Here is a 57479-nt window from a genome sequence, read left to right as displayed (position 1 = left end):
CGTCGGGCCCATTTCGCGTCCTCGCATGACAGACCGTCCCGCGTCAGCATCCGGAGACGGCGAACGCCCCGGCAATTTGCCGGTTCATGTTCGCGGTGGATGATGATGAGCCGTGCCCGTTAAGAAAATGCTCCAACCGATTCCGGCGTCGATGACGTGCAGGCACCCGGAATGCGGCACTTATATGTTGGAGATATTCACGCGCGCCGCCAATTTCCAGAGGCGAACGAAGATTTTTCCGACCTGTTGCAGCATGAAGATTTGATAGCCGGCTCAACGGCCTGCCAGCGGCCCTGGTGCCGGGCCTCGCTTGACTTGGGGCTTGTTTCTCTCCAACAAACCACGACATGTTCGCGCGCCGCGCCTGTCTGTCCACGAGATCCGGAACCGAAACTTGACCTCACCTCATTTCGAAAGCCTGCTGTCGTCCATCTCCGCCCGGAGCGCCAAGGCCGGCGTCATCGGGCTCGGCTATGTCGGCCTGCCATTGGCGATTGCGGCAGCGCGCGCGGGCTATTCCGTCATCGGTTTCGACATCGATCCCGGCAAGATCGTCGCGCTCGATGCGGGCAAGTCCTACATCGGGGCGGTCTCGGACGCTGTCCTTGCCCGGGAGAGCGGTGCTGGCCGTTTCCGTTCCACGACGGATTTCCTCGAACTGTCCGGCTGCGACGTCATCATCATCTGCGTGCCGACGCCCCTGACCAAATATCGCGACCCGGACCTTTCCTTTGTCGAAAAGACGTCGCGCGCGATCGCCGCAACCCTGCGTCCCGCGCAGCTCATCGTCCTGGAATCGACCACCTACCCCGGTACGACCGATGGCATCGTGCGCAGCATCCTCGAGGAAACCGGGTTCAAGTCCGGCGCCGAATTTTTCGTCGGCTTTTCACCCGAGCGCGAAGACCCGGGCAACCCGGTCTATGAGACCGTGAGCATTCCGAAGGTCGTCGCCGGCGACGGCCCCGAGGCGGCAAAGCTGATGGAGGCGTTCTACGCTTCCGTGGTCAAGACGGTCGTTCCGGTCTCGTCCAACGCCACGGCGGAAGCCGTGAAACTCACCGAAAACATCTTCCGCTCGGTCAACATCGCGCTCGTCAACGAATTGAAGATTGTCTACGAGGCGATGGGCATCGACGTCTGGGAAGTGATCGAGGCCGCCAAAACCAAGCCGTTCGGCTATATGCCGTTCTATCCCGGCCCCGGCCTCGGCGGCCACTGTATTCCGATCGACCCTTTTTACCTCACCTGGAAGTCGCGCGAATACGAACTGCCGACGCGTTTCATCGAGCTTGCCGGCGAGATCAACTCGGCCATGCCGCGCCACGTCGTCAGCCGACTGGCCGAGGCGCTGGACCGGCACGCCGGCAAGGCGCTCAGCCGCTCCACCGTTCTCGTCATCGGCCTCGCCTACAAGAAGAACGTTCCCGATATTCGCGAGAGCCCATCGTTGCGCCTGATCGAACTGATCGAGGAGCGCGGCGGCCACACCGCCTATCACGACCCCTACGTTACCGAGATCCCGCCGACGCGCGAATATGCCGCTCTGAAGGGCCGGCGTTCAGTGACGCTCGACGAGCCCACGGTGGCGGCGTTCGACGCCGTGCTGATCGCCACCGACCACGACCAGGTGGACTACGCAGCCCTCGCCAAGTGGGCGCCGCTCGTCGTCGATACCCGCAACGTCTTCCATCGAAACGGCCTGACGGGCAGCCACATTATCAAGGCATAGCGCAACGGTCGTGCGCATCCCTGTGGCCACAACAGCTAGCCGGCGCCACCCGCAAAGGGTTGAGTAGCCTTGTTGCGCGCCAGCGCGGCCTTGAGATTGCTCGCCGCCACCGCATAGCCTCCAGAGGCGCCGTCGACGAAGTGTATGTGGTCGCGGGTCATCGGCGTCGGCACGATGCAGGTCATCAGCGCCGAATCCTGCCGGTGCAGGCCATAGTGTCCGACGCCCTCTGCCTCTGCCCGCTGCAGCCGCACCTCGATCCGTTCGAGGCACGGGGCACTGATATCGATCGTCATTTTCAGGCCGTCGTCGAATTTACGGAAGTCGGTGTTGTCGGCAAGGTCGCGGCGATACCGGTTCGTATCGAAAGGACCGAAGTTCCAGCCCATGCGAAGGCAGACGAAAAGTGCCAGCGTCTGCACGGTGATAATGCAACGTTTCAGGAAACGTCGCCCTCGCGGAGCGGCCGCACGCGTCTCGATGTCGATCCCCTGGAACGAGAGCCGCGCGGTCGGCCCAAGCTCGGGAACGGGGTGCCCGCCGCGATCTTCCTCGTCGGCAAGCGCGACGATGTCGGCGATCAGCGCCTGGAACTCCGGTCCGTTGCCCTTCGCCCCCGGCACCGCGATGATCGAGGCGATCGTGCCGTGGCAGGACTCGATCGAGTTCCAGCGACATGAAAGGCCGGTCAGGTCCGGCCGGCTGCCGGCAGGCGCTGCCGCGACGTGATAGCGCCCGGCCTTCATTGCCGCCTCGGCCCAGCTTGCCCCGCCGCCCGCAAACATCGCGTAGGAAACCTCGTCGCTGGCCTTGAAGCGGGCGACACGCATGTCGAGCCCGTGCTGGCGGATGTCGCTGACCGGAACGAGCGCGGTCCGCAACTCAAGGTCAAGTTCCTCCGCCACCCAGGTCTTCACCGCGGCCAGCGCGTCGCGGGCCCTGTCGGCCATTGATGCCGGCAGCGCCGCCAAGGCGCCATCCCCCCCGAATACGAAGGGCATCGTCTTTTCTTCGAGCACGTTCATCAGGGCGGATATGACGCTGGCGCCGGCCATGTTGACCGTCTTGTAGCGGCCGTCGGCAATCGCACCGGTCGAGTTGACGATATCGGCCACGGCCAGCAGCCAGCCGTCCGGCAACGGCCGGTAATTCGCTTCGTCCGCGACGCCTTCGAAGGCGTCGAACAACGGCACGCTATCGTAAAATCGGCCTTCCATTGCCTCAGCCATCAGCGCCTCGATCTTCGCTCGCCCTTAACGTTCGTCAGATAATTCACGCGGGAGCGCAACAAAAAGTTTCATTGGCTGTTACCAAGGAGACACCTCAGTCCGTTTCTGCAGCCTAGAAGATAGGCGAGGAGCGGATTTGGCCGGAGGGGGACTTGGCGACGCGATGGTTAGTTTCCAAATAATAACCCATGGCATTGCAGGGGTGTGGCCATCTGTGCTTGTTTAACAGTCACACAAGGATCAAAATGGTCCAAGCGTGCGTAGTGAAGCCGAAACTGAATGCGTGACGACAACTTTCGAGTGCGGTTCTGGGGCGTAAGAGGAAGTTTGCCGGTCTCCGGCCAACAATACGTCGCCTATGGGGGAAATACATCCTGCATCGAAATTCGATGCGGCAAGGACGTATTGCTGTTCGATGCCGGCTCTGGCCTGCGCGAGGCTGGCTATGCGCTGATCGCCGAAGGCGTCGAAGAGTTCGATCTGTTCTTCACTCACAGCCACTACGACCACATTATCGGTCTTCCCTATTTCAAACCCATCTACAAATGTCGCAATTCGGTGCGCTTCTGGTCTGGCCATCTGCACGGCACTATGACCACGCGGGAGATGATCCGCGATTTCATGCGCCCACCATGGTTCCCGGTCGATCCCGACATCTGTCAAGCGAGCCTCGACGGCATGGACTTCAAACCCGGTGACGTGCTGACCCCGCGTGCCGGCGTCACCATCCGCACGACGAGCCTCAACCATCCCGGTGGCTGCGTCGGCTATCGGATCGAATGGAACGGCCGCGCCGTCGCTCTCGTCTACGATACCGAGCACGAGCCGGGCGTCCTCGATCCCGGCGTGCTCGAACTGATCGCCGGGGCCGACCTGTTCGTCTACGACTGCACCTATCTCGAAAGCGAGATGGAGCATTTTCAGGGTTACGGACACTCGACCGGCATGCATGGCGCACGACTGGCGATGGCCGCCGGCGTCAAGCAGCTCGCCATGTTCCACCACGATCCGTCGCGCACCGATGAGGCGTTGGCCGCCATGGAACGCGATGTCCAGGCGACATTCCCCGGCGCCTTTGCCGCCCGCGACGGACAGATCGTCGAGCTCGATTGAGCATCTGAAATCGCGTCGGGATGTCCTTTACCCGAAATTCGGGCCGGAACTATTTCACGCCTCGTGGATTCCTTCTTTCCAAAGAAGGAGCACCGCATGACCAAGGACAAGAAGGCCCAGCAGGCGATCGAGGAAACCGGCAAGGATCCGTCGGGTGGGCAGCATCTTCCAACCGCAGGTCCTCATGCAAAGGATCGACTGACCGACAAGACCAAGACCCCCGGTTCAGGGTTGCTGCCGGACAACGATGACGACACTGTCGTACCCGGTAGCGGCTGAGGTGGTGTTCCAGCAAAACATGGGCCGTCGCATCCGACGGCCGCGCCTCCCTGACATGGCGGCAAGCGTCCCTACTGTTTGTCGCGGCAGCTGGCCAAACTACGCTTCCGCCAGCGAAAGGATCATTAAGCTATGAGGTCGGCTCCGGTCCGCCAGCGACAGGCCGGATGCGCGGCCGTAAGCGTGAAGAGCTCCTCCATGAAGGACCAAACGCCGGCGTCGTGAACCAGATGATGGGTGAGCACTCCGATGGTTCGCCCGGCCTGATCCCGCCTCTTTTCATCGTCACCGCAGATCTGCCTTAGCCTGGCGATGATGTCTGCTACAATCGCCGCGTGCTCGCGGCAGCCGCGTGTTCCCTGCCAATCCATCACATCGGCATGGGTGTTGACGAGCTTGAAGAGCGAGGGTTTTTCCGGACCGAAGACCGACAGCGCCGCAAAACCGACCCCGGGCAGGTCATCCAGAAGCGCGCCGTCGATCCGGTTCCACGGCGGCACCAGCATCGGCACAAAGCTGCGCGGAAACAGCGCCTGGAGACGCGCGTAACCCTCCGTGAGTTCATCGAGAACCGTTGAGCGTGGCCGGTGCGCGCCGAGTTCCTGTTTCTTTTCCTCGGGCGGAGCATGGTTGCGGTGCGCCCAGCCGTGCACCGCGACGCTGACGCCGGCATGTCCATCGAGGCGGCGCGCAAGCGCCTCGCCCGTCAGCGCGGGCGGCACGGCGATGACCACCGGAACCAGGTGCTTGTCAACCAGCGACAACAGGCGGTCGAGACCTGCCGTCGGCTCGGCGGCGTCGTCGTCCCGCAGCCAGAAATCAACCTGTCGACCGGACGCGGCCACGCGGTCGAGCGCGACGGCAAGCTGCTGCCAATGGGGTCGTCTCATGCCGTCGCCTCCAGATGCTCGTCAAATATCGTGCGCAGCCGCCGCGCCGCGGCAGGGAAGGAACGTTCGTCGTGGACGAACCGTCCGGCAGCCGTACCCAATCTCCGCCGAAGGACCGGATCCTCTATCAGCGCGCGCATCGCCGCCGCAAAGGCGGTGGCATCGCCGTCGGGCGTAAGGATCCCTGTCTCGCCGTCCCTGACCACTTCCGGCACGCCGGCGGTATTCTGCGCAACGACTGGCAGGCCCGCCGCCTGAGCTTCGAGATAGGCAAGCCCATAGGCCTCGCCGCAGCCCGGCCAAACGTAGAGGTCGCTGCCGGCAAGGATAGCCGGCAGATCGGCAGCGCTCCTTTCGCCGCGCCAGTCCAGCCGGTCGGACGGCAAGGCCGAGAAGGCCTGTTGCACCTCGTCGCGGCACGGACCGTCGCCGACGATCGTCAGGGTCCAGCGGCTATCGGCGATGTGTGTCAGCGATTGCGCCAGCATGCGGTAGCTGTCCAGCTTGTCGCCGCTGCGCATCATGGCGACTACGACCATGCGGCAGAGGTCATCCGTGCTTCCGCCGCCCGGCACGAAAGGGGCCGCATCGATGAAGGGTGCAAGCATCGCGTGGCGGCAGTCGGGCGCGGCCTCCAGCAGGCCATCCCGGTCCCGGCGCGTCATGCAGATGTTGACTGCCGCCTGCTCGATGGCCTGGAGCACGTGGCGTTGGGCGATCGCGCGCACGCCCTCGTTTCGCCGCGCCGAGTAGGAGGCTTCTGCCGTTACGTAGGGGATGGTGAATTCGGCGGAAAGCGAAGGGCCGAGCAGGTCCGGCGCCTTGTAGTAGGGATGGTAGCAGAACCATAGATCGGGGGCGCCGTCGCGCATCCAGCCCTGCCGGAGGCGGGTGATCTCACCTGCCGCCGCTTGCTCCAGTTCACGAAAATCTACGTCCGACGCGGCCGCCATGAAGCTGCGCAGGTCCGAGACGACCGCGACCTCGTGCCCTCCCGCACGGAGTGCTGCAACCAGCATGCGCGCCATCAAGCGATCACCCGAAGGCACGGGATGGTCAGGGGATTTCAGCGGTGCGTAAAAGGCGATCTTCATCCGCAGCGAGCTATCGTTTCTCCGCGGCGGCCTGTCAACCGACCGCGCCGGGAGCTTGCCGCTTTCCGGTGGGAGCGCGGGAGAGGAAAGCATGCGTCCGCGCCGCCATCTGCAGCCAAGGGGATACCAGGCCCGACCGCCAGCGGTTCATCGGTCGATCGGCAAATCGTAGTAGTCCCGGCGGATCAGTTTCAGCGAACGGTCCGGCTCGATGACATAGGTTTCCTGAACGAAGCTGTTGCCGCTCGTGAAGCGGTGCGGGACGATGCTGCCGACGGGCGCCTTCGTCAGCTTCGTGCGCGGCTGCCCGCCATAGGTGATGCTGCCGGGGATCGGCTCCAGGTCCGGCGTCGTGCAGCCCGCAAGCGTCACCGCGGACAGAGCAAGCAGGCCAAACAGCCCGCCAAGGCTGCGGATGTTTTTCACCATGATCACCTGGCAGCCCCATCGCCGTCCGTGGACCGCTCCGTGCCTGCCACTCCTTGTTTCGTTTCTCTTCTTCCAGCGCGGCCAGATCGCGCCGCCGCGTTCGCTAAGGCGTTGCAGCCACCCCTGTGCTGCCGGCCTTCTCGACCGTGGTTTCCGTATCATGCTCCGAGAGCAGGCTATAGGCGACATAGTATTTGTAGATATTGCTGACGTATTGCACCGTCTCGCGCCCAACGATCGCCGCCGCCGCATTCTCGACATTGCCGAACCAGAGGTTCGGGCCGAGCCCCATATCCTTGGCCTTGGCCCTGAACTTGCGCAGGTTCCCCGGTCCGGCATTGTAGGCCGCGAAGGCAAACAGCATCTGGTTTTTCGGCGTGACGGCCGGGTCGTCGATGTAGGTATCGACAAGGTAGCGCAGATATTTCGAGCCCGCTTCGACGTTGAGGTTCTCGTCCTTATCGATGCCGCGAATGTTGACGGCCTTGTCCGCAGCGGTCGATGGCAGCAACTGCATGATGCCGACCGCGCCCCTGTGGCTGCGGCGGGACTGATCGAGCTGCGATTCCTGGTAGCCCTGCGCCATCAGCATCAGGTGGTCGAAGGAATAGGTCTTCCCGTGCGTGCGGAAGATTTCCACGAGTTGCTTGAAACGTTCGACATCGGCTGGCGCATAGGCGCGCTTCAGCATCTTGTCGCCCTTGTAATAGGTGCTCCTCAGGATGTTGCCGAAGGTCGTCCCGACCTTGTGGGTCTTGACGAAGTCGTCGAGCACACCTTTAAGCTTGGGGCTGTCCTTGCGGATCGCCCAGGCGATCTCCCCGTGGTCGGAAACGACGATGTCGTCGCGCACCTTGAGGTCGGTGAACACCTTCACCCAGATGTCCGCCTTGTATTTGTCGACGACCGTCCAGGGCAGCAGGCCGGCATTGATCATCTCCAGGACGTCTTCGTCCTCGAGGTTCTCATCCATGTCCTTCAGCGTGATCGGCGCGCGACCGGCCTTTTCGAAGCCGGCGCTGAGCGCCGCCAGGTGCTCGTAATAGCTGCTCGATCGGCGCACATGCAGTTCCTGCCCGCTCAAATCGTCGACGCTTGTGATCGCCGGCGCCGAAGGGCCGGTGACCAGCACCTCCTTGGCTTCGTCGAACAGCGGCGCGGTGAAATCGACCTTTGCAAGCCGCGTCTCGGTTATCGTCAGATTGGCCATGACGATATCGCCAAGCCCTTCTTCGAGCGCCGAGAGCAGACGCGCCCGCGGCATCGGCAGGAACCCGACGCGGATCTTGTCGATCTGCTTCTTCCTCCCCTTGTTGAGTTCGTGTTCGAGCGCCGTTCCGAAGTCGACGGCCGTGCCCAATTGCTGGCCGCGATCGAGGAAATAGATGGTCTTGCTGAAAGGCACGATGATGCGGATCACGCGCCGCTTTTCCATGCCGTCGAAGTCGTCCTTGTGGGGGACGAACATCGAGCGAAGGAATTGCTCATTCGACTGTGCCAAGGCGCCGCTTCCCGTGAAGAACACGAGAAGCAGCAGCCCCAAGAGAACGCGTTTCATGTCAGCCCCCAGCCCGAGAACCCTGTTGCCGAAATGCTATTCCTGCGGCGGACCGCCTTCGCCAAGCGCGGCGGCCGCATTCTTCTTGGCGATGGCGTCGCGGGTCGCGGCGGCCGCGGCGACGGATTGCTGCTGCTCGTCGCCCGCCACCTGCACGGTCGGCGAGGCGAAGTTGATGCCGTTTTCCTTGAAGGATTCCTTGATCATCACCTGCGCCCGGCGCCGGACCTGGGTCTGTGCCCCCGGCTTCGTCTTCATGGCGAAACTCAAGGTCATGCCGTAGTCGCCAAAGTTCTCGACACCCTTCATCTTGACCGTTTCCAGGATCAGCGGCCCGATATCCGGATCTTCGAGCAGCTTGGCGCCGATGCCCTTCACCAGTTTCTTCACCTTGGCGACGTCGGCATCGAAGGAAACGTTGATCAGGAACTTGTCGATCACCCAGTCGCGGCTCATGTTCTGCACCGCGCCGAGCGAGCCGAAAGGCACCGTGAACACGGGACCGCGATGATGCCGGAGCTTGACCGAGCGAATGCTGAAGGATTCGACCGTGCCCTTGTAGCTGCCGCTCTGGATGTATTCGCCGATGCGGAAGGCATCGTCCATCATGTAGAAGATGCCGCTGATGACGTCCTTGACCAGCGTCTGCGAGCCGAAGCCAATCGCCACGCCGAAGACACCGGCGCCGGCAATCAGCGGGCCGATTTCCACCCCAAGGCCGGAGAGCACCATCAGCACGGCCACGATCGCGATGAAGGCTGCCAGAAAGTTACGCAGGATCGGCAGCAACGTCATCAGGCGGGTGTTGCGGGCGCGCTCGGCCGGGTCTTCGGTCGCGTGATTGGCCTGCTTGACGCGCAGGTTGATGAAACCCTTGACGAGCTGCCAGACCAGATCTGCAGCCAGCAGGATGACGATACCCGCCAGGACGCCGCGGAACACCCGATTGAAGGCGTCGTCCTGCATCATCGACGTGGCGCTGACCTTGAAGACGAGCGCCAGCCAGCCGGCGGCAAGCGCGATGACCAGCAGCCGTGCCCCGCGCTCGATGAAGATGTTGCGCACCACGCGCGGATCGTCCTCTGCCGAGCTATCCAGCATCGTCTTGGTAAAGGCGCTCGTGAAACGCAGCAGCGGCGGCAAGCCGATCACGTAAAGGCCGATCCAGAACAGCACGTCCATGCCGGCGACCCAAAGCAGCCAAAGCACGATCAGGAAGGCAACCAGGAACACGTTGCCGACGATACGGCGCGAACCGACGACGGCCCCCACCGGACGCCGCACGACTGTGAGGATCCCGAGCGCGAGGACCACGAGCCCAAGAAGCGCGGTGATGAGATTGCGCACGTCCGCGGAAATCGACAACGCGCTCATCGCGTCGCCGACACCCCAGACGAGCGCCCCGCTACCGATCAGCCATAGGGCATGCCGGTGCCAGAAGCTGGCCTCATCGGGCGTGAGCGAGAGGTAACCGCCTCGCCCGTCCGCATTCCCCTCGTTGACCGGTCCCCCCGTCAGGACCGCCGAGGCGATGATCATCAAAAGGCGTGCTCCGATCCAGGCGCCGAGCAGCGGCGCGATCGTCGTTTCCAGCCGCGTCGGCCAGTCGGCGATCGCCAGCACCGACATGCTGGCAGCCGCAAAAACGATAAGCGGCAGAAGCCGTGTGAGCATGGTGCGGGCCGGCCCCGTCAGCACCGCCCCCTTCAGGCTGCGTCCGAGCAGCCAGCGCAGGAGATATTCGGCGCCGTAGCCGATCGCCAGGATCAGGAAAAACCCTTTGAGGATGGGAGCGGCGCCATGGCTCTCCATGTCGCCGGAAAGGCGCTGGCGCGCCGCCTGCATTTCCGGAAGGACACGCGGCACGGCGTTGCCGATGCCGGTCAGATGACGCCTGATTTCGGCGGTCCAACGCGCCACGACACCGGTTGCGGGCGTTCCGGCCGGAGCTTCGGCCGCAGTGGCGGGCGGGGCCTGTTTCGTCGACAGCCACTGTTTCACTTCCGGATCATCGAGAAGCTGGATCAGCTGCTGGACCTTTGCGGGCGGAGCCGCCGGCGCGGCTTCCTGCGCCAGCCCTGGCGAAACCAGCCCGAAAACAGCGGAAAGAAAAGCAAGGAGACCAAAGAGCGGCCCCATAAGCAAGCGACCCGACGACCCGACACAGCCCATTCTCATCACCCCCGACGAACATGCCCGTCCCCCGACCGGCACGACTCCCAATCTTTACAAAGGCTAACATACCACCGGGCTGTTGCGTCAACGCCAAATGCGACGCGGTCAGCGGCGACGGAAGCCACCGCCACCGTGGAACCCACCGCCTCCGTGGAAACCGCCTCCACCATGGAAGCCACCCCCACCGCCAAATCCACCACCACCCTGGAAACCGCCGCCGTCAAAGCCGCCGCCCCCGAAGCCGCCCGGGCGGTCAAAGCCGCCACCGCCACCGGTCGGGAAATTCAGCGGCCGCTGATCGAACGACTGCCGCTCGAAGCTGCGCTGGTTGCCGAGCTGCCGGCCGATATTGTCGATCGCCAGATGGTCGGGGGCACGCTCGCGGGCAGCCTGCGCCACACCTTGGCCGGCCTGCTGCCGCGTCTCGATCCTCTGGTTGATGTTCTCCGCTGCATCCGGATGATTGGCGGAGAATTGCTCGCCCGCCTTGGTCCTATCCTGGATCAAAGGCTTCTGGACTGGCTGCCAACCGTCGGGCGTATGCTTTTGCCATCGTCCGTCGTCACGACGATACACGTTTCCGTCACGGCCGGCATAGACGTCGCCGCCCTTGCCGCCGGCGACAAAGCCATGGTTCCCGTCCGACGTGCGCCAATTGACGCCGGCGCCATTGGCGGTCGAGCCGCCGCTGATGCGGGCAAAATCGGATCCGTGCTTGACGGACGCGGTGCCCCAGCTTCCGTAGACGTTATGTCCGCCGCGAGCGATCGCCGCGTTGCCTGTGCGTGGATTGTAGGCGGCGACGAAGCCGCGGTCTCCGTTCGGTCCGTAGCCGGCCACGCCGCGAACATAGGTGCCCGTGCGCGGATTGTAGGCCGCACCGGCAGCAATGCCGCGATAGGGCCCGTAGGCATATCCATAGCGGCCGAACGTACCGATGGCCGGATTATAGAAGGCGCCGACGCCATAGGTTACCGGGCGTGGATAATAGGGCCAGTAACCGCCACCGGCCCAGCCGTAATCCCAATAGTCGTCATAGTACCAGCCGGTGCCGTAGACGAAGGTGTCCCAGGCGAGATAGGCACCCAGGTAACCCATCGTATAGCCGAACCAGACCGCGTCGGGCTCGGTATCGTAGATGCGCACATAGGTGGCATTGTAGATCGGCGACGACGGCGGGATGGTATAGATCTCGTCCGGCACCGCCTTTGCCACAGCGAACGGCCCGGTCGGTGCATCGCCGACGAACCAGACCCCGTCCTTCAGCACGAAATACTTGTCGCCGACCTTGATGACGGTCTCGTTGGTGTTGACCGCGTAGGTCAGGGACGTCCCGTCGATCGTTTCGAACTTCGGGTCGCCGCTATAGGCGACGTCCACCGTGACGGAGCCATCGAGCGAGACACGCGCCTTTTCGGGGATGCTCGCCTTCAGCCGCGCCTCTGCGTTTTCGGAGGTACCGGGAACGGACGCGCGCACCATGTAATAGGCGGCATCCTGCGGAATGTTCTGGAAGTCCTGCGGCAGCTTGGGCGTCGCGAAGGTCCAGGGGCCGTCGAGCGCGGTGCTCGCGAACCAGCGACCGGATACGAGGATGTACCAGCTTGAGTCAGCGTCACGGTAAAAGGCGTCGCTCTCGGTGTTGGTCGCAACCTTGAGACCGGTGCCCGGCACCTGTTCGAGTTTCGGCTCACCGTCGAAGGCGAGCAGTTCCGACGGCTTGTCCGAATAGATCACGTCGGGCACGATCACCTTGTCCGCCTGCGGCGGGATCGCCGCCTTGGCATCCTTCCAGTTGTCGTCGTCCGGCAGTTTGCTGAGTATGTCGGGAAGCGACGAGGCGGACTGCCATCCCGAGGCGAGATCCTTCGATTGCAGCCATGACTTGTCGTTGCGCAGGTAATAAGTGGCGTCAGCCTCGACCTTGAACAGATCCCAATTGGTGTTGACCGTGAAGGAGAGCCCCTCGACGCCCTTGACCGGGGCAAACACGGCCTTGCCGTCGGTCTGCACCAGGATCGCCGGCTTCTTGCTGATAAAGATCGGCGGCGCGTCGGCCTTCAACCCCTCGACATTGCCGAGCCGCTGGTAGTCGGCGAGGCTCGCCGTCAGCTTGTCCTCCGAAATGGTGATCGTCCCGACCGGCATCAGCTTGCCGACCTCGAGCGTCAGATCCGCCAGTTCCTTCCGGTCGAGGACGGAGAAGTTGATCTCGGTCATCTTGATATCAGAAACGACGACCTGGCCGGAGGCGCTGTCGGCATCGGTCTTGCCGGTAACGCCAACCACGCCGAAGATCGGCTTGGCGTCGTCGGACTGCTTGTATTCGGCGGCGATCAGCGCATCGAGTTCGGTGAAATCCTTCCAGGCGTTGATCTGCGGCTGATAGAGCGTGATGGTCGCGCCACTATCGGTCTTGTAGGCGCGCGGCCAACCGAGCCCCTTGGGATCGGCATCGTTCAGGTACTTGCCGCTCACGAAGCCGTTCTGGCCATTGAAGCTTACCGCGCACCAGGTGCCCGCATCGTCGCATTCCTTGACATCGACCTCGGTTCCCTCGGCGATCGTCCCCAGACTGTTGAAGCCGGTTCCCGGTCCTTCCCGGAAATTGACTGAGGCGCTCGTCGTTGCCGGCCCGGCCTGCGCCGGAACCGCGGCAATCGCGAGGAGGGTGAAGGCGAGTGTCAGTCTGCGCATTACGGTTCTCCGAGATCCCGGGCGGCCGACCCGCGCCCGCAACGACTGAAGCCGAAGCTGGCACCGGAACTGATTGAGCCATAGACATCTTTGCCCATCGCCACAGCGCAAGTACGTAACAGTAACGGCGACCGTAACGGGTCACCGAGAAGTTAGACACAACGGAGCGGAACGTGCCGCAGCAAATGCCGGATACCGGAACGATTCGGAGCGCCGCAGGGGCGCATGCCGTTTCACCGCCCCTCCCCGGTCCTTCAGGTTGCCCGCTTCTGTCCCGATCGCGACGGTCGCTATCCCGTCTCCCCGGGCAAATTCATTAAAGCGTCGCAAATCTTTGTGTTTTAGCCCGTAGTGATTGCATAGAGTCATTTATTCAAGCAAACTCATATGTATGATTTGACCACTCCTACGTGCGGAGGAAATACAAGTGAACACGAAAGCCCCCAGCCAGATCGATGTCTTTGTCGGTTCCCGCGTCAGGATGCGTCGGTTGATGGCCGGACTGAGCCAGGAGAAGCTGGCCGACGGTCTCGGGATCACATTCCAGCAGGTACAGAAGTACGAAAAAGGCACCAACCGCATCGGCGCGAGCCGTCTGCAGGCGATCGCCGATATCCTCGGCGTGCACCCGAGCTTCTTCTTCCAGGAGGGTGAAGACCCTGCCGGCGCACGCAACGGCGACACAACACGCGAGCCGAGCGAAATCTCGTCCTTCGTTTCGTCGAAGGAAGGGATCGCGCTCAACCGCGCTTTCCTGAAGATCACGGACCCGGTGCTGCGCAAGAAGATCATCTCGCTGGTCGCCGCCGTTGCCCAGACGCCGGAGACCGAGACCGTCCGCTCAAGCACGAGCCACGCTCAGGACCTGCACGGCTAAGCACCCGCGCCCGACAGGAATGACCGGATGACATTCAGACTGCAGACCCTCGGGCGCTTGCGGCTCGTCGATAACGGCGGGCGTGAGGTAGCGTTTCCCGAAAAGGGTCTGCTGATCCTGTGTCATCTGATCGTCGGCGGCCATAGCGAGAAGTCCAGAAACGATGTCGCCAAGCTCCTTTGGGACGAGATCGTCCCGAGCCAGGCCTTCGTCAATCTGCGCAAGACGGTCTCCCGCATCAGCGCGCGCCAGGAAGAACTCGGCTGTCACTTCCTGAGTTTCTCGCCGTCGGCCGTGCGCTTCGACGCCAGCCGGCTCAAGAGCGACCTCGATACCATCGGGCGTGAGGCGGGCGATCCACTTTCCCGTCTCCAGTGGGCCGTCGAAACCTTCCAGGAAGACTTCCTCAAGGACTTGAAGTCCCAGGGGCAGGCGCTGCATGGCTGGATCGAGCGGCAGCGTGGCGAGCATATGGCGCTGCTGCGCGAAAGCCTGCTTCTCGCGGCAGCGGAGGCGACGAACAATCATCGCAAGCTGGTCAAGGCGGCAGCGACCCGGCTGCTCGAGCGCAACCCGCTCGACGAGGACGTGCGCAAGATCCTGACCCAGGCGTTTCAGCTTGAGGGCTACCATCTGGAAGCGCGGGCTGTCTCGAATGGCGGCGGCGCGATCGCGATCAGCAGGCCGGAATTGCGGTCGATCTCGACGATAATCGCGCCGACGTCGGAGTCGGCTGCCGACTCGCGCCCGCCGCGCGTCGTCCTTCTGCCGCCGAACAACGGCGCGATCGACAGTCCGGCAACACAATTTGCAAGCGCCCTGATCGAGGACGTGACGATCGGGCTTTGCGCGCTTCGCTCGGTTTCGGTGATCGCGCCCTACACGGCCGCACAGATCAGCCTGCAGGCAGACAAGGCCAGCACCTACCAGAAGCACGCCATCAGCTACATTCTCGACACGCGCCTGACCGACGAAGGCAGCCGGCTGACGCTCTTCACGCAACTGATCTTCTTTGGCAATGACGAAGTGATCTGGGCCGACCGTTTCAATCTCGATGGCGACGGGCTGATGGCCTCACGGCGGGAAATTGCCCGCCAGATCGCACTGGCGATCGCCAACCAGGTGGAGCGTAACGAGACCCATCGCCAGACCTACGAGACCAATGTCGGCTCCTACCGCAGCTTCCTGCTCGGACAGCGCTATCTCAAGCAGCTCAACCTTCCGGAGCTGCGGCGCGCGCGCAAGAGTTTCCGCCAGTCGCTCTATGAGAACTCCGGCTTTGCGCCGGCGATGAGCGGGCTCGCCCGCAGCTATTTTTTCGAGTGGCTGCTGACAGCCCGCGGCGACGCAGAGCTGCTGGCGCTTGCGGAACGGCATGCGCGCGATGCGGTGGTGGCCGACGACACGCTGGCAACGGGCTATCGCGAGCTTGGCGTCGTCAAGCTCTACTTGAGACAGTTCGACGAGAGCATGGAATACCATGACAAGGCGGAGGCGCTGAGCCCTCAGCACGCCAACGTGATCGCGAGCTACGCCGACACGCTGGTGCAAGCTTCGCGCCCCGAGGGTGGCCTGCGCAAGATCCAGGCAGCAATCGATCTCAACCCGATTGCGCCGGACGAATATTTCTGGACCGCGGCCGGCGCCAGTTACTCGCTTGGCCAGTATGAGCAGGCGATCGCCTATATCGAGCGCATGCGCGATCCGACCCCTGCCGACCGGCTGTCGGCGGCAAGTTGGGGCATGCTCGGCAACCGGAAAAAAGCGCGCCAGTTCGTCCGTAAGACTTTCGACGTGCATCCGGACTTTGATCTCGACAAGTGGATGACCATCGTTCCCTTTAGGGAAGAATGGCAGCGCGTTCATTATTGCGAGGGCCTGCGCAAGGCGGGCTTCTGATTTCTCACATCAGCAACGGCCAGGAGGGGAAAATGGCAAAAGTAGTGGTGATCGGTTTGGCGGGTGACAACCGGCTTTGGGTTGCGGATCTGGATGCGGGCACGGTCTCGCAGATCGCAACGCCGACGCAGGGGCCGCTGGCTGCGGCCAACGACCTGCGTAACAACAGCGGGGCAATGGTGCACAAGGGCGTCAATCTCGCCGTGGTTGCGGCCTCGTCCGGCTCCGTTTCCGGCGGGTTCATGGACGGCTAGTCCACGCGTGGCACAAGCCGCTGAAACTGGCCGGCCGTCGGACGAGCATTCCAGCCGTCCGGCGGCCGAGCCGCTTTCCTACAGCGATCGCGCCTGCCCGCCAGAAGAAACGTTCCGGCGGATCGAGGCATTCCTGCCGGCGCTCGGCGTCACCCGGCTTGCGCGGCTGACCGGCCTCGACCGGCTCGGCATTCCCGTGTGGAGCGCCGTGTCGCCCAACGCCCGATCGATCGTCATCAACCAGGGAAAAGGCATCACCGACGTTAACGCCAAGGTTTCGGCGGCCATGGAGGCGATCGAGCGGGCAGTAGCCTGCGCGCCGTCGGCCCCGACAAGAACGGCCACCAGCCGGGCTCTTTCCGAAACGGGCGGTCGAACGCTGCATCTGCCGGGGCTCATCTCGGCGGGGCAAGCGGACCTTCAGGACGACGAAACGATCGACTGGCTCCGTGGCTTCGACCTCTTTGACGGCGCAACCACCTGGGTTCCGCGCGAAGCGACAATCCTCGACCGGACCATTGTCGGTTATCGTTACTGGCAGTCCTCCGATGGCCTGGCCTCGGGCAACACCGAGGTCGAGGCGACCCTGCACGGCTTGCTCGAGCGCATCGAGCGCGACGCCGAAACGCTGTGGCGAATGCTGCCGCTGAACGGCAAGCACCGAAGCTGCATCGATCCGGGAAGTTTCGAGGATCCTGTCCTCGATGCCCTTACGGAACGGATCGCCTCTTCAGGTCTGGAGTTGCGCCTGTTCGACATGACCAGCGACATCGGCATCCCCTGTTATGCCGCAACCCTCGCCGAAGCGGGCATTCTCTCGGCCAGGCAGCCGCGTTATCACGACGTCACGATCGGCCACGGTGCCCACCCCGTGGCGCGGCGCGCCGCCATCCGTGCCGTGACCGAGGCCGCCCAGTCGCGGCTTACCTATATCAGCGGCGCCCGCGACGATGTGTTTCCGGAAACCTTCACCCGCGACCTTCCCGAGGAAACGCGAGGCCTGTTTGCCGCCGTGCCGCTCCGGACAAGCGTGGCGGCCCCCGATGCCCCGGCCGGGCCTCAGGCGCTGCTCGATTACGTACTGCTGCGGCTTGAAGCGGCTGGCATCCGGACGGTTGTCGTCGTTCCGCTGATGGAAGGCGTTGCACCTTTCTCGGTGGTCAAGGTCATCGTTCCGGCCCTCGAGAATCCCGACGGCCTGCGCAAGCGTCGCTTCGGAGAACGCGCGCTCGCCCGTGCTCTGGAGGCCGGATGAACGTTGTCTTTGTTGGCCCGACGCTGCCGGACGCACGAAACGCGGCGGACAAGAGCGTCCTAATCCTCCCGCCTGCCGTTCAGGGCGACGTCCTGCGCGCAGTTGAGGGCGGTGCAACCGCGATCGGGCTTATCGACGGCAACTTCGAGAATGTTGCGCCCGTCTGGCACAAGGAAATCCTCTATGCGCTGTCGCTGGGCGTGCAGGTCTTCGGCGCGGCCAGCATGGGCGCGCTGCGCGCGGTGGAATGCGCGCCCTTCGGCATGGTCGGCATTGGCGAGATCTACCGGCAATACGCCGAAGGAGCCCGCGTGGACGACGCCGACGTTGCGCTGATCCACGGCCCGGCCGAACTCGGCTATCTGCCGCTGACACTCCCGCTGGTCAACGTCGATGCGACGCTCAAGCGCCTCTCGCAGACCCAAGCCCTTGACCCAGCGCTCATCGCATCGATGGGCGCGACGGCGTCCGCCATGTTCTACAAGGAGCGCAACTGGGCGGGCATCGTCGCGCGCGTTGCACTGCCGGCGGGGACGGACCCCGCCCGTCTCACCGCGCTGCTCGCGAGCGAATATGTCGACCAGAAGGGCATCGACGCGCGACATTTACTGGACGCACTGCGACACGCGCCAACCCAACGGACGGTTGCATCGCAAGGCTGGAAATTCAATTCTACCAGCATGTGGAAGAGGTTGTTCGGTCAACCTGACGCTTCATCTTAAGGATGTGGTTTTCACATACAACGTGTGTCACGCTCATGTCACGCGCAATGCCGCGAAGTCACGCTATGATTGGCCACGGTGGGCTGGATCTGCGGATCCAAAGGAAGCTGGGGAAAATTATGCTATCTTCATTTGCTGTGCCGGTAGAACCGGAAGACAAGGAAAAGGAGCTCTTGGCACTGGCTCGTCTTGTCACCTATGCGCGCGACTCCGCCAAGACCCTCAACGTCGAAGGCGTGCAATACTGTCTCGAACTCGCGCTCGCATCGCTGCTCAAGGAGGCCGAGGACTGCGGCAGCCAGAGAGCGCATCTGACCAACGAGTTGCTGACGCGCCCGAGCCTCGGCCGCTGCTGAGTTCCACGCCGCTTTTGGGATTGCCGTCATCCCGCGATTGGTCCGCCTGCGCGGACCGGTGGCTTTGCGATTGAGCGATGACACGAAGATAGCCCCGTTTGGCCGAAGGCGAAGCGGGGTTTTGGTCGTTGTTAGGCCTAGCGTCTGCCGCTCGCCGCGCTTCGCCGCAAGCGGATTTCGTCGCCGAACGATCATTGCTCTCGCACGCATGAGACAGCTCAGGGAATCCGTAAAGCAGACGACCGGGACGGATATTCCCCGCAAACCAGTTCCGTTCGAAAGCGCGCTTCACGCTTTCGTTGAAATTTAGTCCATAATTTCCATAGACAATATTGAGTGAGCGAGCCACCTCCGGTTAGGCTTCTCCCATCATGTGCGAACCGGCGCAGGGCCCTTATCGACTGGCCCACCGCCTGAACGACAAAGGGAGACCAGCTTGAGCCAGACAAATCCAACCCTGCCCGTCCTTGACCTTTCGCGCTTTGCGGCGGGCCACCCCGAGCGGGCCGCAGCGCTCGACGAGTTGCGCAGCGTTGCCCGCTCGGTGGGCTTCTTTTATCTCGAGGGCCACGGGATCCCGCAGGACGAAATCGACGGCATTCTCTCGCTTTCGCGCCGCTTCTTCGCGCTGCCGGAGGACGACAAGCTGGCGATCGAGATGCGCAAGTCGCCGCACTTCCGCGGCTACAATCGCGCCGGCCTCGAATACACGCGCGGCACGCAGGACTGGCGCGAACAGGTCGACTTTGGTCCCGAGCGCCAGAGCCTCAATATCGCGTCCGGCGATGCGCCGTGGAAGCGGCTTGTCGGCCCGAACCAGTTTCCGGACGCCTTGCCGGAACTGAAGCCTGCGATCCTTGGCTATATCGAAGCCGTCACCGGGCTCGGCATCCGGCTGATCGAGATTTTCTCCGAAGCGCTCGGGCAGAAGCCCGATGTCTTCGGGCCGATCTATCGCGATGGCCCCAACCAGTTGCTGAAGATCATCCGCTATCCCGGCCGCGACAAGACCGAAAGCGATCAGGGCGTCGGCGCCCACAAGGACGGCGGCTTCGTCACCATCCTGTTGCAGGACGTGGTCGGCGGACTGCAGGTCGACGACGGCAAGGGCGGCTGGATCGACGCACCGCCGAAGCGCGGCACCTTCGTCATCAATGTCGGCGAACTCCTGGAACTGGCATCGAACGGCTATCTGCTCGCCAACATCCACCGGGTGGTAACGCCGCCAGCTGGCGGCGATCGGCTCTCGGTCGCCTTCTTCCTCGGCGCCAATCTCGCTTCGACCATCCCGGTGCTCGATCTCCCGCCACAGCTTGCAGCCGAGGTCCGCGGCGTCACCCAGGATCCGCAGAACCCGCTCTTCCACGAGGTCGGCCGCAACGTGCTGAAATCCCGGCTGCGCTCGCACCCCGATGTCGCCGCCGCGCACCACGCAGACCTGCTGGAACAGCCAAAGGCGGCCGTGCCCGCCTGATCAACCGGACAGCGCCGATCAACCTGAGAGCCAAGGAGAAATGGCATGACGATCCATCAGAAGCCGGAAGAACCGGCAGTCGAGATCAAGACGCCGAACGGCCTGCGCGAAGCCGGCGGGCGGTTGCATCCCGAAACGCTGGCGCTCCACGGCGGCAGCTATCGTTTCGATCCGGCAAGCGGCGCCGTCGCCGTGCCGATCTACCAGACGACCTCCTATCAACTGCCCGGCACCGACGGCGCCGACAAGCTCTTTGCGCTGGAGGCGCCGGGGCATCTCTACACCCGCGTTTCCAACCCGACGCAAGACGCGTTTGAGCAGCGGCTGGCGGAGATCGAAGGGGGAGCAGCCGCGCTGGCACTTGGCTCCGGCCAGGCGGCATCGGCCTTCGCGCTCCTGAACCTTGCGCGCTCCGGCGACAACGTCGTCAGCGCCGCCGGCCTTTATGGCGGTACCTGGGCGCTGTTTGCCGCCACCCTGAAAAGTTTCGGCATCGAGGTTCGTTTCGTCGATGCGGCTGATCCCGAGGCGTTTGCCCGGGCGACGGACGACCGGACACGTGCCTATTATGCCGAGTCCCTGCCGAATCCGAAGCTCGAAGTCTTTCCGATCGCCGAGGTCGCCGAGATCGGCAAGCGCTTCGGCATTCCGCTGATCGTCGACAACACGGCGGCCCCGCTGACGATCCGGCCCTTCGACCACGGCGCTGCGGTAGTCGTCTATTCGACGACAAAATACATCGGCGGGCACGGTACCTCGATCGGCGGCGCGATCATCGACAGCGGCCAGTTTCCCTGGCACGAGCATGAGGCGCGCCATCCGAACCTGCACGAGCCTGACCCGAGCTACCAGGGCAAGACCTGGCTCGAAAAAGCGGCCGCGATCGCGTTTCATCCCTATATCCTGCGCGCCCGCGCGGTGCTGTTGCGCGACCTCGGCGCCGCGATCAGCCCGCTAAACGCATTCCAGTTCATCCAGGGTCTGGAAACGCTGCCGCTCCGGATCCGACAGCACAACGAGAATGCCATCAAGGTGGCCGAGTTCCTCCGCACCCACCCGAAGGTGGCGCGGGTGATCTTCCCGAAGTTCCAGGATGGCGAGGCGAAGGCACGCGGCGGGAAATATCTGCTGAACGGCCACTATGGCGCGCTCGTGGGCTTCGAGCTGACGGACGGTCGCGAGGCGGGCCGGCGTTTCATCGACGGGCTGAAACTGCTCTACCATGTCGCCAATATCGGCGACGCCCGCTCACTGGCCATTCATCCAGCCACGACGACGCACTCGCAGCTGTCGGAGATCGACCAGCTAAAGACCGGGGTGACGCCCGGCTATGTCAGGCTTTCGATCGGCATCGAACATTCGGACGACATCATCGCCGATCTCAGACAAGCGATCGACGCCGCCTGAGCGTAAGACGCTTTCGCATTTTCCGCGGGCTCGTCCGCAGCGGCGAGCCCGCGGAGCCGTTTGCGGCTCAAAACTCGTCTGTAGGCCTTTGTTTCGTTTCATGCGAAAAGAGCTTCTCGTCGCGCGTCAGCCGCCGCGGGGCATCGGGACACGCACAGGAGGAAAAGACTATGAGCAAGAATACCCAGGTCCTGCTTGCCGCGCGGCCATCCGAAAAACCGGTGCCGAGCGATTTCCGCGTCGTCGAAACGGCTATCCCGGAGCCGGCGGAAGGCGAGGTTCTCCTGAAGATCCTCTACCTTTCGCTCGACCCCTATATGCGCGGCCGCATGAATGCCGGCCGCTCCTATGCCAAGCCGGTGGAGATCGGCGCTGTCATGGAGGGCGGCACGGTCGCCCGCGTCCTCCGCTCGCGTCACCCGGATTTCAGCGACGGCGATTTCGTTCTTTCCCACTCCGGCTGGCAAAGCTATGCGCTGTCGCGTGGTACTGACTTGCGCAAGCTCGATCCGGCGGCCGCACCTCTTTCGACGGCACTCGGCATTCTCGGCATGCCCGGTTTCACCGCCTATGCGGGGCTGCTGACGATCGGCAAACCGCTGCCGGGCGAAACGGTCGTCGTGGCGGCTGCAAGCGGCGCCGTCGGCTCGGCGGTCGGGCAGATTGCCCGCATCAAGGGTGCGCGCGCAGTCGGGATCGCCGGCGGTGCGGACAAATGCGCCTTCGTTCGCGACACGCTCGGCTTCGACGCGGTGATCGATCATCGCGCGCCTGATTTCGCCGAACAGCTCGCCGCCGCCTGCCCCAAAGGCATCGACGTCTATTTCGAGAATGTCGGCGGTCATGTCTGGGATGCGGTGTTCCCGCTGTTGAACGACTTCGCTCGCGTGCCCGTCTGCGGCCTGATTGCGCACTACAACCAGCCCGCAGGCGCGCAAGCCGGGAGCGACCGGTTGCCCGGCGTCATGCGCGAAGTGCTCAGCCGGAGCCTGCTCATCCGGGGTTTCATCCAGCGCGAGTTTGCCGATCAGAGGCCGCTCTTCTATCAGGAGATGGCCGGCTGGATCAAAAGCGGCGAAGTCCGCTACCGCGAAGACATCGTCGACGGGCTCGAGAATGCGCCGGAAGCCTTCATCGGTCTGCTGGACGGCCGCAATTTCGGCAAGCTGGTGATCCGGGTCGCCGCCGAAAACTAAAAGGGGCTCGGGCCCGGCCTTACTGCTGGGCGAAGCCGGCCTTGGCGAGACCGTCATCGAGCAACGCGATCAGGTCCGGCGCGTAGCCGCGAGCGATCAGTTCCGTATCGTACGGCTGCGACGCGCGCGTTTCGTTCAGGCGCAATCCGTCCAAGGCGCTGGTCGCTTCCCGCGTCAGGCCGAGTTGGCCTGCCGCTGCCACGCGCAGGAGATTGACCGCCATGTCCGCCGGATTGGCAAGTTCGCGTGCGCGCCTCAGCGCTTCGCGGTAGCGGCCGCTGCGGTAGTCTTCCAGCGCCAGGGTCAGCGCGGCATCGTGGTGAAGATACTCGCTGCCGGCATCCGCCACACGGGCCAGATTCACCCCTTGCGAATAGGCGCCGCTGACGAAAAGCAGCAGGCCTAGCCGCGCCGGAATGGCGTCGTCGAGCGGATTGAGTGCCGCCGCGCGCCGGCCGGAAATGAACGCCGCTTCCCTGTCGCCGGCTGCAAAGCGCGCTTGCATCTGGGCGACGTAGCTCTGGCTCGATTGCGGTGCCAGCGCAACGGCCTTGTCGGCGAGCTTCAGCGCACGCTCAGCCACCGTCGGCGCGGCGCTCGCTTCGCCGGTTGCCACCAACACCATCGCCAAGCTCGCCAAAACATCGGCGTCGGCGGCCTGGTAGGCGACGGATTTTTCAAGGCAGCCGTGGGCCGAAACCAGTCCCTCAGGGTCGATCCGCGCCAGTGCCACATCCGCCTGAAGCACGCAGCCGAAGCCGATCGACGGCGTCACCAGTTGCCGCGCAGCCTCCAGACTGACAATGACGCCCTCTTCGCCGGCAAGCGAAAGGGCCAGACGAGAAAGCAGCTTTTCCTGTATTTCCTGCGCGTCGCCGCTGTCGAGCGCCACCTTCGAGCTGCCGGACCTCAACGCCTCGTTGCTTTGCACATCGATCACCTGCCAGGAGACCTCATGCCGGCGCTCGTCGGTGCTGTAGGCGATGGAAAGCCTGTATTCCTTGCTGCCCTGCAGCTTGACCGGCGGCGCGGACGAAACCCACCCGGTTATCGACGCCACGTCGACACCCGCGGGCGAGACCGGCGCAAGGGTGCGGACGGCGGAAAACTGCGAGAGTGCGTGGACCAGATAGTCACCCGCCTTCTTCTGCACGTCGTCGTCGGCACCCTGCCGCGTCGGCACGTCAACGACGATCGTCGGCTTGGCTGAGAAAACCGGCTGCCAGGGAAGGTGGTCGGCAATGGACACGTAGAAGGCCCCGGCCATGACCGCCACGCCGGTTCCAAGTGCCGCGAAGCCCGCAAGCGGGCGCCATTTGCGGGCAAGAACGGCAGGCGCAATCGCGAGCTCGATGGGCTGCTCGGCTGCCGCCTCAGCAACCGGCGTCGTGCTCTCGAGCACCCCTCTCAAAGGCTCACCGCTGATCACGAATTGCGGAACGTAATTGCCTTTCGGCAGCTCGATGCGAAGCTCCGCTCTTTCGCCGAGCGCCTCGTAATATTGCGCCAGGGCCGCGCGCAGGCGCGACGCTTCCACACGCACGATCGGATCGGTCGCAGGATCGAAGGAGGCGGGCCGTCCGAAGACGTCAATGGCGATCGTGTAGGCTTTCACCTGGCCCGAACGGCCAGCGAAAAACTCGTCAACCACGTACCGCAACAGCTTGCGATGACGCTCGGTCGCGTGAAACTGGCTGTCGGCAAGAATGCGCTCAAGGGCGGCTCGCGCCTCGCATTCTGCAACGGCAATGCAGTTCGTTTGACCCGCATTTCTGCTGGCTTCCATGATGCGCTCCCAACTGCCACAACCCCAAAGAGAGTGCAACGCGAGGCGAACTCTAGACGAGAGCTTCTGTGGCGGAAAGAAGAATATCGCACCGTCACAAAATATTTTCATCGAAGAATTGAATCATTTTAAGTTGGAACAGGAACGCCCGATCATTCCCATAGAATTCTTGTGGGGTTTTCGTCGCTCTGACAAGCTCAAGCGAGCTATTTGTTAATCACAACGGACTACGCTCACGTCCCCGTATCGGCGATACAGACGGAAATGACCTCTTCTTCGATCTCGCGACAGATCAATTCATACTCCGAGATCATCGAATGATCCAGAGGGGCGAGACGCCTTTGCCGGTCAAGCATAGAGCTCGCTTCCTCATAGGCTTCGCAGAGGCTTGCCAGGGACTGGTTCTTGGCACAGAGCAATTGCAACTGGCCGCGCAGAGCCGGCAGCCTGAGCATAAGCTTCAGTAGTCCCCGTTGAGAGGCTGCGCTGGGCATGGTTTACCATCCGTTTGAACGACAATCGATGCTCATGCCTTTGCATTCCCCAAGGTGTCAGCGACGACCAGACACCGTTGCGGGCGGGGGGCCGGCTCGCCGGTCGGTGCTTGTGGCCAATCCGACCCTCGCTTACCTCTCCCCTGAGCGAAAAGTGGCACGAACGCCGATTTTCGGAAGTACGTAACAGTAACATTGGTCCGGATTGCCGGCACCTTGGCAATCTTCGCCTCGAATCCCATGATTCGGGCCGTCAGCAGCCGCACAGGCGGCACACGCGATATCGCGATCGGCGTTGAGAGATGTTCCGCGGCGGGAAAGACGAGCAAGAGCACCATCGTCCGCGCGACGATAGTCGACCACGGCCCCGCGCTAAAGTCGCACTTGGCACTCGGCCCTCGCCCCGACATCGATCGCTGAGGCGCACGGCGCCAGCCGTGCAGCCACCTATTTTTCGAAGGCGTAGATCTTGCGCCAGTCGTTCTTCATATCGACCAGAAGCCAGTTCCGCTGCTCGGCCTCGGTCATCGCCTTGTCCAGCTTGCCGACAGGCGATTGCCGATCATAGGCCCATTCGCGCTCCCCGTCCGTATGGTGAACGATCATGCCGAAACGCGGGCCGGACCCCGCCGTTACCCAACGCAGCATCTCATAGTCGCCATCGGAATTACCGGCAGCGAAGATCGGGCGGCGGCCGATAAAGGTGTTGATCCCGACCGGCTTGCCGGCACCGTCGTCGATGAAGTCGATCTTGGGCTCCCGCATCAGCACCGGCGCGTCGCCGTCGAGTTCGTACTTCGTCGTGATGCTGCTGCCGACCACCTGCTCGGGTGGGATCCCATACATCTGTTCGGTCATCGGCCGCATGAATTCGATGCCGCCGCCCGAGACGATATAGGTCTTGAAGCCGCTTGCCCTGAGATAATCGAGCAACTCGCGCATCGGCAGAAAGGTGATCTCGTTATAGGGGCGATCGAAGCGCGGATGCCGGGCGGTCGCGAACCAATCCGTGACCGTTTTCGTGAACGCGTCCGTCGTCATGCCGGCATGGGTCGCCATGACCAACTCGACGATGCCTTTTTCGCCGGCGGCGGCAACGCCTGCCATGTCCCCCTTCAGCAGCGATGCGAAAGGCTCCTTGTCCTTCCATTCGGGGTGCTCGGGCGCCATCGCCTTGACGCGGTCGATGGCGAACATGCCCTGGAAATAGTTCGGCTGCTCGGTCCACAGCGTGCCGTCATTGTCGAAGACGGCGATCCGCTCTGCCGGCGCCACGAAATCGGCGCTGCCCTCGCTGGTGACCCGTGTGACGAAATCGACGATCTCGTTTTTCGCCTCGCCATCGTTCCACGAGGGCAGAATGTCGGCCGGCGCATCGGCCGCCACAAGGGCAACAGGTGAGGCGAAGGCCGCAACGAACGCGAGCAGCAGGCCAGCGAGCCTTGCGCGAAGCCGCGGTTTGCAAGCCCTTTCGTCCATCACGAACCCCAAACGCATCGCTGTTGCCGTCATCATCCATCCTCCTGGCGGAACGGTTTTCAAGTCCTCCGGCCGGATCAGGGCCGCCGAATGCAACGGAACCCAATATGGGTCGTCGCCGCGTTTTCCTCGTGCGCGTGACGCGCCGCCGGACGATACCGACGGCAATAGTTAGGCGCGCAGAGATGGGATCCGCCTTTCACGACGCGACGGGCGATATGGATCGTCGGCTGCCGCGGATCGAAACTCGCTTCCCGGTCCCCGCCCCGCGGATTGGCGGGTATGCAGCAGCTCTTTTGCGCCGGCGCAGGGTGGCGGGTGGACCAGTAGTCGCTGGTCCATTCCCAGGTATTGCCGATCATGTCGTAGAGGCCGTAGCCATTGGCGGGAAAGCTCGCGACCGGCGAGGTCCGCTCGAAGCCGTCGGGCTTCAGGTTTTCCGTCGGAAACATGCCGTGCCAGGTGTTTGCCATGAAACGTCCCTCGGGCACCAGTTCGTCCCCCCAGGCAAATTCCGCGCCTTCGAGCCCGCCTTTCGCGGCGAACTCCCATTCGGCCTCCGTCGGCAGGTCCTTTCCCGCCCAGGCGGCATAGGCCTTGGCGTCGAGGTAGGAGACCTGCACCACCGGATGGTCGAGTTTGCCGCGGATGTTGCTCTGCCGCCCATAGGGCCGCCGCCAGTCGGCGCCGAACTTGAAGTTCCACCATTGCGAAGGACTGTTGCTGGTCACCCGCTTCGGCGGGTCGAAGATCACTGAACCCGCCCGCATCATTTCCGGAAGCGCGCCCGGATAGTCCTTCGGATCGGGCGTCTTCTCCGCCTCGGTCACGTAGCCGGTCGCCTCGACGAAGGCGGCGAACTGCCGGTTGGTAACGGGCGTGACGTCGATCCAGAAGCCGTCAACTTTCACCGGATGGGCCGGCGCTTCCTCCGGATAGTGCTTGTCCGAACCCATGAGAAAGGTCCCGCCCTCGATCCAGATTTGCTCGCGGGCGCTGATCGCCGCGGGCGTTTCGTCGACAAGGGGCATTTTCGGGGACATTTGCATGTGGCTCTGATCTCCCTTGGCACCGTCGGCTAGCACGCGCGCGGACGGTCTGCACACGTTAGCGCCAAATGCCCGCTGCCCAAAGTACGTAACCGTTACGCAATCGCCCAAAGCCCTCGGGGCGCAGGCCGCGTGCCACAAGAGGTATCCGCCATCGCCGCTCAGGCCTTCGTTACTGTTACGTTCTTTCCAATTGGCCTGATTTAACAATAAGCTCTCGCGAAAGTTCATGACGACTGATGTTGCCGGCGGGGCAAGGGAGCAGGACTTCATGGGTGCACGCGACGATATCCAGCAACTCGGCAAGCGCATCGGCGAAGCGATCATCGGCCAGGAGGGCATGATCGAGCGCTTGCTGCTGGGGCTGCTCAGCAACGGCCATCTGCTGGTCGAGGGCCTGCCCGGACTTGCGAAAACCCGAGCGATCAAGAGCATGGCCAAAAACCTCGATGCGGAGCTTTCGCGCATCCAGTTCACACCCGACCTCTTGCCCGCCGACATCACGGGGTCCGAGATCTATTTTTCCGAGGGCGGCAAGGGCGCGTTCCAGTTCCAGGAAGGGCCGATCTTCGCCAATCTCATCCTCGCCGACGAGGTGAACCGGGCGCCGGCCAAGGTGCAATCGGCGCTGCTCGAGGCGATGGAGGAACGCCAGGTCACGATCGGCGGCAAGAGCCATGTGCTGCCCGATCTGTTCCTGGTCATGGCGACCCAGAACCCGATCGAGCAGGAAGGCACCTATCCGCTGCCCGAAGCGCAACTGGACCGCTTCCTCATGCACATCCAGGTGGATTATCCGGACGCAGCCTCAGAGGCAGACATCATGCGGCTCGTGCGCTCGGAGGAAACCAACGCCAAATCCAACAATCATGCGACGGAAAAGCTTGCCCAGGACGCGGTCTTTGCCGCACGCAAGGAAATATCGGCGATCACCGTTTCCGAAGCGATCGAGAACTACATCGTCGCGCTGGTGATGGCGACGCGCTATCCCGACAAGGTCGACAAGGATCTGGCCAAGTGGCTTCAGGTCGGCGTGAGCCCGCGCGGCGTCATCGGCCTCGATAAGGTTTCGCGGGCGCACGCCTGGCTGAACGGCCGCGATTTCGTCACGCCCGACGATGTGCAGGCGACCGTGCACGATGTCTTTCGCCATCGCCTGGTGCTTTCTTACGAAGCGCATGCCGGCGGCACCACCGCCAACCAGGTGATCGACCGCATCGTCGAGCTCGTCGCGGTCGCCTGAGGATGGAGGTTCGCCGATGGCCATATCCCTGCCGGCCCTCGCCCGCTCACGCGGCATCATAAAGCCACGCACCGCCGACGCCACCGGCGTCTACACCTCAGTGGACGCACTTGTCGGTCTCGAAGCGATGGCCCGCGATCTGACGTTCCTGCGCAAGGCGCCGGTGCGCCGCCTGCTTGCCGGCCGTCACGAATCACGCATGCGCGGCCGCGGACTTTCGTTCGAGGAACTACGCAACTACCTGCCCGGCGACGACATCCGCGCCATCGACTGGCGCGTGACGGCGCGCACCGGCAAGCCGGTCGTCCGCGTCTATGACGAAGAGAAGGACCGGCCGGCCCTCATCCTCGTCGACCAGCGCATCAACATGTTCTTCGGCAGCCGCCGCGCGATGAAGTCGGTCGCCGCGGCGGAAGTGGCAGCGCTCTCCGCCTGGCGCGTGCTGGCCCTTGGCGACCGTGTCGGCGGCTTCGTCTTCGGCGACGAGGAGGTGACCGAAACGCGCCCATACCGCAGCCGCGAAGCGGTGATCCGGCTCGCCGACAGCATCGTTCGCCACAATACCGCACTGCAGGCCGGTTCGCAGGCGCCGCATGGAGCCGAGCAGCTCGACGTCGTGCTGACGACCGTTGCCAACATCGCCCGGCACGATCACCTGATCATCGTCGTCAGCGACTTCGACGGCTACAGCCTCGAAACCCGCGACATGCTTTTGAAGCTTTCGGCCCACAACGATGTGATCTGCGTTCTGATCTACGATCCCTTCCTGCTCGAACTGCCGCGCAAGGGCGATATCGTCTTTAGCGGCGGGCTGCTTCAGGCCGAAGTGCAGTTCGGCCATGGCAATGTGCGCGAGGCGATCGACAGCTTTGCCCGCAAGCGCGGGCGAGCGCTGCGCGCCTGGCAGGAGGAGCTCGGCCTGCCCATGCTGCCGATCTCTGCGGCGGAAGAGGTGGCGCCGCAGCTGCGCACCATGCTCGGCCAACTCGCCAGCCGGCAGCGGAGGCGATGATGGCGACGGCGGCACCTGCGAGAGATCCGATGCTCGACGCCGCCCTTCGGCAGCTCGCGGATATCGCCTTGCCGCAGCCTGTCTCGATGATGCCCCAGACCAAGGCGTGGGCGGTGCTCGGCTGCATTATCCTTCTCATGGCGGCCTTTGCCTGCTGGCGCTGGTACCGGCGCTGGGAGGCCAACAGCTACCGCCGCGAGGCGCTCGCCGACCTCAGAAAGATAGAAGCCGGATTGACCGCCACCGGATCGCGTGGCGAGGCGCTCGCGGCCCTGCCTGTCCTTTTGAAGCGGACCGCGCTCTCGATCTGGCCACGCGAAGCCATTGCCGGCCTGCACGGCACCGGCTGGACCAAATATCTCGACGCTCATTCCGGCGGTCCCGTCTTTCCGATCGCCTCTGCGCGTTTTTTCGAGGAAGCCGAGTATCGTGGCAGCCAGGCGCTCGCCGCGGTTCCGGAGGCTGAGGCAAAGGCCTACATCGCGGCAGCGCGGCACTGGATCGAGGCGCATCATGTACGTGCTTGACCACGCCTGGGCACTGATCCTTCTGCCGTTGCCCTTCCTTGTCTGGTGGCTGCTTCCGCCATACCGCGAGCAGTCGGCCGCCGTCAGGGTGCCGTTCTTCAAGGACATCACCGCGGCGGCCAATCTCGGTCCGACCGAAGGCTCCGTCGTTCCGAGAACCAATCTCGGCCAGAAGGTGATCGCACCCATCTGCTGGACGCTGATCGTGCTGGCGCTGGCGCGGCCGCAATATGTCGAGCCGCCGATCGAAAAGGTCGAACCGCAGCGCGACCTGATGTTGGCGATCGATCTGTCACAGTCGATGGACACGCGCGACTTTCGCGATCCCGCCGGCAACCTGCAGACCCGCGCCGAAGCGGTGCACGCGGTGGTCGCCGACTTCATCGACCGGCGGCCCAATGACCGGCTGGGCCTGATCGCCTTCGGCGATGCGCCCTATCCGCTGGTACCGTTCACGCTCGACCACAAGACCGTCAAGCTGATGCTGGCCGACAGCCTGCCGGGCATGGCCGGTCCCCGCACCGCCGTCGGCGATGCGATCGGGCTGGCGATCAAAATGTTCGACGCCAGCACCGCGCCGGACAAGGTGATGATCCTCTTGACCGACGGCAACGACACCGCCAGTAAGATGCCGCCCGACAAGGCCGCCGGCATCGCCGCCGAGCGAAAGGTGGTGATCCACACGGTCGGCATCGGCGATCCCAATGCTCAAGGAGAACAGAAGCTCGACACGGCGGCACTCCAGCAGATCGCCGAAGCGACGAAGGGGCGCTACTTCTTCGGCCAGGATCAGGCCGGTCTGCAGAACATCTACCAATTGCTCGACCAGTTGACGCCGGCAAACCAGAAGACGCTCTCCTGGCGGCCGCGCATCGAGCTGTTCTACTATCCGCTGGGTGCGGCACTCCTGCTGGTGCTCGCCTATCACGCCGTCATGTGGCTCCTATCCTCGCTCGGCGACCGGCGTCAGCGCCGGGAGGCAGCGCCATGATCGCGGATTTTCACTTTCTGCGGCCGCTGTGGCTGCTGGCGCTCGCCGCCGTCCCGCTGCTGATCTACCTCGTTACCCGGCGCGGCGATGTCCGCTCGCAGTGGCAGGACATGATCGCACCGCACCTGCTCGATCACCTGCTGATCGACAAGGGCGGGAAACGGCGTTTCCAGCCGGTGCACGTCACCGCCGCACTGATCGCCGTTGCGGCGATCGCAGCCGCTGGCCCGACCTGGCAGCGTGAACGGCCGCCCTTCGTCGAGGACACCGCACCTCTGGCAATCGCCATTGACCTCAACCCGACGATGAACGCGACCGATGTTTCGCCGACGCGGCTCGAACGCGCCAAATTGAAGGTCCAGGACATTCTCGACAGGAGGAAAGGCTCGCGCACCGCGTTGTTCGCCTATGCCGGCTCCGCCCACATGGTGCTGCCGCTCAGCGACGATGCCGCGCTGGTCAAATCCTACCTCGCCGCGCTGTCGCCGCAGATCATGCCCGTTGAGGGTAAGGACACAGCCAAGGCCTTGCAGGAGGTCGAAAAAGCGCTCGCCAACGAAACGGTGCCTGGCACCATCCTGTTCATGACCGACGGCGTCGAGCGTTCCGCCTTCCCGGCCTTCGGTGGGTATCAGGGGCGCAACTCGCTGATGGTGCTCGGCATCGGCACGGCAGAAGGCGGTCCGGTCAAGACGGCGGACGGCGGGTTCCTGACCGACGCCACCGGCGCGCATGTCAGGGCGAAGCTCGATGTCGACGGCCTCAAGGCGCTGCAGTCCGCATCCAAGGCCGAGGTGGCGTCGGTGACATCCGATGACGCCGACGTCAGCTGGATCATCAGGCGCATCCAGACGAATTTTGCAGCGAAGACGGCCGAAGGGCTGACGCGCTGGCACGATCTCGGCTGGTGGCTGACGATTCCGATTGCCGTCTTCGGCCTCTTCTGGTTCCGACGCGGCTGGACCATACGCTGGGCGGTCTATCTGCTCGCGGCCACTTCGCTCATGGGCAGCGAACGGGTGGAGGCGGCGGACAATCGCTTTATCGACCTCTGGCTCACTCCGGACCAGCAGGGCCGTCGCGCCTTCGAACAGGGCGATTTCCAGGGGGCCTCTGAAACGTTCGCGGATCCCGCCTGGCGCGGCGCAGCGCTCTACCGCGCCGGCCGTTTCCAGGATGCGATCGACGCCTTTGCCGAGAGCGATACGGCGGAAAGCTACTACAATCAGGGCAATGCCCTCCTGCACCTCGACAAGGCCGAGGAGGCGATCGCCGCCTACGAGCAGGCGCTAAAGCGCCGCCCCGACTGGACCGACGCCCAAAAGAACCTCGAGATCGCCAAAAAGCGCAAGGCCGACAAGGACAAGCAGGAACAGGACGCACAGCAGGAACAGGCGGGCATTGACCCGGACCAGGCCCAGTTCGACGACAAGGGCAAGAAGGGAACGGAAGCGACCGTTCAGGGCGGACCGCAGACGGCCGACATGTGGATGCGCAACATCCAGGTGTCGCCGGCCGACCTGCTGGCACGAAAATTTGCGATCGAAGCAAAGGAGGCGGCCCCGTGACAGCCCTCGCCGCCCTGCCGCGGCTGATCATCTGGCTCCTCGGCCTGTCGCTTTGGCTTGCAGGCACGGCCTTCGCCGCCAATCCCTTTGCCCGCGCGACGCTCACGACCAAGGCGCCGATTTATGCCGGCCAGCAGATCGAGGTCGACGTCGACGTCTTCGTGCCGAACTACTTCCTTTCGCCGCCGCAGTTTCCTCTGTTCGATCTTCCCGGCACTGTCGTCACCATGCCCGACGAACGCGGCATGAACCTCAACGAGACCGTCAACGGCGAGGCCTTCTCAGGCATCCGCAAAACCTACGCGATCAACCCACAGGCGGCAGGCGACTACGTGCTGCCGCCCGCCATCATTCCGTTCGGCTATGCCGCCGTACCCGGCCAGATGAGCAAGGGTCAGGTGACGTTGCCTTCGCTCAAGTTCACGGTCGAAGCCGTTCCGCAAGGCGCAGGTGGAGAGGCCGGCGTCACCGCCGGAGAAATCACCCTCACCCAGTCTTTCGACCGGGATCCCGCGGGGCTAAAGGCAGGCGATGCCCTGGTGCGGACCATCACCATCCGCGCCGCCGGCCTGGCGCCGATGATGATCCCCGAACCGACCTTCGACGCCCCCGCGGACGTGCAGATTTACCGGCACGATCCGGTGCTTTCGGAGGAGCGCACGTCACGCGGGGATATCACGGCGGGACTGCGCAAGGACGTGGCAACCTACGTCTTTGCAAAGCCCGGCACCTACGCGCTTCCAGCGATCAGCCTGCCCTGGTTCGACCCGGCGAGCGGATCGATGCAGACGGCCGAGGCGGCCAGAGTGACCGTCAGCGTCAACGCTGCCCCAGCGGCTGCGCCCGCACTCGCCCCGCCTGCGCCGCCGCCCGCTGAGGAACCTTTCGACTGGTTGTGGTGGCTCGGCATCGCGACATCGATCGCCGCTTTCGCGGCGCTTATCCAGCTGGCCGCCAATCTGTTCGGCCGCCTCGAAACCTGGCTGGAAACCGCGCTCGAGCAGAGGGCGCAATCCGAGGCCACGGCATTTCGCCACGTGCTCGACGCCTGTCGGGATCACGACCCCACGCGGCTGGAGACGGCGGTCGACCATTGGTCACGCCGGACTGGCAACACGCCGGTCTCGCGCTGGCTCGACAGCTTCGCCGACCCGGCGACGGCAAACGCTTTTGCCGATTATCGCCGCAGCCGCTATGGCAGCAGCAGCTCCCATCAGGGCGGGCCAGATCTCCTGCGGTTACGCAGCGGTCTGAACGTGGCGAGACAGCGCTGGCTGGCCGAAACCTCCGCCGATGGCGGCGGCCCGACATCGGACTTGCCCGATCTTAATCCCGGTCTGGAGGCCGCGCCGCCAAGGCGCTTCGGAGCCGTGGGCCGGACCTGATTTACCCGCCGTCGCCGACCTTCGTAACTGTTACGTACTTACCCGCGGACACCCGCCGGTAGAAGTTGAATCGGTAAATCCGAAACTTTGCCTGCATTCCGAGAGCGATTGCTTGCTGCCTCAGGGAGACATGAGATGAGTATCGATCTGAAAAACCGGCTTGGCCGGCTCGCCGCGTGTACCATCGGGCATGCCGCGAAACCGAAAGCGCTGGCGCTCGCCGGCACCGTGCTTATGTCGTCGATTTCCGCCTCCGCGCTGCCGGCCTTCGCGCAGGATGCCGCCAAGCCCAACATCCTCGTCATCTTTGGCGACGATATCGGCCAGACCAATATCAGCGCCTATTCCTTCGGTGTCGTCGGCTACAAGACACCGAATATCGACCGGATCGCGCACGACGGCATGATGTTCACCGATTACTACGCCGAAAACAGCTGCACCGCCGGCCGCTCTACCTTCATCACCGGCCAGACCGTGCTGCGCACCGGCATGTCCAAGGTGGGCGTTCCCGGCGCTCCGGTCGGACTCCAGGACCGCGACGTGACGATCGCCCAGGCGCTGAAAGCCCAGGGTTATGCCACCGGTCAGTTCGGCAAGAACCACCTCGGCGACCAGGACCGTTTCCTGCCGACGGCACACGGCTTCGACGAGTTCTTCGGCAACCTTTATCACCTGAATGCCGAAGAAGAACCGGAACGCCCATACTGGCCGAAGGACGATCCGGCTTTCCTCAAGTCCTATGCCCCACGCGGCGTGCTGCACTCCTTCGCCGACGGCAAGGTCGAGGACACCGGAGCGCTCAATTCCAAGCGCATGGAGACCATCGACGACGAGACGACCGCGGCGGCAATGGACTTCATCAAGAAGCAGACGGATGCAAAGAAGCCGTTCTTCACCTGGATGAACACGACACGCATGCATCTGTTCACCCATGTGCGCGACCAGTACAAGGGCCAGAGCGGAATGCCCGGCAACGACTATGCCGACGGCATGATCGAGCATGACGGGGACGTCGGCAAACTGCTGGACCTGCTCGACGAGCTCAAGATCGCCGACAACACCATCGTCGTCTACACGACCGACAACGGCCCCAACCAGTTCTCCTGGCCGGATGCGGCGACCACGCCGTTCCGCAGCGAAAAGGACTCGAACTGGGAAGGCGCCTTCCGGGTACCGGCAATGATCCGCTGGCCCGGCAAGATCAAGCCGGGCGTTTCCAACGAGATGTTCTCGGGTCTCGACTGGTTCCCGACGCTTTTGGCTGCCGCCGGCGACAAGGACATCAAGGAACGTCTGCTGAAGGGTACCGACCTCGACGGCAAGACATTCAAGGTTCATCTCGACGGCTACAACCAGTTGCCCTACCTCACCGGCGAGCAGCCAAAGAGCGCACGCAAGGAGTTCTTCTACTTCAACGACGACGCCAAGCTCGTCGGCATGCGCTGGGACAACTGGAAAGCCGTCTACTGCGAAATGCGCAAGCCGGGAGGTTTCGACGTCTGGCAGGATCCCTTCACCTGCCTGCGCGCACCGAAGATCTTCAACCTGCGGATGGACCCCTATGAGCGGGCGGACATCGTCTCCGATCAATACAACGACTGGCGAACGAAAAATGCCTATCTCTTCGCCCAAGCGGTCGGGAAATCCGCCGCGTTCCTCGAAACCTTCATCGAGTATCCGCCAAGCCAGAAGCCGGCAAGCTTCTCGGTCGATCAGATCGAAGAAAGCGTGCACCAGAAGATCGACGAGATCCTGGCGAAGTCCCAACCTGCCCAATAACACTCTCGAAGGCGGCGCCTGGTGTGCCGCCTTCTCTTCCTGCCTTTGTTAAGAGATGGCGTGCCGCAATGACGAAGACCGTTCCGCCCGCTCGATCGGTAATTTTCGAGGAGTCGAATGAGGGCACCTCGGCGGCAAAGCGGACGCACATCGCTCCGGCAGCCGCGGCATTCCTGCTCTTCCTCTCCGGCACCGCCGCTCTGGTCTTTCAGGTTCTCTGGATCAAGCAGCTTTCGCTGGTCACCGGCGTCGATGTCTATGCGGTCAGCACCGGGGTCAGCGCCTTCTTCCTCGGCCTTGCGCTCGGCAGTTTTGTCCTTGGCCGTGCCGGCGACCGTTCCCGCCAGCCGCTCCGCCTCTATGCCCTGCTTGAAACCGGGGTCGCCATACTCGGCGTCGGCGTCACCTTCATACTTTCCAGAATCGCGCCGGTCTTCGTCGCGATTGAGGGCACCAGCCCGCTCGCCGCCTGGGCCCTGCTGGTCCTGATCGTGGCGACGCCAGCCTTCCTGATGGGTGGCACCCTGCCGGTCCTGCTGCGGGCGCTAAACGCCTCAGCAGGCAGCGTCGCCGCGAAGGGCGGCAGGCTCTATGCCGCCAATACGCTCGGCGCGATCGCCGGGTGCCTGGCGGTCTCTTTCGTTCTCATTCCCGCCCTCGGCGTTCAGGCGACAGGGCTTGCGGCAGCGGGGCTCGGCCTTGTCGCCGCAGCGATCGCGCTTTCCCTGAATGTGCCTATCGCCCGGGAACCTGTTCAAGGGACACTCCCTGGGGAAACGCGTAGCGCTAACGGTTCGCGGCTGGCGCTTGTCCTCTATGCCATCGCCGGCGGTATCGCCCTTGGCTATGAAGTGGCCTGGTCGCAGGCGATCGTGCAGTTCATCTCCACCCGCTCCTTCGCCTTTTCCGTGGTGCTTGCCACCTATCTTTCTGGCCTTGCCCTCGGCGCCGCCCTTTTTGCGCGCCGGAGCGAGCGCCTGTCCGACCCCTGGGGGGCCTTCGGCTTGTTGATCACGCTCGCCGGCCTGGTGGCGCTCGCCGAACTTGCGCTGCTTGGCCCCTGGCTGACGGCGCTGCAGACCAGCGCTGAGGCCGCCGTCGCCGACGTCACCGGTAGCATCTTTGCCGGCATGTGCGCGCGCTTCCTCGTCGCCGCACTGACGATCGTCTTTATCCCGACGCTGATCCTCGGCGCCGCCTTCCCGGTCGCCCTCGGGCTCGCCGTCGACCCTGAACACGCCGGCCGCGACACCGGCCGGGTTCTTGCCTTGAACACGCTCGGCGGCATTTTCGGCACGCTTCTGACCGGCTTTGTGCTGATCCCGTCTCTCGGTATCGTCAGAAGTTTTTCCGTCCTCGCCATTGCCGCAGCCGCAATCGGGCTCGTCGCCGTCAGTCGCGGACAGGGCGGCTGGATGGGCCGGCGGCTACTCGCACCGGCTCTCGGCACCCTCACCGTGCTGATCGCCGTCATCGTGCCGTCGGATCGGCTGGCGAGCCTGCTCAACCTTTCGCGCGGCAATGGCACGATCGTTTCCTATGAAGAGGGTCTCGGCGCCACCGTCGCCGTCATCGAACAGGGGCAGCCCGACCGCCGTTTCCGCCGCCTTTACATCCAGGGCGTTTCCAACACCGGCGATGCCATGCCGTCGCTGCGCTACATGCGGCTGCAGGCGCTACTGCCGCTCGTCATCCACAAGGGCGAGCCGAAATCGGCTCTGGTCATCGGTCTCGGTACCGGCATCACCGCCGGTGCGCTGCTCGCCTATCCCGGCCTCGACCGGCGCGTTGCCGCCGAACTCCTGCCCTCGGTCGCCCGCGCCTCGACGCTCTTTGCCGGCAACTTCAATGCGGCTGGCGATAGCCGTCTCGACGTGCGCGTAGCCGACGGCCGGCGCGAACTGATGCGGAGCCAATCCCGCTACGATCTGATCACGCTCGAACCGCCGCCGCCCTCGGCCGCCAGCGTGGTCAACCTCTACTCGTCCGACTTCTATCGCCTGGCGCGTGAGCGCCTCGCGCCGAACGGGCTTGTCGCCCAATGGCTGCCGATCGCCACTCAGAACGACGAGGACACCCGCGCGCTCGTGCGCAGCTTCCTCGACAGTTTCCCGCATGCGACACTCTGGTCGACCGAACTGCACGAGATGCTGCTCATTGGCTCCGTCGAGCCGCAGGAGCTTGACGCTTCCCGCATTGCCGCCCGGCTCGCCGACCCGACGCTTGCAGCAGCGCTTCGCGACGTCGGCATTTCCGGACCGGCCGACCTGCTCGCGACCTGGATGTCCGATCGCACCGGGTTGGAGCGCTATGCCGGTTCGGCCCTGCCGGTCACCGACGACCAACCGCGGATCGAATATGCAAGCTGGGTTCGCCCCGACGAGTTGCAGCGCACGCTGCCGGCCCTGGTTGCCCTCCGCAGCAAGGCTCCGCTTCTCGGCGCGGACCCGGCGTTCGACAAATCCGTGACGGATGCCCACAACCGGCTGATGCTGTTCTACCAGGCCTCGCTGAATGCCTATGCCGGCTACCGCGACGAGTGGGCGCGCGACATGGAATTGCTGATGCGCGTAGAGCCGACCAATCCCTATTACCGCTGGTTCGTTTCAAGCAGCGAGCGCTGACGGCACAGCGCCGATTCCGGGCGCTACACCACGCGGCTATGCATATTCCCCAAAAAGCGGGAATGATTCCTGCGCGGTCGGAGATTGGCGCAAAATATTTGCACAGCATTCGATCGTTCCGGTACGGATTTGCAACACGGAAGCATCGACAGCGTAGTAAACTGCCCCTGTTCTTCTGCCCTTAGGCAGACAGGGAGGCATTGCATGGAAAACACGGACAATCAAAACGCCGACTCGCGCGTCGCGATAGATGGCGAGATCGGAATTCTCGCGCGCCGCCGCATCGAGGCCGGCATCATCGCGCCAATCTATGAGGCGATGCGCGAGGAGATCGGCGAGGAGCGCGCCCAGGCGATCCTCGACAAGGCGATCACCAAGGCCGCGATCGAGGCGGGCCGGACCTTTGCCGCCAAGACACCCGGCGGCACCAACCTGCGCACCTTCCAGGAACTTCAGGATCTCTGGACCCAGGACGACGCGCTGGTCATCGAGGTCACCAAGGCGACGGACGAGGAATTCCACTACAACGTCAAGCGCTGTCGCTACGCCGAGACCTATCGCGAGATGGGCCTCGGCCATATCGGACACCTGCTGTCCTGCAACCGCGACGGCGTCTTCTGCACCGGCTACGACCCGCGCATCACGCTGGAGCGCACCCAGACTGTAATGCAGGGCGCCTCCCATTGCGATTTCCGCTATCGGCTCAACAAGGACGCGCCGGAGCAGCAGAAATGAGCGCCGAAGCCATGCGCAGCGAAACCAGCCGCATCAACACGCCGGCGACAAGCGGCGACCGGCTGTGGGCCGACATCGTCTCGACCGCGCGCTTCGGTGCTGCGGACAAGGGCGGGGTCACGCGGCTGACATTGACCGAGGAGGATCGTGAAGTCCGCGACTGGTATGTCGCGGAATGCCGCGCGCTCGGCTGCACGGTCGAGATTGACCCCATCGGCAACATCTTTGCGACCTATGCCGGCGAGGACATGTCGCTGCCGGCGATCGCCGTCGGCAGCCATCTCGATACCCAGCCGCAGGGCGGCCGCTTCGACGGCATCCTCGGCGTGCTCGCCGGTGTCGAAATCCTGCGCACCCTCAAGGAAGGCGCCACCCGGCTTCGCCATCCGCTCGTGGTCGTCAACTGGACGAACGAGGAAGGCTCCCGCTTCTCGCCGGCAATGCTGGGCTCCGGCGTCTTTGCCGGCGCGCTGGCGCTCGATGACGCCCAGGCGCGCACCGACCGCGAAGGTATCACGGTCGGTGCGGCGCTCGATGCGATCGGCTATCGCGGCGAGGCCAAGATCGATCCAGCTTCCTTTGCCGCCTATGTCGAGCTCCATATCGAGCAGGGGCCGCTGCTCGAAGCGTCGGCGACCGAGGTCGGTGTCGTCACGGGCATCCAAGGGCTGCGCTGGTTCGATGTCACTATCACGGGCACGGAGGCGCATGCGGGCAGCACGCCGATGGCGCAGCGCGACGATGCACTTGTTGCGGCGGCCGAGATCGTCCTTGCCGTCCGCGACATCGCCCGTCAAAACCCGCCGGGTGTGGGCACCGTCGGCTTCGTCGAGGTGGGGCCGAATTCGCGCAATGTCGTGCCCGGTTCCGTTCGGCTCCAGATCGACATGCGCCATCCTTCCGAGACGGGGCTCAATCAGATGCAAGCGGCCCTTGAAGAGGCTGTCCGCAAGACTGGGCCAGGTGTCGCCTTGAACCACATCTGGTCGAAGGCGCCTGTCGTTTTCGATCCCGTAATCATCGACGCCGTGCGCGCCAGCACGGAAGCGCTCGGCTATTCGGCGACCGACATGGTCTCCGGCGCCGGGCATGATGCCGCCCATATCGCGACAATCACCCCGACTGCCATGATCTTTGTGCCATCCAAGGACGGGCTCTCGCACAACGAGGCGGAATATACCGCGCCCGAGGAATGCGCCCGCGGCGCAGAAGTGCTATTCCAGACCATTCTGGAAATCGACCGCCGCTAATCATCAAGACAAAACACCCACGGCAGGATATCTGCCGTGGGTGTTTGATTCTCTTGCCCGACGCGGGCCTTAGCCGCGCTGCGAGTCGAGCTGTTCCTGATCCTTCTCGACCTGCTGGGCCTTGAGGTAGCTTTCGATCAGCAGCTGATATTCCGGGAAGATCTTGGTGTAGATCTCGGCCCACTGCTGGGCGTCGTCGCGGTGCCATGTGCGCTGCAGTTCGGAGGCGACCGCTGCCGTATCCATCGGCACCACGCCGGCCTGAACGACACGGGCAAGGGTGATCTCCTCAGCCATCTTCGAATAGGTGCCCGAAGCGTCGACGACCACGAAGACCTTGTAGCCGTCATGCACGGCGCTGATCGCCGGGAAGGCCATGCAGACGCTGGTGATCGTGCCGGCGATGATCAGGGTCTTGCGGCCGGTTTCCTTGACGGCGGCGACGAAGTCCGGATTGTCCCAGGCGTTGATCTCGCCGCGGCGGGCGACATACTTGGCATGCGGGGCATTGGCATGGATTTCCGGGATCAACGGGCCGTTCGGGCCCTGCGGCACGGAGGCCGTGGTGATGACCGGCATTTTCGTCAGCGTCGCCATGCTGGCAAGCGCTGCCGCATGGGCCCGAAGCTTCGGCATCGGCATGTCGTTGACGGTCTGGAACAGGCCGCTCTGGTGGTCGATCAAAAGCATCACCGCATCATCGGGATCGATAACCGGGCGCTGTCCGTTGAAGTTTGCAGGTGTCATGGTCTTGCTCCTTGCTGGCTTGATTGCATGGCTGCATTCGGGAAGCAGGCATGCGTTCGGGTTCCCCGAAGCGCATGCGCTTCGGCGTTGGGATTGAGGGGCGGTACCGCCCGGTCTCCTGTTCAGTCGTGGTTCATTCCGTGTTCGCGATGCGGTCTCGCGCGGCTAAACGCTCGCGATCTTGCCGAATCGACCGGACTGGAAGTCCGTCATCGCCTGCCTGATTTCCTGTTCGGTGTTCATGACGAAGGGGCCGTACATGGCGACCGGTTCGTCGATCGGCTCGCCGGTCAAGATGAGCGCCGTCGCATCCGAATTGGCGTCCAGCGTAATGCCGCCACCGTCGCGGCCGAAGAGAACGAATTGCGCCTCTCCGACAAGATCGCTACCGTTGACGAGCACATTACCGCGCAGGACCGCCAGTCCGAGCGAATGGCCCTCGGGCAGATCGAGGCTGAGCGAGCCTCGCTGCTTCAGGCGCAGGTCCCAGAGGTTGACGGGCGTGAAGGTGCGCGCCGGCCCTTGCGTTCCGGCGTAGCTTCCGGCGATCACCCTGAGCGATCCCGCACCATCCGGCAGGCTGACCGTCGGAATGTCGCGGTCGAGCAGCGTCTGGTAGCCGGGATCGACACTCTTGTGGGCGGCCGGCAGGTTGACCCAGAGCTGCACCATTTCGAGCGTGCCGCCTTCGCGTGTGAAGCGCTCCGAATGGAACTCCTCATGCAGGATACCACCCGCAGCCGTCATCCATTGCACGTCACCCGGACCGATATGGCCGCCATTGCCGGCGGAGTCGCGATGGTCGACCTCGCCCTGGTAGACGATCGTCACCGTCTCGAAGCCGCGGTGCGGATGCACACCGACGCCGCGCGGCGTGACACCAGGGGCAAAATTCATCGGCCCAGCATAGTCGAGCAGAAGGAACGGGCTCACATGATCGCCGGCGCGGTCACGCGCCAGCAGCGAACGGACCGGGAAGCCATCGCCAACCCAATGCGGATGCGCATTCCCGAAGATGCCGAGTATCTTTCTCATGGCTGTTTCTCCTTGGTCTCGCCATGTCAGCGAGAGCGTTGGAGGGAAGATATGCCTGCACCAAATCTGGCGCTAGACAGCCCTATCGGTCTACAGTGTCCTGAAAACAGGACAAACGCCCATGCAGGATTTGAACGATCTCAAGCTGTTCGTCGACGTCGTCGAACAGAACGGCTTTGCTGCCGCGGCCCGGAAACTGAACATGCCGCGCTCGCGCCTGAGCCGTCGCATCGGCCTTCTCGAAGAGCGCCTCGGGGTGCGGCTGGTGCAGCGCTCGACGCGCCACTTCGTCATCACCGAGATCGGACGGGAATATTACCGCCACTGCGTCGCCATGCTGGTGGAGGCCGAGGCGGCGCAGGAAATGATCGACCGCACCCGTTCCGAACCGCAGGGCGTGGTTCATGTCAGCTGCCCGTCGTCGGTCGTCTATTTCCAGGTGGGCGAGATGATCGCGCGCTTCATGGCCGAATGCCCGAAGGTCGAGGTGGTGCTCGAAAGCACCAATCGCCGCGTCGACGTTCTGCGTGAAGGCATCGATGTCGCCATCCGCGTGCGCTTCCCGCCGCTCGAGGAAAGCGATCTCGTCGTCAAGCGGTTCGCCGAGAGCAAACAAAGGCTGGTCGCCAGCCCCAGGCTGCTTGCCGGTTTGAGCAACCCGCCGGCACCGGCGGATCTCGGCGGCCTGCCGAGCCTTGCCTGGAACCCCGACCGCCAAAGCCACGACTGGCGGCTCGACGGTCCCAACGGCGCGACCGCGATCGTCCGACATCGGCCACGCCTCGTAACCGAAGACATGGTGGCCCTGCGGCTGGCCGCGCTCAACGGCGTCGGCATCTGCCAGCTGCCGACCATGGTCGTGCGGCAGGACCTGAAAGACGGCACGCTTGTCGACGTGCTGCCCGATTGGGCGCCGAAGGCCGGCATCATTCATGCTGCCTTCCCGTCGCGGCGCGGCCTGCTTCCCTCCGTCCGCGCCCTGCTCGATTTTCTCGGCACCGAGTTTGCGGAACTCGCCCGTCTGGACGAACCCCGGACCTGATCGTCTAAAGCCGGCGGTCAGATGGCGGCGCCAGCCCGGGTCTTGAGGATCGCGGAAAAGCGCGGATCGAAGGTCCGGCTGATCGGCTCGGCGGCAGCGCCGATCGCCACCGCCCAAGGATCGGTGAAGCCGACCTGCAGCCGAGGAAGTGTACGGTCTCGCCGGTCGGCTATCGACGGAAGCAGCGGCATCATCGCGTCGGTCAACAGGCGCGCAAGGCCCGGCGGAAGGCCACCGCAGAGGATCACCGTCTGCGGGTCGAAGATCGTTTCCAGCGCCTGAACAGCCGCGCGCATTTCAAAGGCAGCGGCATCGATCCACCGCAGCAGCCTTTGGTCCGGGCTCTCTGCCACAGCATCGATGCGTGCATAGAGGTCCGGATCGGCGGGGTCGAGGTCCAGAAGCTTGCACAGCGAAGCGATCGAGGCGCGGTGTTCGAGCGGCATGCGCTCGTCGGAACTGGCCCCGCGCGGCAAGCTGAGGATCATGCCGATCTCGCCGGCATTGCCGTTCGCGCCGCGATAGAGTTCGCCGTTGAGGATCAGGCCTGCGCCGAGGCCATAGCCGAAGTAAATGCAGATCGCATGATCGACGCCATGCGCCGCCCCGACCATACGCTCGGCGGTGGCGGCTGCAGCGGCGTCGTTCTGCAGGCCGACATCGAGCCCGGTGCCCGCCGCAAGCGTTTCGAGCAACGGAAAGTTCTGCCAGGCGGCCATCATCCAGGGGTCGTCGGCATCGGCCTCCACGCCGAAGGGACCCGGCATGGCAGCGCCAAGCCCGACCAGGCGATCCTCCGAATGCGGCGCAAGCGCCGTCAGGTCACGGCGGGTCTTTTCGATCAGCTCCAGGATGGTCCTGACCCCGGTCGCCGGCCCGCCGGCCGGCAGGTTGGCCTCGCCGCGGGCGAGCACCCGGCCGACGAGATCGACCGCGATCGTACGCGTCACGTGCCGGTCGATCTGCAGCCCGATTGCGAACGCGCCTTCCGGCACCAGCCGGTAGGGCGTCGAAGGCTGCCCGCGGCCATTACGCACTGCTTGCAGTGACTCGACCAGCCCGTCGCGCTCCAGATCTTCGATGATGTTGGAAACGGTCTGCTTCGTCAGCGCCGTCGCGCGGGCAAGTTCCGCGCGGGACAATTGGCCGTTCAGTCGCAACGCGTCGATCATGACGCGGCGGTTATGCGCGCTCGTCCCCTCCTGATTGGTGCCGCTCTTCGCCCGGATCAGGCGCATATCGTTCATCCAAAAACCCCTCTTGACACTGTTAGAATATTGAACAAAAAATAAGTCAAGACAATTGACTTAATAGAAGCCGAAAAGAGCTTCGGGGGAACGACAGCGGCGGCAGGACCGACCGCGAGCGCTCCAATTGTTATGTCGACAGCCGCTTTGTGAAGAGCGGACTTCTCGCATGCGGCGTGCCGCATAAGGCATGCCGGGAAATCTGAAACGCTTATGTCATTGGGAGGTAGGAATGTTGAAATCCATAAGAACGACGCTGCTTTGCGCGACCCTTGCCGGCGTCTCATTCGCTGGCCACGCGCATGCTGAAACGACGCTCAACGCACTGTTCATGGCGCAGGCCGCCTATAGCGAGGCGGATGTACGCGCCATGACCGAGGCCTTCACCAAGGCCAACCCGGATGTGAAGGTCAATCTCGAATTCGTTCCCTATGAAGGCCTGCACGACAAGACCGTGCTGGCACAGGGCTCCGGCGGCGGCTACGACGTCGTGCTCTTCGACGTGATCTGGCCGGCCGAATATGCCGCCAACAAGGTGCTCGTCGACGTCACCGACCGCATCACCGACGAGATGAAGTCCGGCGTGCTGCCCGGCGCCTGGACGACGGTCGAATATGACGGCAAGCGCTACGGCATGCCCTGGATCCTCGACACCAAGTACCTGTTCTACAACAAGGAAATCCTGGAGAAGGCCGGCATCAAGGCACCGCCGAAGACCTGGGACGAGCTTGCCGAACAGGCCAAGGTCATCAAGGACAAGGGTCTGCTCGCAACCCCGATCGCCTGGAGCTGGTCGCAGGCCGAAGCCGCGATCTGCGACTACACCACGCTTGTCAGCGCCTATGGCGGCAAGTTCATCGATGGCGGCAAGCCGGCCTTCACCTCTGGCGGCGGTCTCGACGCGCTCAACTACATGGTGACGAGCTACACCTCGGGCCTGACCAACCCGAACTCCAAGGAATTCCTGGAGGAGGACGTGCGCAAGGTGTTCCAGAACGGCGAAGCCGCCTTCGCTCTCAACTGGACCTACATGTACAACCTCGCCAACGATCCGAAGGAAAGCAAGGTCGCGGGCAAGGTCGGCGTCGTGCCGGCACCGGGCGTGGCCGGCAAGAGCGAAGTCTCGGCCGTCAACGGCTCGATGGGCCTCGGCGTCACCTCGACCAGCAAGAACCCGGACGATGCCTGGAAGTACATCGTCTACATGACCTCGCAGCAGACGCAGAACACCTACGCCAAGCTCAGCCTGCCGATCTGGGCCTCCTCCTATGAGGACGCCAGCGTCACCAAGGGCCAGGAAGAGCTGATCGGTGCTGCCAAGCTTGGCCTCGCGGCCATGTATCCGCGTCCGACGACCCCCAAGTACCAGGAACTTTCGACCGCCCTTCAACAGGCGATCCAGGAAGCGCTTCTCGGCCAAGCCTCGGCCGAAGACGCCCTGAAGACGGCGGCCGAAAACAGCGGCCTTTGAGCCGCCCTCCCAAGCCCCGGGCGGGAAACCGCCCGGGGACCGCGGGAATTGGCGGCGCCGCCGCAACGCTTTAACACTTTGATTTGGCGCATCATTCGCTTGGGTCGATTACGGTCCGGGGCAATATGCGATAGCATGACGGGGCTCCCTAGGCCCGAGAAGGTTTCCATCCTATGTCCGGCACCTGGATAACAACGCGCGCATGGCTGCTCATGCTGCCACTGCTGGCGGTGATGATCGCCGTCATCGGCTGGCCGTTGATCGACACGATCAGGCTTTCCTTCACCGACGCCAAGCTCGTCGGCACCGAAGGCACGTTCGTCGGCTTCGACAATTATGCCAAGATGCTTGGCGGCTCGAATTTCCAGCGTGCGTTCATCACGACGACCTGGTTCGCGGTCGTCTCCGTTACCGCGGAAATGGTGCTGGGCGTGCTCGCAGCCCTGCTGCTCAACCAGCAATTCCGCGGCCGCACGGCGCTCAGAGCCCTGATGATCCTGCCCTGGGCGCTGCCGACCGTGGTCAATGCCACGCTGTGGCGGCTGATCTACAACCCGGAATACGGCGCGCTGAACGCCGCCCTGTTGCAGTTCGGAGTGATCGACAGCTACCGCTCCTGGCTCGGCGAACCCGGCTCGGCGCTGGCGGCATTGATCGTCGCCGATTGCTGGAAGAACTTTCCGCTGGTCGCGCTGATCGCGCTTGCCGCCCTCCAGGCCGTGCCGCGAGATATCACCGCCGCCTCGCTCGTCGATGGTGCGGGCCCCTTCAACCGTTTCCGCTACGTGATCATGCCCTATCTCGCAGGCCCGCTGCTGGTTGCGCTGGTGCTGCGCACCATCGAGGCCTTCAAGGTCTTCGACCTCATCTGGGTGATGACGCGCGGTGGTCCGGCCAACAGCACCCGCACCCTGTCGATCCTGGTCTATCAAGAAGCCTTCTCCTTCCAGCGGGCGGGATCCGGCGCGTCGCTGGCGCTGATCGTCACCCTGCTCGTCACCGTGCTCGCCGTTGCCTACGCGGCCATGGTGCGCAAAGCCGCGGGAGCCTCGTGATGGAACGCCAAAGCCCACTCTTTACCGTTTTCGTCTATGCGGCAGCACTGCTCTTGGCGGCAATCATTCTCGCCCCCATCCTCTGGCTCTTCGTCATGAGCATCTCGTCGGCCGCCGACCTCTCGGCGAAGCCGCTCAACTGGTGGCCAGAGGAAATCGACCTCTCGCGCTACCGGCTGCTTCTCTCGACGATCGAGAACAGCGCGGGTGCGGCCTTTACCGCTTCGCTGTTCAACAGCCTGAAGGTCGCCGGCATGGCGACGCTGGCAGCGATCGCGGTCGCCATTCCGGCCGCCTGGGCGGTGTCGCGCACGTCAAATGTCTCCTGGTCGCTCTATGCGGTGATCGCCACCTACATGCTGCCGCCGGTGGCGCTCGCAGTGCCGCTCTACATGGGGCTTGCCTATCTCGGGCTTCTGAATTCGGTGTTCGGCCTGGCCCTCGTCTACCTCACCATTCTGGCGCCCTTCACCACCTGGCTGCTGAAATCCGGCTTTGATTCCATTCCCAAGGAGATCGAGAGTGCCGCGATGATCGACGGCGCCCGCCTCGACCAGATCCTGAGGCTCATCACCCTGCCGCTAGCAGCACCCGTCATGGCGACATCGGCACTCTTTGCCTTCCTGCTTGCCTGGGACGAATTCTTCTACGCGCTGCTCTTCACGTCGGACCTGCGCGCCAAGACGTTTACGGTCGCCATTTCCGATCTCGCCGGCGGCCGTGTCTCCGATTACGGGCTGATCGCCACAGCCGGGGTGCTGGCCGCCCTGCCCCCGGTACTGATCGGCCTCGTCATGCAACGTGCCCTGATCTCCGGGCTTACCAGCGGCGGTGTGAAGGGATGACGGCCATGACCACTTCGGAACGCCCCGCAGGGCTCGCCGCAATCGATCGTGAAATGGCGTGCCAGGCCGCCGATGCGGTCGCCTCCGTCCGCGGCGCAGCGCCGCGCGCCGCAGAGATCGCCCGCTCGCTGAAAGCGACCGGCAAACTCTTGCTGCTCGGCATGGGCGGCTCGCATGCGGTCGGCCGCGCTGTCGAACCGCTCTACCGCGCTCATGGCATCGACGCCGTCGCCCTGCCGCTTTCAGAGCAGCTCGGCCAGCCGCTGTCGATCGAGGAGAAGACGATCCTCATCACTTCGCAGTCCGGCGAAAGCGCCGAAGTGCTGCGCTGGTTCGCCGAGACCGATGGCGGAACGCCGCACACGTTCGGGTTGACGCTGGAAGGTGGCTCCTTCCTCGCAAGCAACGCGCCTTCGCTGGTCGGCGTCGGCGGCACCGAAAAGGCCTTTGCTGCTACCCGCAGCCTGACAATCAGCTTCGCCCTGCACCTCTCCGTCCTCGCAGCCCTCGGCGATGACACCGGCGAAGCGCTTTCCGCGTTGGAAAACCCGCAATCGCCGGATACGTCCGCAGCGCTTGCGGCCCTGAGCAACGTCCGCTCCGTCGTCACCTCAGGCCGTCGCCTGCAGGGCCTCGCAGAGGCGATCGGTCTCGGCTTGACCGAACTCTCGCGCCTGCCCTGTTTCTCGCTCGAAGGCGGTCAGCTCCGGCATGGGCCTATGGAAATGCTCGGCCCTTCGGTTGGCGTCGTTCTCTTCCGTGGAGCGGATGCAACCGCCGGGCTCGTTCGCGCTATGGCGATCTCGGCCGCCGAAGCCGGTTCGCCGGTCATCGTCTTCGACGCTTCCGGCGAGGCGGCGAGCGATGGTGTCACCACCATTCCCTTTGCGCCGGCCACTGGCCTCGCGGCAATCTTCGCCATGCTGCCGGTCGCGCAGTCCTTCATGATCGCCTTTGCGGCGGCCCGCGTCGAGAATGCCGGCACTCCGGTGCGCTCGACCAAGATTACCCGGAGCGAATAACGATGCGTCCTCTTGCCGTGGTCGGCAACGCCAATGTCGACCTCATCCTCGGGCCGGCGGCCCCCTGGCCGAAAGCCGGAACCGAAATCATCGTCGACCATGACGAGTTGCGCGTCGGCGGCTGCGCCGGCAACAGCGCGCTCGCCTGGGATTCGCTCGGCGTCGACTACGCAATCGCAGCCAATGTCGGCAACGACCAGTTCGGCACCTGGCTGAGGCAGGCCTTTCCCGAGCGGTCCGAGGCGTGGCCGGTCGAAAATGTCGGGACCACGCTCTCGGTCGGCATTACCCATCCCGACGGCGAGCGCACCTTCTTCACCACGCGCGGACATCTGCCGCTCCTCACCTTCGAGGAAGTCCGGGCGATGCTCGAGGGCGAGAAGCTGCGCGGCGGCTACGCGCTTCTGACCGGCTCGTTCCTGACGGACGCATTGACGGCCGAATACGATCGTTTCTTCGACTGGGCCGATGCGCACGACATTGCGGTGGCACTCGACACTGGCTGGCCGCTCGACGGCTGGACGGAGGCGAACTGCGCCGCGACCATCGGCTGGATGAAGCGCTGCCGGCTCGCGCTGTTCAACGAGGTCGAAACGACGACGCTGACGGGTGTCACCGACCCGGCCGAGGCGGCACGCGAACTCCGAAAACATATGCCCGAAGGCGCGATCGTCGTCGTCAAGCGCGGACCACACGGCGCGATCGCCATTGACGCGGAAGGCCGCCTTTCATCGTCGCCAGCACCCGTCGTCACCGTGGTCGATACGATCGGCGCCGGCGACGTCTTCAATGCAGGCTTCCTCGCGGCACTTGCCGCCGAGATGCCGCTCGAAGCCTGTCTGCGCACCGGCGTCGCCATCGCTTCCGAGGCGATCTCCACCCTGCCGCGCAGCTACGGCCAACCGCTTTCGTCCTACCTTCAGGAGACCGGCGCATGAGCGCTCTTGCGATTGAGAACATTCACAAGCGCTATGGCGAAGTCGAGACGCTGAAGGGCATCGACATCGCGCTCGAAAGCGGCGAGTTCCTGGTCCTTCTCGGCTCATCCGGCTGCGGCAAGTCCACGCTTCTCAACATCATCGCCGGACTGGCGGAGCCAAGCGGCGGCGACATCCGCATCGGCGAGCGTTCAATTCTGGGCGCGCATCCGAAGGATCGCGACATCGCCATGGTGTTCCAGTCCTATGCGCTCTACCCGAACATGAGCGTTGCGCGGAACATCGGCTTCGGCCTGGAGATGCGCAAGGTTCCGGTCGCCGAACGCGAGAAGGCGGTAAAAGAAACCGCCAAGCTGTTGCAGATCGAAAACCTGCTCGAGCGCAAGCCAAGCCAGCTCTCCGGCGGCCAGCGCCAGCGCGTCGCGATCGGCCGCGCACTGGTACGCAATCCGCAGGTCTTCCTCTTCGACGAGCCGCTCTCCAACCTCGACGCCAAGCTGCGCATGGAAATGCGCACCGAGCTCAAGCGCCTGCACCAGATGCTGAAGACGACTGTCGTCTACGTCACCCACGACCAGATCGAGGCGATGACGCTTGCGACCCGTATCGCCGTCATGCGCGACGGGAGGATCGAGCAACTGGGAACGCCGGAAGAGATCTACGACCGGCCCGCCACGCTCTATGTCGCCGGCTTCGTCGGCTCGCCGCCGATGAACATCTTGGATGCGACCGTTGCTCAGGGCCAGGTGACGATCGCCGGCGGTGATCAGGCAATCGCCCTGCCGCCCCATTTTCGCGGTGTGGTCTCCGATGGTCAGCGCGTCAAGATCGGCATCCGCCCGGAAGCGCTGCGGCTGGCCTCCAGCGACGAGACTGGGCCGCAATTCAAGGCGCGCGTCGAAGTGGTCGAACTGACAGGCCCGGAACTTGTCACCACGGCACGGATCGGTGAGCAGCGCATCACCGCCTGCCTGCCACCGCGCAGCTCGCTTCTGGCCGGTGACGAGCGCGCCTTTAGCATCGAGGCGGATGCGCTGCATCTCTTTGATCCGCAAAGCGGCCGGTCGCTGGCGAAAGGCTGAGCCTTTCGCGACGAACAAGAGCCGACCGTCGCTGCCGCGGCGGCCGGCCCGATCATAGCCCCCACATCAATTGAACGACGAGCTTTTCAGGAACTCCGCCAGGCGCTCGGTCTGCGGCTTCACGAACATTTGCTTCGGGTTGCCCTCTTCGCCGATGCGGCCCTGGTTCATGAAAATCACGCGCGTCGAGACCTCATAGGCAAAGCGCATTTCGTGGGTGACGAGCAGCATGCTCATGCCGTCTTCGGCAAGCCCCTTGATCACCTGCAGCACCTCGTTGACGAGTTCCGGATCGAGCGCCGAGGTCACTTCATCGAACAGCATCAGCTTCGGGTTCATTGCGATCGCCCGGGCGATCGCCACGCGCTGCTGCTGGCCGCCGGAGAGCTGGCCGGGATAGTGATCGATGCGTGAGAGCAGCCCGACACGGTCCAGCCATTTCTCGGCAACCGCCCGCGCCTCATCGCGTCCCATACCGCGGACCTTCATCAGGCCGAGCATGATGTTTCTGGCCGCGGTCATATGCGGGAAGAGGTTGAACTGCTGGAAGGCCATGCCGGTCATCGCCCGCTGGCGGGCGATTTCCTTTTCCTTCTTGCGGCGGCGTTGGCCGCCCACGGTCTCGTAGCCGATCTCCTGGCCGTCGATGCGGATCGAGCCGCCCTGGAACTCCTCCAGCATGTTGATACAGCGCAGCATCGTCGTCTTGCCCGAGCCGCTGGAGCCGATGATGGAGATGACCTCCCCTTGCGCCATGGTGCAGTCGACGCCCTTCAGCACTTCGACGGCGCCGTAGCGTTTGTGGAGGTCACGGATTTCAAGCAGTGTCTGGGTCATCGGAGCCGAAGCCTCAGGATGGAACAGCGGTCTTGCGTTCGACGTAACGGCCGAAACGCTCGATGCTGTAGTTGATGACGAAATAGAGGAAGCCGGCGAAGAAATAGAACTCCAGGCTCATGAAGCTGCGGGAGATCTGCTCCTGGGTGCGAAGCAGAAGCTCGGCGACGCCGATGATCGACAGAAGCGTCGAGGCCTTGACCATCTCGGCCGCCGTATTGACCCAGGCCGGCAGCGCCTGCCGCAACGCCTGCGGCCCGAGCACGTAGACGAAGGTCTGCGAGAATGTCAGGCCGATGGCTTTCGCCGCCTCCGTCTGCCCCTTCGGGATCGCCTGCAGGGCGCCGCGGACGAGTTCGCCGACATGCGAACTGCAGAAGACCGAGAGCGCCAGGATGCCGGCCTGGAAGGGCCCGAGATCGATACCGACGGTGCTAAGCACATAGTAGCTCGCCAGAACGAGCACCAGCACCGGCGTGCCACGGATGAAATCCGTATAGCCTCGCACGACCCATTGCACCGGGCGATAGCCATAGGTGAGCGCCAGGCCGACGAAGACGCCGAGCACCGTTCCGACGACGATCGACAGGAAGGAGATCGAGATCGAGACACCAAGCCCCTTCAGCAAGGGAATGCGGGCGAGCCAGAGCTGGTCGAGAAATGCTGGAAAATCCATGGCGATCACCTCGGCACGGAGAGACGGCGCTCGACCGCGCGCATCAAGGCAGCCAATACCGAGCAGGTGGCGACATAGAGGCAGCTCGCAACGATCCAGGTTTCGATCACCCGAAAGGTCTCGACATTGATCTTGCGCGCCTCGAAGGTCAGTTCGGGTACTGCGATCGCGGCTGCAAGCGAAGTGTCCTTGAACAGCGAGATCATCGTGCTGCTCAAGGATGGCAGGACGTTGCGCAGCATCAAGGGAAGGATGATCGAGGTGCGTATCTGCATTTCCGTGAGCCCGATCGCCAGCCCCGCCTCGCGCTGCCCCGGCGGAACTGAAAGCAGCCCACCGCGGAAGACTTCGGCGAGATAGGCGCCGGAATAGATCGCCAGCGTCAGCACGAAGCTCTCGATCTTGCCGAGCCTGACGCCGAGCTGCGGCAAGGCGAAGTAACTGAACAGCACCAGCACCAGGATCGGCGTGTTGCGGATGACGGTCACATAGAGACCGGCCGGCTTGCGCAGGAACAGGTTTTTCGACACCAGCCCGAAAGCGGTGACGAGACCGATCAGGCAACCCGCAAGGATTGCCGCGAATGCGAGGCCGAGACTGAGCGCCAGCCCTTCGAGCAGAAGATCGAAAGAGCGCCAGACGGCGGCAAAATTCAGAGTATAGCCCATGTTTCAGCCACCCATGCCGAAGGACGCAGGACGACCCCGCAGGCGGCGGGATCGCCCCGGAGAGGCTTACTTGTACTCGACCGGGAATCCGATCTGCGGCGGAGCAAGGTCCTTGCCGAACCAGGTCTTGAACGACTTCGCATAGAAATCGAACTCGACGCCGGTCATCGCCTCGTGCAGTGCGGTGTTGACGAAGTTCAACCAGTCCTGGTCGCCGCGCTTGACGCCGCAGGCATAGGTCTGCGGGTTCCAGCCGTAGCCGGCATCCTTGTAGCGGTTGGGGTTCTGCGTCATGTACCAGGCGAGCGACGACTGGTCGGTGGCGACCGTGTCGGCACGACCGGATTCCAGCGCCTGATAGATAAGGTCGACGGACTCGTACTGGTCGACCGTCGCTTCCGGCAAGGCGGCATGCACCATGGCCTCGGCATAGACGTTCTGCAGGACGGATACGGTGACGGACGAGCCGCCGGCCTTGAGCGCAGCGTAATCGGCATATTTGCCGTCGGCCTTCAGCATCAGGCCCACGCCCTCGCGATAGTAGGGAATGGTGAAGGCGATCTGCTGCGCGCGCTCACCGGTCACCGTCATGAACTGGCAGGTGATGTCCACCTTGTTGGTGGTGATGTTCGGAATGCGGGCGTCGGACGACTGGTTGACGAACTCGATCTTCTCCGGATCGCCGAAGAGGGCCTTGGCGATGATGCGCCCCATGTCGACATCGAAGCCCTGCAGCTTGTCGTCGGCGCTTTTGAAATGCCACGGCGCATTGGTGCTGCCGGTGCCCATGACCAGATGGCCGCGGGCGATAACTTCGTCCAGCTTGCTCGCCGGCTCCTGGGCCAAGGCCGAGCCGGCCATAGCCATGACTGCGACGGCAGCCGCTGCAAAAACGGTCTTGCTCATTTCATTCCTCCCTTTTTTAGCCTCCCCACCATTATTCTATTACTATGCATCATAATCTTGAATAATGGATTGACGTATCAAAGGCCCGCGGTCATATCTTGTCAAGGGCAGTTGAGGTAGTTTCGCCCCGATCCTGCGCCGCCCAAGAGGAGTTGAGTCGCGATGCCCCTGCCGATCGAAACCCCGGCCGTTCTCGTCGATCTTGAAATTGCCAAGCGCAACATCGAGCGCTTTCAGGCCTATGCGGATGAGCACGGCATTCGCGTGCGCCCCCACATCAAGACGCACAAGCTGCCGCAGATGGCCGAGCTTCAACTTCAAGCCGGCGCCATCGGCATCACCTGCCAGAAGGTCACCGAGGCGGAGGCAATGGTTGCGGGCAGCGACCGGATCAAGGACGTGCTGATCACCTACAACATTCTCGGCGACGCCAAGATGGCGCGGCTGGAGCGGCTCAATGACCGCGTTTCGCTCTCGGTCGTCGCCGACAGCGAAACGGTCATCGACGGGCTCGCCGGCTATTTCGCCGACAAGGACAAGCCGCTGCACGTGCTTGTCGAATGCAACACCGGCGCCGATCGCTGCGGTGTCGGCTCCCCGGCAGAGGCCGCCAAGCTCGCCCGCCGGATCGAAGAGGCAAAGGGGCTCGTGTTCGGCGGCCTGATGACCTATCCGCCCGTCAACGGCCAGGCGAAGGTCCAGGCCTTCATGAGCGAGGCGAAGCAGTTGATCGAGGCCGACGGCATCACTGTCCCCGCCATCACCTCAGGCGGCACGCCGAGCATGATGCATGCCGACGGCGCGCCTGTTGCCAGCGAATACCGCCCCGGAACCTATATCTACAACGACCGCTCGCTGGTTTCGCGCGGCGTCGCCGGCTGGGACGAGTGCGCGCTGACGGTGCTTGCGACCGTCGTCTCGGTCCCCTCCGAGAACCGCGCCATCATCGATGCCGGCAGCAAGGTGCTGACCTCGGATCTACTCGGCCTCACCGGCTACGGCCACGTGCTCGGCCGCGACGACATCCGCATCGACCAGCTCTCTGAGGAACACGGCCGCCTCGTCACCGACGGGCCAATCGGGCTCAAGGTCGGCGAGCAGCTGAGGATCGTGCCGAACCACGCCTGCGTCGTGACCAACATGTTCGACGCCGTCCATATCGTCGAAGGCGACAGGCTGAAGGATATCTGGCCGGTAGTGGCGCGCGGCCACGTGCTTTAGCCGGTCGCCATAGTTGAGCGGCGCGTTTGCCGCGCCGCCACTCTTGACGCTCCGCGCTCAGCGGACCCGGTCATAAACGAGCGCGATCTTGCCCCGCTCACCCGTCTCCTGGTGCGCAACGCGCCACGTCGTGCCCGGCAGGCCGTCCTCGAAGAGCCGCGCGCCACCTCCTGCAATCTCCAGGCAGATCAGCAGATAGGGCCTGTCGATCATGTCGGCCGAAAGGAGCGACTTGATGAGGCTGGCGCTGCTGTTGACGAGAATGTCACCTTCGCCGGACGCCTTGAGGTCTGAAACGACGTCCATCACCGATCCATTCGCGATCCGCGTGCGCTCCCAGGGAGCTTCGGTCAGCATCCTCGAAAACACCACCTTTTCCGCCCCGACCAGCCTGTCCGCATAGCCGCGGTCGCGAGAGTCGGCCGCTTCGTCCCCGGCAGCCGCCGACCAGTAACCGAGGAAGCCTTCGGCGTTCAGCCGGCCGAGCACGGCCGTCGTCGCCTCCTCCCAGATGCGCGCCAAATATTTCCGCCGCCGCGCATTTTTTCTGGACAGCGGCTTCGCGCTCTCCATGTATTCTGTCGTTGGTTTGGCGCGGTCGCGGAGGCGGTTGCAGGCAAACCGTTCCCGAAAAGCCCGACAAAACGATAGGACATTTCCCCATAGCTGCTTCTGGCGTCATCGGTTTACGTTGTAGCAGTCGACAAAATTGATAGTTTTATCTGGTAACCAATGGAGGTCGAAATGGTCTTTGGACGAATTACCGGAATGGTGGGACTGGCAATCGTGCTCGGAGGCCTGCAGCTGGGAGCTGCAAGTGTTGCGTTTGCCGACACGACGATCCTGAACGTGTCTTATGATCCGACACGAGAACTCTACAAGGACTTCAATGCTGCCTTTGCCGACAAGTGGAAGGCGGACACCGGTGAGACCGTGACGATCCAGACGTCGCACGGCGGTTCGGGCAAGCAGGCCCGCTCGGTCATCGACGGCCTGCAGGCCGACGTCGTGACGCTGGCGCTCGAAGCGGACATCGACGCGATCGCCAAGGAAACCGGCAAGATCCCGGCAGACTGGAAGTCGAAGTTCGAAAACAACAGCGCGCCCTACACGTCGACGATCGTGTTCCTGGTGCGCAAGGGCAACCCCAAGGGCATCAAGGACTGGGGCGATCTGGTCAAGCCCGATATCCAGGTGATCACGCCAAACCCGAAGACCTCGGGCGGCGCGCGCTGGAACTTCCTCGCTGCCTGGGCCTATGGCCGCTCCGCCAATGGCGGTGACGACGCCAAGGCGCAGGAATATGTGACCGAGCTCTTCAAGCACGTGCCGGTGCTCGATACCGGCGCGCGTGGCGCTACGACGACCTTCGTGCAGCGCGGCCTCGGCGACGTGCTGCTCGCCTGGGAAAACGAAGCCTACCTGTCGCTCGAGGAACTCGGCCCCGACAAGTTCGAGATCGTCACGCCGTCGATCTCGATCAAGGCGGAGCCGCCCGTAGCGCTCGTCGACGGCAACGTCGACACGAAGGGTACACGCAAGGTGGCGGAAGCCTATCTCGGCTACCTCTACAGCGATGCCGGCCAGAAGATCGCGGCCAAGCACTACTACCGGCCGTTCAAGCCGGCAGCGGCAGACCCGGCCGATATCAAGCGGTTCGGCGAACTGAAGCTCGTCACCATCGAAGACTTCGGCGGCTGGAAAGAAGCCCAGCCGAAATTCTTCGGCGACGGCGGTGTCTTCGACACGCTCTACAAGCCGGGCCAATAAAACCTGAACAGCGCGCGCAGCCGGCGAGCCCGGCTGCGCGCGCTGCTTCGCGTCGCGCCGGGCCGAGCCCTCGAGCGAAGCGCGTTTCATCGTGCCGCGTAAAGACTGCAAAGGTAGTGCCATTGACGGATGCGACGAAGACTGCACCCTGGCGATTTCGCCAGCCGAGTGTTTTGCCTGGATTTGGATTGTCGCTCGGGATCACGCTGAGCTGGCTGGTTCTGATCGTGTTGATCCCGTTGTCGGGTCTGGTGTTTCGGGCCAGCGGGCTCGGCTGGGCGCAGTTCGTGGCGCTGGCGCTTGATCCGCGCACGCTCAATGCCTTGAAGATCTCCTTCGGCACGGCCTTTATCGCTGCC

At 63.8% G+C, this 57479-nt stretch carries 51 protein-coding genes and 1 pseudogene (1 of these 52 running past the window's edge); 32 read left to right on the top strand and 20 right to left on the bottom strand.

Annotated features, from left to right (window positions below):
- On the bottom strand, window positions 1–12 hold the beginning of the coding sequence (locus ASD63_RS29795) for an adenylate/guanylate cyclase domain-containing protein (protein ID WP_060521782.1). It extends 1338 nt beyond the left edge of the window; 12 of the gene's 1350 nt are visible here — the first part of the coding sequence; it begins with the start codon at window positions 10–12; its stop codon lies off the left edge, out of view.
- A 382-nt stretch (window positions 13–394) separates the two neighbouring features.
- Here ASD63_RS29795 and ASD63_RS29790 point away from each other — a divergent pair, with 382 nt between their 5' ends.
- Window positions 395–1732 (top strand): nucleotide sugar dehydrogenase, encoded by a 1338-nt coding sequence (locus tag ASD63_RS29790; protein WP_060530245.1) that lies wholly within the window; start codon window positions 395–397, stop codon window positions 1730–1732.
- A 35-nt stretch (window positions 1733–1767) separates the two neighbouring features.
- Here the strand turns inward: ASD63_RS29790 and ASD63_RS29785 are convergent, their stop codons facing one another.
- Window positions 1768–2961: a DUF3095 domain-containing protein gene (locus tag ASD63_RS29785; RefSeq protein ID WP_034799177.1), complete on the bottom strand. Its 1194-nt coding sequence runs from the start codon at window positions 2959–2961 to the stop codon at window positions 1768–1770.
- 279 nt (window positions 2962–3240) lie between these two features.
- Here ASD63_RS29785 and ASD63_RS29780 point away from each other — a divergent pair, with 279 nt between their 5' ends.
- Window positions 3241–4074, top strand: coding sequence for an MBL fold metallo-hydrolase (locus ASD63_RS29780; RefSeq protein ID WP_043613689.1), 834 nt, complete (start codon window positions 3241–3243; stop codon window positions 4072–4074).
- Between the two features lie 96 nt (window positions 4075–4170).
- Window positions 4171–4353 (top strand): hypothetical protein, encoded by a 183-nt coding sequence (locus ASD63_RS29775; protein WP_060530244.1) that lies wholly within the window; start codon window positions 4171–4173, stop codon window positions 4351–4353.
- Between the two features lie 125 nt (window positions 4354–4478).
- Here the strand turns inward: ASD63_RS29775 and ASD63_RS29770 are convergent, their stop codons facing one another.
- The 6 genes from ASD63_RS29770 to ASD63_RS29745 form a co-directional block, all read right to left on the bottom strand.
- Window positions 4479–5243, bottom strand: coding sequence for a polysaccharide deacetylase family protein (locus tag ASD63_RS29770; RefSeq protein WP_034799174.1), 765 nt, complete (start codon window positions 5241–5243; stop codon window positions 4479–4481).
- Window positions 5240–6337 carry a glycosyltransferase family 4 protein gene (locus ASD63_RS29765; protein ID WP_034799173.1) on the bottom strand — a complete coding sequence of 366 codons (1098 nt, stop codon included), beginning with the start codon at window positions 6335–6337 and terminating at the stop codon, window positions 5240–5242. The genes ASD63_RS29770 and ASD63_RS29765 overlap by 4 nt, the downstream gene beginning before the upstream one ends.
- Window positions 6338–6484: 147 nt before the next feature.
- Entirely contained in the window at window positions 6485–6766 is a 282-nt protein-coding gene (locus ASD63_RS29760; RefSeq protein ID WP_034799172.1) for a hypothetical protein, read from the bottom strand.
- Window positions 6767–6869: 103 nt separating this feature from the next.
- Entirely contained in the window at window positions 6870–8324 is a 1455-nt protein-coding gene (locus ASD63_RS29755; RefSeq protein WP_060530243.1) for a lytic transglycosylase F, read from the bottom strand.
- Between the two features lie 36 nt (window positions 8325–8360).
- A complete protein-coding gene (locus ASD63_RS29750) occupies window positions 8361–10463 on the bottom strand; it encodes a mechanosensitive ion channel family protein (RefSeq protein WP_060530242.1) in 2103 nt (700 codons plus the stop codon).
- A 141-nt stretch (window positions 10464–10604) separates the two neighbouring features.
- The gene (locus ASD63_RS29745; RefSeq protein ID WP_051659487.1) at window positions 10605–13196 is read right to left on the bottom strand and encodes an SH3 domain-containing protein; all 2592 of its coding nucleotides are present in this window, start codon (window positions 13194–13196) and stop codon (window positions 10605–10607) included.
- A 427-nt stretch (window positions 13197–13623) separates the two neighbouring features.
- Between ASD63_RS29745 and ASD63_RS29740 the strand changes: the two genes are divergently transcribed.
- The 9 genes from ASD63_RS29740 to ASD63_RS29700 all read left to right on the top strand — a co-directional run bounded on the left by ASD63_RS29740 (window position 13624) and on the right by ASD63_RS29700 (window position 22636).
- Window positions 13624–14073 (top strand): helix-turn-helix transcriptional regulator, encoded by a 450-nt coding sequence (locus ASD63_RS29740; protein WP_034799168.1) that lies wholly within the window; start codon window positions 13624–13626, stop codon window positions 14071–14073.
- A gap of 27 nt (window positions 14074–14100) precedes the next feature.
- Window positions 14101–15972 carry a hypothetical protein gene (locus ASD63_RS29735; protein WP_060530241.1) on the top strand — a complete coding sequence of 624 codons (1872 nt, stop codon included), beginning with the start codon at window positions 14101–14103 and terminating at the stop codon, window positions 15970–15972.
- A gap of 32 nt (window positions 15973–16004) precedes the next feature.
- Window positions 16005–16226, top strand: a complete 222-nt coding sequence (locus ASD63_RS29730) for a hypothetical protein (protein ID WP_034799164.1) — start codon at window positions 16005–16007, stop codon at window positions 16224–16226.
- 7 nt (window positions 16227–16233) lie between these two features.
- A complete protein-coding gene (locus tag ASD63_RS29725) occupies window positions 16234–17481 on the top strand; it encodes a YcaO-like family protein (protein ID WP_082573024.1) in 1248 nt (415 codons plus the stop codon).
- On the top strand, window positions 17478–18203 hold the full coding sequence (locus tag ASD63_RS29720; protein ID WP_034799163.1) for a TfuA-like protein: 726 nt from the start codon (window positions 17478–17480) through the stop codon (window positions 18201–18203). Before ASD63_RS29725 ends, ASD63_RS29720 begins: the two co-directional genes overlap by 4 nt.
- A gap of 119 nt (window positions 18204–18322) precedes the next feature.
- Window positions 18323–18559 (top strand): hypothetical protein, encoded by a 237-nt coding sequence (locus ASD63_RS29715; protein ID WP_034799160.1) that lies wholly within the window; start codon window positions 18323–18325, stop codon window positions 18557–18559.
- A gap of 436 nt (window positions 18560–18995) precedes the next feature.
- Window positions 18996–20033 (top strand): 2-oxoglutarate and iron-dependent oxygenase domain-containing protein, encoded by a 1038-nt coding sequence (locus tag ASD63_RS29710; protein ID WP_034799159.1) that lies wholly within the window; start codon window positions 18996–18998, stop codon window positions 20031–20033.
- Window positions 20034–20078: 45 nt separating this feature from the next.
- On the top strand, window positions 20079–21440 hold the full coding sequence (locus ASD63_RS29705) for a PLP-dependent transferase (RefSeq protein WP_082573023.1): 1362 nt from the start codon (window positions 20079–20081) through the stop codon (window positions 21438–21440).
- A gap of 170 nt (window positions 21441–21610) precedes the next feature.
- On the top strand, window positions 21611–22636 hold the full coding sequence (locus tag ASD63_RS29700) for an NADP-dependent oxidoreductase (RefSeq protein WP_034799157.1): 1026 nt from the start codon (window positions 21611–21613) through the stop codon (window positions 22634–22636).
- Window positions 22637–22655: 19 nt separating this feature from the next.
- Here the strand turns inward: ASD63_RS29700 and ASD63_RS29695 are convergent, their stop codons facing one another.
- From ASD63_RS29695 to ASD63_RS29675, 4 genes are all read right to left on the bottom strand, one after another.
- A complete protein-coding gene (locus ASD63_RS29695) occupies window positions 22656–24422 on the bottom strand; it encodes a hypothetical protein (RefSeq protein WP_060530240.1) in 1767 nt (588 codons plus the stop codon).
- Window positions 24423–24655: 233 nt separating this feature from the next.
- Window positions 24656–24916, bottom strand: a complete 261-nt coding sequence (locus ASD63_RS29690) for a hypothetical protein (protein WP_034799152.1) — start codon at window positions 24914–24916, stop codon at window positions 24656–24658.
- 447 nt (window positions 24917–25363) lie between these two features.
- On the bottom strand, window positions 25364–26431 hold the full coding sequence (locus ASD63_RS29680; RefSeq protein WP_348272619.1) for an HAD family hydrolase: 1068 nt from the start codon (window positions 26429–26431) through the stop codon (window positions 25364–25366).
- 41 nt (window positions 26432–26472) lie between these two features.
- Complete coding sequence (locus ASD63_RS29675) at window positions 26473–27438, bottom strand: formylglycine-generating enzyme family protein (RefSeq protein WP_082573032.1); 966 nt, start codon at window positions 27436–27438, stop codon at window positions 26473–26475.
- Between the two features lie 277 nt (window positions 27439–27715).
- On the opposite strand from ASD63_RS29675, the gene ASD63_RS29670 reads away from it, so the two are divergent.
- The 10 genes from ASD63_RS29670 (at window position 27716) to ASD63_RS29625 (ending at window position 40558) form a co-directional block, all read left to right on the top strand.
- Entirely contained in the window at window positions 27716–28687 is a 972-nt protein-coding gene (locus tag ASD63_RS29670) for a MoxR family ATPase (protein ID WP_060521798.1), read from the top strand.
- 16 nt (window positions 28688–28703) lie between these two features.
- A complete protein-coding gene (locus ASD63_RS29665) occupies window positions 28704–29699 on the top strand; it encodes a DUF58 domain-containing protein (RefSeq protein WP_082573022.1) in 996 nt (331 codons plus the stop codon).
- Window positions 29699–30226 carry a DUF4381 domain-containing protein gene (locus tag ASD63_RS29660; RefSeq protein ID WP_060530238.1) on the top strand — a complete coding sequence of 176 codons (528 nt, stop codon included), beginning with the start codon at window positions 29699–29701 and terminating at the stop codon, window positions 30224–30226. Before ASD63_RS29665 ends, ASD63_RS29660 begins: the two co-directional genes overlap by 1 nt.
- A complete protein-coding gene (locus ASD63_RS29655) occupies window positions 30213–31217 on the top strand; it encodes a VWA domain-containing protein (protein ID WP_034799141.1) in 1005 nt (334 codons plus the stop codon). The genes ASD63_RS29660 and ASD63_RS29655 overlap by 14 nt, the downstream gene beginning before the upstream one ends.
- On the top strand, window positions 31214–32785 hold the full coding sequence (locus tag ASD63_RS29650) for a VWA domain-containing protein (RefSeq protein WP_034799139.1): 1572 nt from the start codon (window positions 31214–31216) through the stop codon (window positions 32783–32785). Before ASD63_RS29655 ends, ASD63_RS29650 begins: the two co-directional genes overlap by 4 nt.
- Window positions 32782–34170 (top strand): BatD family protein, encoded by a 1389-nt coding sequence (locus ASD63_RS29645; protein ID WP_060530237.1) that lies wholly within the window; start codon window positions 32782–32784, stop codon window positions 34168–34170. The genes ASD63_RS29650 and ASD63_RS29645 overlap by 4 nt, the downstream gene beginning before the upstream one ends.
- A 234-nt stretch (window positions 34171–34404) precedes the next feature.
- A complete protein-coding gene (locus tag ASD63_RS29640; protein ID WP_060530365.1) occupies window positions 34405–35949 on the top strand; it encodes an arylsulfatase in 1545 nt (514 codons plus the stop codon).
- A 68-nt stretch (window positions 35950–36017) separates the two neighbouring features.
- Window positions 36018–38573, top strand: coding sequence for a spermidine synthase (locus ASD63_RS29635; RefSeq protein WP_244497289.1), 2556 nt, complete (start codon window positions 36018–36020; stop codon window positions 38571–38573).
- A gap of 204 nt (window positions 38574–38777) precedes the next feature.
- Window positions 38778–39308: an L-2-amino-thiazoline-4-carboxylic acid hydrolase gene (locus ASD63_RS29630; RefSeq protein ID WP_060530236.1), complete on the top strand. Its 531-nt coding sequence runs from the start codon at window positions 38778–38780 to the stop codon at window positions 39306–39308.
- Window positions 39305–40558, top strand: coding sequence for a Zn-dependent hydrolase (locus tag ASD63_RS29625; protein WP_244495271.1), 1254 nt, complete (start codon window positions 39305–39307; stop codon window positions 40556–40558). The genes ASD63_RS29630 and ASD63_RS29625 overlap by 4 nt, the downstream gene beginning before the upstream one ends.
- A 69-nt stretch (window positions 40559–40627) precedes the next feature.
- Here ASD63_RS29625 and ASD63_RS29620 read toward each other — a convergent pair whose 3' ends face one another.
- Window positions 40628–41305, bottom strand: a complete 678-nt coding sequence (locus ASD63_RS29620; protein WP_034799134.1) for an isochorismatase family protein — start codon at window positions 41303–41305, stop codon at window positions 40628–40630.
- A gap of 165 nt (window positions 41306–41470) precedes the next feature.
- Window positions 41471–42340, bottom strand: a complete 870-nt coding sequence (locus ASD63_RS29615; protein WP_060521803.1) for a pirin family protein — start codon at window positions 42338–42340, stop codon at window positions 41471–41473.
- 121 nt (window positions 42341–42461) lie between these two features.
- Between ASD63_RS29615 and ASD63_RS29610 the strand changes: the two genes are divergently transcribed.
- Window positions 42462–43382: a LysR substrate-binding domain-containing protein gene (locus ASD63_RS29610; RefSeq protein ID WP_060530235.1), complete on the top strand. Its 921-nt coding sequence runs from the start codon at window positions 42462–42464 to the stop codon at window positions 43380–43382.
- Between the two features lie 17 nt (window positions 43383–43399).
- Here the strand turns inward: ASD63_RS29610 and ASD63_RS29605 are convergent, their stop codons facing one another.
- On the bottom strand, window positions 43400–44629 hold the full coding sequence (locus ASD63_RS29605; protein ID WP_060521805.1) for an ROK family transcriptional regulator: 1230 nt from the start codon (window positions 44627–44629) through the stop codon (window positions 43400–43402).
- Between the two features lie 232 nt (window positions 44630–44861).
- On the opposite strand from ASD63_RS29605, the gene ASD63_RS29600 reads away from it, so the two are divergent.
- From ASD63_RS29600 to ugpC, 6 genes are all read left to right on the top strand, one after another.
- Window positions 44862–46100, top strand: coding sequence for an extracellular solute-binding protein (locus ASD63_RS29600; RefSeq protein WP_034799124.1), 1239 nt, complete (start codon window positions 44862–44864; stop codon window positions 46098–46100).
- Window positions 46101–46273: 173 nt separating this feature from the next.
- Window positions 46274–47155, top strand: a complete 882-nt coding sequence (locus tag ASD63_RS29595; RefSeq protein WP_034799121.1) for a sugar ABC transporter permease — start codon at window positions 46274–46276, stop codon at window positions 47153–47155.
- The gene (locus tag ASD63_RS29590; RefSeq protein ID WP_060530234.1) at window positions 47155–48000 is read left to right on the top strand and encodes a carbohydrate ABC transporter permease; all 846 of its coding nucleotides are present in this window, start codon (window positions 47155–47157) and stop codon (window positions 47998–48000) included. The genes ASD63_RS29595 and ASD63_RS29590 overlap by 1 nt, the downstream gene beginning before the upstream one ends.
- Window positions 47997–49022 carry an aminotransferase gene (locus tag ASD63_RS29585; RefSeq protein WP_060530233.1) on the top strand — a complete coding sequence of 342 codons (1026 nt, stop codon included), beginning with the start codon at window positions 47997–47999 and terminating at the stop codon, window positions 49020–49022. The genes ASD63_RS29590 and ASD63_RS29585 overlap by 4 nt, the downstream gene beginning before the upstream one ends.
- A 2-nt stretch (window positions 49023–49024) precedes the next feature.
- A complete protein-coding gene (locus ASD63_RS29580) occupies window positions 49025–49960 on the top strand; it encodes a carbohydrate kinase family protein (RefSeq protein ID WP_060530232.1) in 936 nt (311 codons plus the stop codon).
- A complete protein-coding gene (gene ugpC / locus ASD63_RS29575) occupies window positions 49957–51042 on the top strand; it encodes a sn-glycerol-3-phosphate ABC transporter ATP-binding protein UgpC (RefSeq protein WP_060521810.1) in 1086 nt (361 codons plus the stop codon). Before ASD63_RS29580 ends, ugpC begins: the two co-directional genes overlap by 4 nt.
- A 66-nt stretch (window positions 51043–51108) precedes the next feature.
- Here the strand turns inward: ugpC and ASD63_RS29570 are convergent, their stop codons facing one another.
- The 4 genes from ASD63_RS29570 to ASD63_RS29555 form a co-directional block, all read right to left on the bottom strand.
- The gene (locus ASD63_RS29570) at window positions 51109–51879 is read right to left on the bottom strand and encodes an amino acid ABC transporter ATP-binding protein (RefSeq protein ID WP_060530231.1); all 771 of its coding nucleotides are present in this window, start codon (window positions 51877–51879) and stop codon (window positions 51109–51111) included.
- A 13-nt stretch (window positions 51880–51892) separates the two neighbouring features.
- Window positions 51893–52555 (bottom strand): amino acid ABC transporter permease, encoded by a 663-nt coding sequence (locus ASD63_RS29565; RefSeq protein WP_034799100.1) that lies wholly within the window; start codon window positions 52553–52555, stop codon window positions 51893–51895.
- A 5-nt stretch (window positions 52556–52560) separates the two neighbouring features.
- Window positions 52561–53223 (bottom strand): amino acid ABC transporter permease, encoded by a 663-nt coding sequence (locus ASD63_RS29560; protein WP_060521811.1) that lies wholly within the window; start codon window positions 53221–53223, stop codon window positions 52561–52563.
- Between the two features lie 66 nt (window positions 53224–53289).
- On the bottom strand, window positions 53290–54129 hold the full coding sequence (locus ASD63_RS29555; protein ID WP_060521812.1) for a transporter substrate-binding domain-containing protein: 840 nt from the start codon (window positions 54127–54129) through the stop codon (window positions 53290–53292).
- A gap of 162 nt (window positions 54130–54291) precedes the next feature.
- Here ASD63_RS29555 and ASD63_RS29550 point away from each other — a divergent pair, with 162 nt between their 5' ends.
- Window positions 54292–55350 (top strand): D-TA family PLP-dependent enzyme, encoded by a 1059-nt coding sequence (locus tag ASD63_RS29550; RefSeq protein ID WP_034799096.1) that lies wholly within the window; start codon window positions 54292–54294, stop codon window positions 55348–55350.
- Between the two features lie 57 nt (window positions 55351–55407).
- On the opposite strand, the gene ASD63_RS29545 is transcribed toward ASD63_RS29550, so the two are convergent.
- Complete coding sequence (locus ASD63_RS29545; RefSeq protein ID WP_082573020.1) at window positions 55408–55923, bottom strand: dihydrofolate reductase family protein; 516 nt, start codon at window positions 55921–55923, stop codon at window positions 55408–55410.
- Between the two features lie 171 nt (window positions 55924–56094).
- On the opposite strand from ASD63_RS29545, the gene ASD63_RS29540 reads away from it, so the two are divergent.
- Window positions 56095–57120: a sulfate ABC transporter substrate-binding protein gene (locus ASD63_RS29540; protein WP_060530363.1), complete on the top strand. Its 1026-nt coding sequence runs from the start codon at window positions 56095–56097 to the stop codon at window positions 57118–57120.
- Window positions 57121–57236: 116 nt separating this feature from the next.
- A pseudogene (locus ASD63_RS29535) lies at window positions 57237–57479 on the top strand (molybdate ABC transporter permease subunit); the annotation flags it as partial.

Origin of the sequence: Ensifer sp. Root558 (assembly GCF_001427045.1) — a bacterium.
Lineage (GTDB): Bacteria > Pseudomonadota > Alphaproteobacteria > Rhizobiales > Rhizobiaceae > Ensifer > Ensifer adhaerens.
Note: the sequence above shows the minus strand (reverse complement) of the source record. Positions and strands in the feature narration are given on the sequence as shown.

Excerpts from the sequence above, each read along its gene's own strand:
- ASD63_RS29785 (WP_034799177.1), bottom strand. The coding sequence starts at position 2,961 with ATGGCTGAGGCAATGGAAGGCCGATTTTACGATAGCGTGCCGTTGTTC.
- ASD63_RS29780 (WP_043613689.1), top strand. The coding sequence starts at position 3,241 with ATGCGTGACGACAACTTTCGAGTGCGGTTCTGGGGCGTAAGAGGAAGT.
- ASD63_RS29775 (WP_060530244.1), top strand. The coding sequence starts at position 4,171 with ATGACCAAGGACAAGAAGGCCCAGCAGGCGATCGAGGAAACCGGCAAG.
- ASD63_RS29770 (WP_034799174.1), bottom strand. The coding sequence starts at position 5,243 with ATGAGACGACCCCATTGGCAGCAGCTTGCCGTCGCGCTCGACCGCGTG.
- ASD63_RS29765 (WP_034799173.1), bottom strand. The coding sequence starts at position 6,337 with ATGAAGATCGCCTTTTACGCACCGCTGAAATCCCCTGACCATCCCGTG.
- ASD63_RS29760 (WP_034799172.1), bottom strand. The coding sequence starts at position 6,766 with ATGGTGAAAAACATCCGCAGCCTTGGCGGGCTGTTTGGCCTGCTTGCT.
- ASD63_RS29755 (WP_060530243.1), bottom strand. The coding sequence starts at position 8,324 with ATGAAACGCGTTCTCTTGGGGCTGCTGCTTCTCGTGTTCTTCACGGGA.
- ASD63_RS29750 (WP_060530242.1), bottom strand. The coding sequence starts at position 10,463 with ATGGGGCCGCTCTTTGGTCTCCTTGCTTTTCTTTCCGCTGTTTTCGGG.
- ASD63_RS29745 (WP_051659487.1), bottom strand. The coding sequence starts at position 13,196 with ATGCGCAGACTGACACTCGCCTTCACCCTCCTCGCGATTGCCGCGGTT.
- ASD63_RS29735 (WP_060530241.1), top strand. The coding sequence starts at position 14,101 with ATGACATTCAGACTGCAGACCCTCGGGCGCTTGCGGCTCGTCGATAAC.
- ASD63_RS29730 (WP_034799164.1), top strand. The coding sequence starts at position 16,005 with ATGGCAAAAGTAGTGGTGATCGGTTTGGCGGGTGACAACCGGCTTTGG.
- ASD63_RS29720 (WP_034799163.1), top strand. The coding sequence starts at position 17,478 with ATGAACGTTGTCTTTGTTGGCCCGACGCTGCCGGACGCACGAAACGCG.
- ASD63_RS29715 (WP_034799160.1), top strand. The coding sequence starts at position 18,323 with ATGCTATCTTCATTTGCTGTGCCGGTAGAACCGGAAGACAAGGAAAAG.
- ASD63_RS29705 (WP_082573023.1), top strand. The coding sequence starts at position 20,079 with ATGACGATCCATCAGAAGCCGGAAGAACCGGCAGTCGAGATCAAGACG.
- ASD63_RS29700 (WP_034799157.1), top strand. The coding sequence starts at position 21,611 with ATGAGCAAGAATACCCAGGTCCTGCTTGCCGCGCGGCCATCCGAAAAA.
- ASD63_RS29695 (WP_060530240.1), bottom strand. The coding sequence starts at position 24,422 with ATGGAAGCCAGCAGAAATGCGGGTCAAACGAACTGCATTGCCGTTGCA.
- ASD63_RS29690 (WP_034799152.1), bottom strand. The coding sequence starts at position 24,916 with ATGCCCAGCGCAGCCTCTCAACGGGGACTACTGAAGCTTATGCTCAGG.
- ASD63_RS29680 (WP_348272619.1), bottom strand. The coding sequence starts at position 26,431 with ATGATGACGGCAACAGCGATGCGTTTGGGGTTCGTGATGGACGAAAGG.
- ASD63_RS29675 (WP_082573032.1), bottom strand. The coding sequence starts at position 27,438 with ATGTCCCCGAAAATGCCCCTTGTCGACGAAACGCCCGCGGCGATCAGC.
- ASD63_RS29670 (WP_060521798.1), top strand. The coding sequence starts at position 27,716 with ATGGGTGCACGCGACGATATCCAGCAACTCGGCAAGCGCATCGGCGAA.
- ASD63_RS29665 (WP_082573022.1), top strand. The coding sequence starts at position 28,704 with ATGGCCATATCCCTGCCGGCCCTCGCCCGCTCACGCGGCATCATAAAG.
- ASD63_RS29660 (WP_060530238.1), top strand. The coding sequence starts at position 29,699 with ATGGCGACGGCGGCACCTGCGAGAGATCCGATGCTCGACGCCGCCCTT.
- ASD63_RS29655 (WP_034799141.1), top strand. The coding sequence starts at position 30,213 with ATGTACGTGCTTGACCACGCCTGGGCACTGATCCTTCTGCCGTTGCCC.
- ASD63_RS29650 (WP_034799139.1), top strand. The coding sequence starts at position 31,214 with ATGATCGCGGATTTTCACTTTCTGCGGCCGCTGTGGCTGCTGGCGCTC.
- ASD63_RS29640 (WP_060530365.1), top strand. The coding sequence starts at position 34,405 with ATGTCGTCGATTTCCGCCTCCGCGCTGCCGGCCTTCGCGCAGGATGCC.
- ASD63_RS29635 (WP_244497289.1), top strand. The coding sequence starts at position 36,018 with ATGACGAAGACCGTTCCGCCCGCTCGATCGGTAATTTTCGAGGAGTCG.
- ASD63_RS29630 (WP_060530236.1), top strand. The coding sequence starts at position 38,778 with ATGGAAAACACGGACAATCAAAACGCCGACTCGCGCGTCGCGATAGAT.
- ASD63_RS29625 (WP_244495271.1), top strand. The coding sequence starts at position 39,305 with ATGAGCGCCGAAGCCATGCGCAGCGAAACCAGCCGCATCAACACGCCG.
- ASD63_RS29620 (WP_034799134.1), bottom strand. The coding sequence starts at position 41,305 with ATGACACCTGCAAACTTCAACGGACAGCGCCCGGTTATCGATCCCGAT.
- ASD63_RS29615 (WP_060521803.1), bottom strand. The coding sequence starts at position 42,340 with ATGAGAAAGATACTCGGCATCTTCGGGAATGCGCATCCGCATTGGGTT.
- ASD63_RS29610 (WP_060530235.1), top strand. The coding sequence starts at position 42,462 with ATGCAGGATTTGAACGATCTCAAGCTGTTCGTCGACGTCGTCGAACAG.
- ASD63_RS29605 (WP_060521805.1), bottom strand. The coding sequence starts at position 44,629 with ATGAACGATATGCGCCTGATCCGGGCGAAGAGCGGCACCAATCAGGAG.
- ASD63_RS29600 (WP_034799124.1), top strand. The coding sequence starts at position 44,862 with ATGTTGAAATCCATAAGAACGACGCTGCTTTGCGCGACCCTTGCCGGC.
- ASD63_RS29595 (WP_034799121.1), top strand. The coding sequence starts at position 46,274 with ATGTCCGGCACCTGGATAACAACGCGCGCATGGCTGCTCATGCTGCCA.
- ASD63_RS29590 (WP_060530234.1), top strand. The coding sequence starts at position 47,155 with ATGGAACGCCAAAGCCCACTCTTTACCGTTTTCGTCTATGCGGCAGCA.
- ASD63_RS29585 (WP_060530233.1), top strand. The coding sequence starts at position 47,997 with ATGACGGCCATGACCACTTCGGAACGCCCCGCAGGGCTCGCCGCAATC.
- ASD63_RS29580 (WP_060530232.1), top strand. The coding sequence starts at position 49,025 with ATGCGTCCTCTTGCCGTGGTCGGCAACGCCAATGTCGACCTCATCCTC.
- ugpC (WP_060521810.1), top strand. The coding sequence starts at position 49,957 with ATGAGCGCTCTTGCGATTGAGAACATTCACAAGCGCTATGGCGAAGTC.
- ASD63_RS29570 (WP_060530231.1), bottom strand. The coding sequence starts at position 51,879 with ATGACCCAGACACTGCTTGAAATCCGTGACCTCCACAAACGCTACGGC.
- ASD63_RS29565 (WP_034799100.1), bottom strand. The coding sequence starts at position 52,555 with ATGGATTTTCCAGCATTTCTCGACCAGCTCTGGCTCGCCCGCATTCCC.
- ASD63_RS29560 (WP_060521811.1), bottom strand. The coding sequence starts at position 53,223 with ATGGGCTATACTCTGAATTTTGCCGCCGTCTGGCGCTCTTTCGATCTT.
- ASD63_RS29555 (WP_060521812.1), bottom strand. The coding sequence starts at position 54,129 with ATGAGCAAGACCGTTTTTGCAGCGGCTGCCGTCGCAGTCATGGCTATG.
- ASD63_RS29550 (WP_034799096.1), top strand. The coding sequence starts at position 54,292 with ATGCCCCTGCCGATCGAAACCCCGGCCGTTCTCGTCGATCTTGAAATT.
- ASD63_RS29545 (WP_082573020.1), bottom strand. The coding sequence starts at position 55,923 with ATGGAGAGCGCGAAGCCGCTGTCCAGAAAAAATGCGCGGCGGCGGAAA.
- ASD63_RS29540 (WP_060530363.1), top strand. The coding sequence starts at position 56,095 with ATGGTCTTTGGACGAATTACCGGAATGGTGGGACTGGCAATCGTGCTC.